58 protein-coding genes and 1 pseudogene (2 of these 59 running past the window's edge) are annotated in these 56,844 nt (G+C 49.6%); 37 read left to right on the top strand and 22 right to left on the bottom strand.

Annotation, left to right across the window (positions count from 1 at the left end; translation table 11 throughout):
* The 9 genes from JJQ72_RS03230 to mobB all read left to right on the top strand — a co-directional run.
* Positions 1-457, top strand: partial view of a PspA/IM30 family protein gene (locus JJQ72_RS03230; protein WP_138225782.1) — the 3' portion only. Its footprint begins 218 nt before the window's first position; only the last 457 of its 675 coding nucleotides appear in the window; its start codon lies off the left edge, out of view; its stop codon occupies positions 455-457.
* Between the two features lie 122 nt (positions 458-579).
* Positions 580-984 (top strand): DUF350 domain-containing protein, encoded by a 405-nt coding sequence (locus tag JJQ72_RS03225; protein WP_138225783.1) that lies wholly within the window; start codon positions 580-582, stop codon positions 982-984.
* A 31-nt stretch (positions 985-1,015) separates the two neighbouring features.
* Positions 1,016-1,522, top strand: coding sequence for a DUF4178 domain-containing protein (locus tag JJQ72_RS03220; protein WP_138225784.1), 507 nt, complete (start codon positions 1,016-1,018; stop codon positions 1,520-1,522).
* A gap of 10 nt (positions 1,523-1,532) precedes the next feature.
* On the top strand, positions 1,533-2,282 hold the full coding sequence (locus JJQ72_RS03215) for a DUF4247 domain-containing protein (protein ID WP_208202746.1): 750 nt from the start codon (positions 1,533-1,535) through the stop codon (positions 2,280-2,282).
* Between the two features lie 167 nt (positions 2,283-2,449).
* Positions 2,450-4,075 (top strand): PhoX family protein, encoded by a 1,626-nt coding sequence (locus JJQ72_RS03210; RefSeq protein ID WP_208202870.1) that lies wholly within the window; start codon positions 2,450-2,452, stop codon positions 4,073-4,075.
* Between the two features lie 38 nt (positions 4,076-4,113).
* Entirely contained in the window at positions 4,114-4,332 is a 219-nt protein-coding gene (gene tatA, locus JJQ72_RS03205; protein ID WP_138225786.1) for a twin-arginine translocase TatA/TatE family subunit, read from the top strand.
* Positions 4,289-5,053, top strand: coding sequence for a twin-arginine translocase subunit TatC (gene tatC, locus JJQ72_RS03200; protein ID WP_208202745.1), 765 nt, complete (start codon positions 4,289-4,291; stop codon positions 5,051-5,053). The genes tatA and tatC overlap by 44 nt, the downstream gene beginning before the upstream one ends.
* Before the next feature lie 124 nt (positions 5,054-5,177).
* The gene (locus JJQ72_RS03195) at positions 5,178-6,467 is read left to right on the top strand and encodes a molybdopterin molybdotransferase MoeA (RefSeq protein WP_208202743.1); all 1,290 of its coding nucleotides are present in this window, start codon (positions 5,178-5,180) and stop codon (positions 6,465-6,467) included.
* Complete coding sequence (mobB, locus tag JJQ72_RS03190; protein WP_208202742.1) at positions 6,464-6,997, top strand: molybdopterin-guanine dinucleotide biosynthesis protein B; 534 nt, start codon at positions 6,464-6,466, stop codon at positions 6,995-6,997. The genes JJQ72_RS03195 and mobB overlap by 4 nt, the downstream gene beginning before the upstream one ends.
* On the opposite strand, the gene xerS is transcribed toward mobB, so the two are convergent.
* Complete coding sequence (xerS, locus tag JJQ72_RS03185; protein WP_208202741.1) at positions 6,986-8,074, bottom strand: tyrosine recombinase XerS; 1,089 nt, start codon at positions 8,072-8,074, stop codon at positions 6,986-6,988. The two genes, mobB and xerS, sit on opposite strands and share 12 nt — an antisense overlap.
* 131 nt (positions 8,075-8,205) lie before the next feature.
* On the opposite strand from xerS, the gene JJQ72_RS03180 reads away from it, so the two are divergent.
* The 4 genes from JJQ72_RS03180 to modB all read left to right on the top strand — a co-directional run bounded on the left by JJQ72_RS03180 (position 8,206) and on the right by modB (position 11,524).
* Positions 8,206-8,748, top strand: a complete 543-nt coding sequence (locus JJQ72_RS03180) for a GNAT family N-acetyltransferase (RefSeq protein ID WP_208202869.1) — start codon at positions 8,206-8,208, stop codon at positions 8,746-8,748.
* Between the two features lie 24 nt (positions 8,749-8,772).
* The gene (locus JJQ72_RS03175) at positions 8,773-9,669 is read left to right on the top strand and encodes an aldo/keto reductase (protein WP_208202739.1); all 897 of its coding nucleotides are present in this window, start codon (positions 8,773-8,775) and stop codon (positions 9,667-9,669) included.
* A 377-nt stretch (positions 9,670-10,046) separates the two neighbouring features.
* On the top strand, positions 10,047-10,847 hold the full coding sequence (modA, locus tag JJQ72_RS03170) for a molybdate ABC transporter substrate-binding protein (RefSeq protein WP_208202738.1): 801 nt from the start codon (positions 10,047-10,049) through the stop codon (positions 10,845-10,847).
* Positions 10,844-11,524: a molybdate ABC transporter permease subunit gene (modB, locus tag JJQ72_RS03165; RefSeq protein WP_208202736.1), complete on the top strand. Its 681-nt coding sequence runs from the start codon at positions 10,844-10,846 to the stop codon at positions 11,522-11,524. The genes modA and modB overlap by 4 nt, the downstream gene beginning before the upstream one ends.
* A 412-nt stretch (positions 11,525-11,936) precedes the next feature.
* Here modB and JJQ72_RS03160 read toward each other — a convergent pair.
* Positions 11,937-12,437, bottom strand: a pseudogene (locus tag JJQ72_RS03160) (Tn3 family transposase); the annotation flags it as partial.
* A 304-nt stretch (positions 12,438-12,741) separates the two neighbouring features.
* On the bottom strand, positions 12,742-13,416 hold the full coding sequence (locus tag JJQ72_RS03155; protein ID WP_208202735.1) for a hypothetical protein: 675 nt from the start codon (positions 13,414-13,416) through the stop codon (positions 12,742-12,744).
* A 200-nt stretch (positions 13,417-13,616) separates the two neighbouring features.
* On the opposite strand from JJQ72_RS03155, the gene JJQ72_RS03150 reads away from it, so the two are divergent.
* A complete protein-coding gene (locus tag JJQ72_RS03150) occupies positions 13,617-14,813 on the top strand; it encodes a hypothetical protein (protein ID WP_208202734.1) in 1,197 nt (398 codons plus the stop codon).
* A gap of 703 nt (positions 14,814-15,516) precedes the next feature.
* Here the strand turns inward: JJQ72_RS03150 and JJQ72_RS03145 are convergent.
* The 3 genes from JJQ72_RS03145 to JJQ72_RS03135 all read right to left on the bottom strand — a co-directional run bounded on the left by JJQ72_RS03145 (position 15,517) and on the right by JJQ72_RS03135 (position 16,699).
* Positions 15,517-15,888, bottom strand: coding sequence for a hypothetical protein (locus JJQ72_RS03145; RefSeq protein ID WP_208202733.1), 372 nt, complete (start codon positions 15,886-15,888; stop codon positions 15,517-15,519).
* 139 nt (positions 15,889-16,027) lie between these two features.
* Positions 16,028-16,324: a type II toxin-antitoxin system RelE/ParE family toxin gene (locus JJQ72_RS03140; RefSeq protein ID WP_138225796.1), complete on the bottom strand. Its 297-nt coding sequence runs from the start codon at positions 16,322-16,324 to the stop codon at positions 16,028-16,030.
* Positions 16,325-16,699 carry an AbrB/MazE/SpoVT family DNA-binding domain-containing protein gene (locus JJQ72_RS03135; protein WP_208202731.1) on the bottom strand — a complete coding sequence of 125 codons (375 nt, stop codon included), beginning with the start codon at positions 16,697-16,699 and terminating at the stop codon, positions 16,325-16,327.
* Positions 16,700-17,097: 398 nt separating this feature from the next.
* Here JJQ72_RS03135 and JJQ72_RS03130 point away from each other — a divergent pair, with 398 nt between their 5' ends.
* Complete coding sequence (locus JJQ72_RS03130) at positions 17,098-18,030, top strand: tyrosine-type recombinase/integrase (protein ID WP_208202730.1); 933 nt, start codon at positions 17,098-17,100, stop codon at positions 18,028-18,030.
* A gap of 126 nt (positions 18,031-18,156) precedes the next feature.
* On the opposite strand, the gene JJQ72_RS03125 is transcribed toward JJQ72_RS03130, so the two are convergent.
* Positions 18,157-19,086, bottom strand: coding sequence for an L-lactate dehydrogenase (locus JJQ72_RS03125; protein ID WP_208202729.1), 930 nt, complete (start codon positions 19,084-19,086; stop codon positions 18,157-18,159).
* A gap of 119 nt (positions 19,087-19,205) precedes the next feature.
* Here JJQ72_RS03125 and JJQ72_RS03120 point away from each other — a divergent pair, with 119 nt between their 5' ends.
* Positions 19,206-19,832, top strand: coding sequence for a LysE family translocator (locus JJQ72_RS03120; protein WP_208202728.1), 627 nt, complete (start codon positions 19,206-19,208; stop codon positions 19,830-19,832).
* Positions 19,833-19,886: 54 nt separating this feature from the next.
* Here JJQ72_RS03120 and tlp read toward each other — a convergent pair whose 3' ends face one another.
* Positions 19,887-20,120, bottom strand: a complete 234-nt coding sequence (gene tlp / locus JJQ72_RS03115; protein WP_175415413.1) for a small acid-soluble spore protein Tlp — start codon at positions 20,118-20,120, stop codon at positions 19,887-19,889.
* A gap of 234 nt (positions 20,121-20,354) precedes the next feature.
* Between tlp and JJQ72_RS03110 the strand changes: the two genes are divergently transcribed.
* The 5 genes from JJQ72_RS03110 to JJQ72_RS03090 all read left to right on the top strand — a co-directional run bounded on the left by JJQ72_RS03110 (position 20,355) and on the right by JJQ72_RS03090 (position 24,925).
* The gene (locus JJQ72_RS03110; protein ID WP_208202727.1) at positions 20,355-21,647 is read left to right on the top strand and encodes a sialidase family protein; all 1,293 of its coding nucleotides are present in this window, start codon (positions 20,355-20,357) and stop codon (positions 21,645-21,647) included.
* A 140-nt stretch (positions 21,648-21,787) separates the two neighbouring features.
* Positions 21,788-22,189, top strand: coding sequence for a DUF2500 domain-containing protein (locus JJQ72_RS03105; RefSeq protein ID WP_208202726.1), 402 nt, complete (start codon positions 21,788-21,790; stop codon positions 22,187-22,189).
* A 7-nt stretch (positions 22,190-22,196) separates the two neighbouring features.
* A complete protein-coding gene (locus JJQ72_RS03100) occupies positions 22,197-22,943 on the top strand; it encodes an SDR family NAD(P)-dependent oxidoreductase (RefSeq protein WP_208202724.1) in 747 nt (248 codons plus the stop codon).
* 239 nt (positions 22,944-23,182) lie between these two features.
* Positions 23,183-23,845, top strand: coding sequence for a copper resistance CopC family protein (locus JJQ72_RS03095; RefSeq protein ID WP_208202723.1), 663 nt, complete (start codon positions 23,183-23,185; stop codon positions 23,843-23,845).
* Positions 23,846-23,848: 3 nt separating this feature from the next.
* Positions 23,849-24,925 (top strand): copper resistance D family protein, encoded by a 1,077-nt coding sequence (locus JJQ72_RS03090; RefSeq protein ID WP_208202722.1) that lies wholly within the window; start codon positions 23,849-23,851, stop codon positions 24,923-24,925.
* Positions 24,926-24,977: 52 nt separating this feature from the next.
* Here the strand turns inward: JJQ72_RS03090 and JJQ72_RS03085 are convergent, their stop codons facing one another.
* From JJQ72_RS03085 to JJQ72_RS03075, 3 genes are all read right to left on the bottom strand, one after another.
* Complete coding sequence (locus tag JJQ72_RS03085) at positions 24,978-26,363, bottom strand: ABC transporter substrate-binding protein (RefSeq protein WP_481856815.1); 1,386 nt, start codon at positions 26,361-26,363, stop codon at positions 24,978-24,980.
* Positions 26,364-26,439: 76 nt separating this feature from the next.
* The gene (locus tag JJQ72_RS03080; protein ID WP_407669157.1) at positions 26,440-27,252 is read right to left on the bottom strand and encodes a carbohydrate ABC transporter permease; all 813 of its coding nucleotides are present in this window, start codon (positions 27,250-27,252) and stop codon (positions 26,440-26,442) included.
* Between the two features lie 8 nt (positions 27,253-27,260).
* A complete protein-coding gene (locus JJQ72_RS03075) occupies positions 27,261-28,232 on the bottom strand; it encodes a carbohydrate ABC transporter permease (RefSeq protein ID WP_208202721.1) in 972 nt (323 codons plus the stop codon).
* Positions 28,233-28,423: 191 nt separating this feature from the next.
* Here JJQ72_RS03075 and JJQ72_RS03070 point away from each other — a divergent pair, with 191 nt between their 5' ends.
* The 4 genes from JJQ72_RS03070 to JJQ72_RS03055 all read left to right on the top strand — a co-directional run bounded on the left by JJQ72_RS03070 (position 28,424) and on the right by JJQ72_RS03055 (position 31,717).
* A complete protein-coding gene (locus JJQ72_RS03070) occupies positions 28,424-28,846 on the top strand; it encodes a cell wall hydrolase (RefSeq protein ID WP_138225808.1) in 423 nt (140 codons plus the stop codon).
* A gap of 30 nt (positions 28,847-28,876) precedes the next feature.
* Positions 28,877-29,401, top strand: coding sequence for a spore coat protein GerQ (gerQ, locus tag JJQ72_RS03065; protein ID WP_481856814.1), 525 nt, complete (start codon positions 28,877-28,879; stop codon positions 29,399-29,401).
* Between the two features lie 408 nt (positions 29,402-29,809).
* Complete coding sequence (locus tag JJQ72_RS03060; RefSeq protein WP_233280977.1) at positions 29,810-31,090, top strand: hemolysin family protein; 1,281 nt, start codon at positions 29,810-29,812, stop codon at positions 31,088-31,090.
* A 132-nt stretch (positions 31,091-31,222) separates the two neighbouring features.
* The gene (locus JJQ72_RS03055; RefSeq protein ID WP_208202720.1) at positions 31,223-31,717 is read left to right on the top strand and encodes a hypothetical protein; all 495 of its coding nucleotides are present in this window, start codon (positions 31,223-31,225) and stop codon (positions 31,715-31,717) included.
* 303 nt (positions 31,718-32,020) lie between these two features.
* Here the strand turns inward: JJQ72_RS03055 and JJQ72_RS03050 are convergent, their stop codons facing one another.
* Complete coding sequence (locus JJQ72_RS03050) at positions 32,021-32,878, bottom strand: DUF4367 domain-containing protein (RefSeq protein WP_208202719.1); 858 nt, start codon at positions 32,876-32,878, stop codon at positions 32,021-32,023.
* On the bottom strand, positions 32,859-33,446 hold the full coding sequence (locus JJQ72_RS03045) for an RNA polymerase sigma factor (protein WP_138225812.1): 588 nt from the start codon (positions 33,444-33,446) through the stop codon (positions 32,859-32,861). The genes JJQ72_RS03050 and JJQ72_RS03045 overlap by 20 nt, the downstream gene beginning before the upstream one ends.
* Positions 33,447-33,723: 277 nt before the next feature.
* On the opposite strand from JJQ72_RS03045, the gene JJQ72_RS03040 reads away from it, so the two are divergent.
* Positions 33,724-35,616, top strand: a complete 1,893-nt coding sequence (locus tag JJQ72_RS03040) for a sensor histidine kinase (protein ID WP_208202718.1) — start codon at positions 33,724-33,726, stop codon at positions 35,614-35,616.
* A 72-nt stretch (positions 35,617-35,688) separates the two neighbouring features.
* On the opposite strand, the gene JJQ72_RS03035 is transcribed toward JJQ72_RS03040, so the two are convergent.
* Both JJQ72_RS03035 and JJQ72_RS03030 read right to left on the bottom strand, forming a co-directional pair.
* Entirely contained in the window at positions 35,689-36,918 is a 1,230-nt protein-coding gene (locus JJQ72_RS03035) for an aminopeptidase (protein WP_138225814.1), read from the bottom strand.
* Positions 36,919-37,047: 129 nt separating this feature from the next.
* Positions 37,048-38,280: an aminopeptidase gene (locus JJQ72_RS03030; protein ID WP_208202717.1), complete on the bottom strand. Its 1,233-nt coding sequence runs from the start codon at positions 38,278-38,280 to the stop codon at positions 37,048-37,050.
* 152 nt (positions 38,281-38,432) lie between these two features.
* Here JJQ72_RS03030 and JJQ72_RS03025 point away from each other — a divergent pair, with 152 nt between their 5' ends.
* Positions 38,433-38,708 (top strand): hypothetical protein, encoded by a 276-nt coding sequence (locus tag JJQ72_RS03025; protein WP_138225816.1) that lies wholly within the window; start codon positions 38,433-38,435, stop codon positions 38,706-38,708.
* A 61-nt stretch (positions 38,709-38,769) separates the two neighbouring features.
* On the opposite strand, the gene JJQ72_RS03020 is transcribed toward JJQ72_RS03025, so the two are convergent.
* Both JJQ72_RS03020 and JJQ72_RS03015 read right to left on the bottom strand, forming a co-directional pair.
* Complete coding sequence (locus tag JJQ72_RS03020) at positions 38,770-40,593, bottom strand: UbiD family decarboxylase (RefSeq protein WP_208202716.1); 1,824 nt, start codon at positions 40,591-40,593, stop codon at positions 38,770-38,772.
* Positions 40,594-40,849: 256 nt separating this feature from the next.
* On the bottom strand, positions 40,850-42,211 hold the full coding sequence (locus tag JJQ72_RS03015) for a TrkH family potassium uptake protein (protein ID WP_138225818.1): 1,362 nt from the start codon (positions 42,209-42,211) through the stop codon (positions 40,850-40,852).
* A 65-nt stretch (positions 42,212-42,276) separates the two neighbouring features.
* Between JJQ72_RS03015 and JJQ72_RS03010 the strand changes: the two genes are divergently transcribed.
* The 6 genes from JJQ72_RS03010 (at position 42,277) to JJQ72_RS02985 (ending at position 46,989) form a co-directional block, all read left to right on the top strand.
* Positions 42,277-43,203, top strand: a complete 927-nt coding sequence (locus tag JJQ72_RS03010) for a DMT family transporter (protein ID WP_208202715.1) — start codon at positions 42,277-42,279, stop codon at positions 43,201-43,203.
* Between the two features lie 196 nt (positions 43,204-43,399).
* The gene (locus JJQ72_RS03005; protein WP_138225820.1) at positions 43,400-44,113 is read left to right on the top strand and encodes a glycosyltransferase family 2 protein; all 714 of its coding nucleotides are present in this window, start codon (positions 43,400-43,402) and stop codon (positions 44,111-44,113) included.
* Between the two features lie 10 nt (positions 44,114-44,123).
* Complete coding sequence (locus JJQ72_RS03000; protein WP_138225821.1) at positions 44,124-45,347, top strand: glycosyltransferase family 4 protein; 1,224 nt, start codon at positions 44,124-44,126, stop codon at positions 45,345-45,347.
* Between the two features lie 18 nt (positions 45,348-45,365).
* Positions 45,366-45,533 carry a hypothetical protein gene (locus tag JJQ72_RS02995; RefSeq protein ID WP_208202714.1) on the top strand — a complete coding sequence of 56 codons (168 nt, stop codon included), beginning with the start codon at positions 45,366-45,368 and terminating at the stop codon, positions 45,531-45,533.
* Positions 45,534-45,568: 35 nt separating this feature from the next.
* On the top strand, positions 45,569-45,907 hold the full coding sequence (locus JJQ72_RS02990) for a hypothetical protein (RefSeq protein WP_138225822.1): 339 nt from the start codon (positions 45,569-45,571) through the stop codon (positions 45,905-45,907).
* 20 nt (positions 45,908-45,927) lie between these two features.
* Positions 45,928-46,989, top strand: a complete 1,062-nt coding sequence (locus tag JJQ72_RS02985) for a glycosyltransferase family 4 protein (RefSeq protein WP_208202713.1) — start codon at positions 45,928-45,930, stop codon at positions 46,987-46,989.
* 105 nt (positions 46,990-47,094) lie between these two features.
* On the opposite strand, the gene JJQ72_RS02980 is transcribed toward JJQ72_RS02985, so the two are convergent.
* The gene (locus JJQ72_RS02980) at positions 47,095-48,012 is read right to left on the bottom strand and encodes an NAD-dependent epimerase/dehydratase family protein (RefSeq protein ID WP_208202712.1); all 918 of its coding nucleotides are present in this window, start codon (positions 48,010-48,012) and stop codon (positions 47,095-47,097) included.
* A gap of 218 nt (positions 48,013-48,230) precedes the next feature.
* On the opposite strand from JJQ72_RS02980, the gene JJQ72_RS02975 reads away from it, so the two are divergent.
* From JJQ72_RS02975 to JJQ72_RS02960, 4 genes are all read left to right on the top strand, one after another.
* Positions 48,231-50,150: an LTA synthase family protein gene (locus JJQ72_RS02975; RefSeq protein WP_208202711.1), complete on the top strand. Its 1,920-nt coding sequence runs from the start codon at positions 48,231-48,233 to the stop codon at positions 50,148-50,150.
* A 184-nt stretch (positions 50,151-50,334) separates the two neighbouring features.
* Positions 50,335-51,297 carry a biotin synthase BioB gene (bioB, locus tag JJQ72_RS02970; protein ID WP_481856820.1) on the top strand — a complete coding sequence of 321 codons (963 nt, stop codon included), beginning with the start codon at positions 50,335-50,337 and terminating at the stop codon, positions 51,295-51,297.
* Positions 51,298-51,395: 98 nt separating this feature from the next.
* Positions 51,396-51,725, top strand: coding sequence for an antibiotic biosynthesis monooxygenase (locus JJQ72_RS02965; RefSeq protein ID WP_138225827.1), 330 nt, complete (start codon positions 51,396-51,398; stop codon positions 51,723-51,725).
* A 78-nt stretch (positions 51,726-51,803) separates the two neighbouring features.
* The gene (locus tag JJQ72_RS02960) at positions 51,804-53,048 is read left to right on the top strand and encodes a DHH family phosphoesterase (RefSeq protein WP_208202709.1); all 1,245 of its coding nucleotides are present in this window, start codon (positions 51,804-51,806) and stop codon (positions 53,046-53,048) included.
* Between the two features lie 89 nt (positions 53,049-53,137).
* Here the strand turns inward: JJQ72_RS02960 and qoxD are convergent, their stop codons facing one another.
* The 4 genes from qoxD to qoxA form a co-directional block, all read right to left on the bottom strand.
* The gene (gene qoxD, locus JJQ72_RS02955; protein WP_138225829.1) at positions 53,138-53,425 is read right to left on the bottom strand and encodes a cytochrome aa3 quinol oxidase subunit IV; all 288 of its coding nucleotides are present in this window, start codon (positions 53,423-53,425) and stop codon (positions 53,138-53,140) included.
* 1 nt (position 53,426) lies between these two features.
* Positions 53,427-54,023, bottom strand: a complete 597-nt coding sequence (gene qoxC, locus JJQ72_RS02950) for a cytochrome aa3 quinol oxidase subunit III (RefSeq protein ID WP_138225830.1) — start codon at positions 54,021-54,023, stop codon at positions 53,427-53,429.
* Positions 54,020-55,963 carry a cytochrome aa3 quinol oxidase subunit I gene (gene qoxB / locus JJQ72_RS02945; protein WP_138225831.1) on the bottom strand — a complete coding sequence of 648 codons (1,944 nt, stop codon included), beginning with the start codon at positions 55,961-55,963 and terminating at the stop codon, positions 54,020-54,022. The genes qoxC and qoxB overlap by 4 nt, the downstream gene beginning before the upstream one ends.
* Positions 55,964-56,046: 83 nt before the next feature.
* Positions 56,047-56,844, bottom strand: the 3' portion of a protein-coding gene (qoxA, locus tag JJQ72_RS02940; RefSeq protein WP_138225832.1) for a cytochrome aa3 quinol oxidase subunit II. The gene runs 183 nt beyond the window's last position; 798 of the gene's 981 nt are visible here — the last part of the coding sequence; the start codon falls outside the window, past its right edge — the gene reads right to left on this strand; the stop codon is at positions 56,047-56,049.

Raw genomic sequence — 56,844 nt, 5'->3', positions numbered from 1 at the left:
GCAGGCTCATACTGCAGCACAGGCACAGAACGTGGATCTGGCGCGCCGGGCGCTGGAGGAGAAGAAGACGGCTGAAGCCAAGCGGGATGAATACAAGGCAAGCTATGATCAGAACAAGGCTGCCGCCGATAACCTGCGTGCCAAGCTGGACGAAATGCGCAAGCAGCTGACCGCGATGAAGAACAAGCGCGAGACCCTGGTTGCCCGTTATAATGCAGCGAAAGCTCAAACCGAAATTAACAAAGCGATGAACGGCTTCAGCAGTGACTCCGCATCATCAGGGCTGAAGCGCATGGAAGAGAAAATGCTTCAGATGGAGGCACGTGCCGAGGCGGGCAATGAGCTGAACGCCAAAGAGAAGTCGCTGGATGATGAGTTTGAAGCGCTGGGCAAGGATAAGGCCGTTGAAGACGAGCTGGCAGCGCTGATGAAGCAATACGAGAACAAGAACGAATAGCAGTAAGCCGCTGCTGGAACAGCGGCGGATCTATGGATCATAACGGAGGAGAATGAGCGCTGGATGCGAGCTTTTCCTCCGTTTTCCATGAGGTTACAAGCCTATTATGACGGAGGTTGAGTATGACTTTTGAAATGATCTTAGGAATCAGCATTTGGACCGGGGTTGGCGCGCTGCTGCTGTTTATCCTGATGTATGTAGATTCGCTGTTTACGAAATACAAGGATCTCGAGGAAGTGAAGAAAGGGAATATGGCCGTGACAGCCAGGCTGATCATGAAGCTGTTTGCACAGGGCTATATTCTTTCTGTATCGATTCAGACCTCACCGGATCTGGTGGAAGCCATTGTCGTGTCGGTCGTCTCTTTTATCATTCTCTTTATTGTGGAGCGGCTGACGGAGTGGATGCTCAAGCTGCTGGGTGGCATCAATCTGGATCTGGGCACTCAGCAGGGCAAGACGGGCTATGGATTATTTGCAGGCTCGCTCCATATTGTAGGAGCATTAATTATTACAGCCTGCCTGTAAAGATATTTATGAACGATAGGAGCCGCTTATCATGAGTGTATGGAAACGAATCCGCAATCTAATGACCAAGCCCGAGCCGCCGAAGCGGGAGAAAAGCATGCTGGAGCTGTCGCCGGGAGATATATGCGAGGTTTCTCTCGTGACTTACGAGGTGACAGGCCGCGTACATAATCGCGGCAGAAATGCAGTGATGCTCACCCTGCAGGACGGCAATACGACCATGTATTTGCAGATTGAAGAGCGCGAAACGCTCCAGTATAGACTGTATGAGCCGATTGATGGGCGATTGGATAACCCGCATGAGGTTCCGACCACGATTGAGCTGGATGACAGGATGTATCATTTGGAGGAAGAGTACGGCGGAATGGTTACGCTTGCCGGCCGGACCCCGTTTACTCAAAATGGCGAGCAGCACGTCTGGCAGCATCAGTCTGATGACTACCGACTGGTTCGTGTGGAATGGCAGAATGGAAGGTTTATGCTCTACGAAGGGGAGAAAGTCATACCGGGAGATGTTAAGGTCATCCGGGCAACCTAGGAGTGGTTAAATGAAGCAACGCTCAATGCTGTTTGTTAAATTATTGCTGGTTCTCAGCTTTCTCGTGTCGATTCTCAGCGGCTGCGGGACGCCGCCAGATGTGAAATCCAGCTATCCGCTGGAATCGGTCAACCGGATGGACAATGCGTCCTCCTATGTGTACCGGGCAGAGAATAAGAGTGTTCCCATCGTCGCCCAGGAGCTTGCGGCAGATACCGCGCCGGATGAAATGTCGAAGGACGACACCGAGCGGATGTTCCTGGTCTATGGAGATGATATCTATCATTTGCAGCAGGACCCTGAAAAGCCGGAGGACACGCTGGTAGAGATCAGCTCCAGAGAATATGTAAGGCAGAATTATGATTCTAGCTTTCTGCAAGGGTATTTGACGGCTGTGCTGATCGGCAATCTGTTTGATGCTCTGGATGGACGGGGGGGCGGCTACCGGGGATATACAAGCCGGGAGGTGTACCAGCCCAAAGCCGGTACCTATAAGGTACCAACCGCTGATGATAAGAAGCTGGCTCCGCCCTTAACCTCTGACCGAAGCGGAAAGATTACGCGCCGAGGTCAGGATTCAGTAGGGTCAAGCGGCAGCATTTTCAAGCGCCCTTCTGATAATAGCAGTAAGGGCACGATCAGCCGCGACAAAAGCAGCGGCAGCAGCGGAGGAGGTCTGTTCTCTCCGCCTAAGCGTTCCTATACGAAGCCCAAAACGAGCTTCGGTTCCGGCAAAATCGGCCGCCGCGGCCGAAGATAAGGTTCTTGACGGGACCGTCTGATGCGATCACCTCCGCATCAGGCGGTCTCTTTTTATTACATTATTTTTACAATTCCGACAAAAGACATAATATTTACGTAACAATTCATCATTATGCTAGGAATGTATGAACAATTGGACAAGGGGTGGAGCACTTGAATAAAACGATGGATCGTAAAACATTTCTTTCTTACCTGGGTACTGGAACTGCCGCATTGGCGGCAGCATCTGCCGGCCTGGGACTGCTGGAAGGAAAAGCATCAGCGATGACCGGAACCGCCGATCACCTATTCGGGTTCAAAACCAACAAGGTTAGCGGATACTTCAATCCCATTGAGCCTACGGATGTTGATGAATTGGTACTTCCTAAAAACTTCAAATATGACGTTGTAGCCGCTTTTGACGATGTCATCAACTCGGCCGGCGAGAAATTCGGCTCTGGCTGCGACTACAATGCCTTTTTCCCGCTGAAGGGCTCGAACGTGCGCGGATTGCTCGTAACGAATCATGAGTACTCCACCATTTTCTCCATCGGTCCGGTGAAGGACGAAAAAATGACCGCAGATCAAATTCAGAAAAATTTGTATTACCTCGGCATGTCTGTCATTGAGGTGTACCGTGATGAAAATGGTGTCTGGAAAATGGATACCCGTTCGTCCTACGCACGCCGTATTAACGGCTTCACTCCTTTCCAGCTGACCGGTCCGGCCAAGGGGATCCCAGCGCTTAAGGGAGCTACATCCGTTCAAGGTACGTTTGCAAACTGCTCCGGCGGGGTGACGCTGTGGAATACCGTGCTTTCATGCGAAGAGAACTTTGAAGGTACCGCTGCTGTATCCAAGCTTCCGGATACTCATTACGGCTGGGTTGTTGAGGTTGATCCGTTTGACAAATCCTATCTCAGAAAGCATACCGCACTGGGCCGCTTTAACCACGAGAATACCGCCATGGGCCTTGCAGCAGACGGCCGGGTTGTCGTTTATATGGGCGATGACAAAAAGGACGCTTGTGTGTACAAATTTATTAGCAAGAACAAGTACGATAAGAGCAAGGGCCGCGGCAACTCTGCATTGCTGGAAGACGGAACGCTGTATGTGGCTAATCTGAAGAGTGGTAAGTGGCTCCCTATTACGCTTGCAGAAGTGAGCAAGGCTGCGGCTAAGGATCCAAGCCTTAAGAACAAGTTCAAATCCCAGGGCGACGTGGTTACATACTGCCAGGAGGCTGCCAAGCTGGTGGGTGGAACACCGACAGACCGTCCGGAGGATATCGAGATTTCACCATTTGATAACACCGTGTTCATCTGTCATACGAACAATGACAGCCATGGCAATATTCACGGCCATATCACACGTATTTTTGAAGCAGGGAATGATCTCGGCGCCATGGAGTTTGATTTTGAAATTTTTGCTGCCGGCGGACGCCAATCCGGCTTCAGCGCGCCGGACAACCTCGCTTTTGATTCCAACGGTGATCTGTGGGTCGTTACCGATATTTCGAGCAGCAGCCAGAATAAAGGCGTACATAAGTCCTTTAAGAACAATGGCATGTTCGTCATTCCAACCAGCGGTCCGGATCAAGGCAAAGCCATGCAATTTGCTTCAGGTCCTGTAGAATCCGAGCTGACCGGCCCTTATTTCACACCGGACGAGCAGACGCTGTTCCTTTCCATTCAGCATCCGGGAGAAACGACACAAGACCTGAGCAATCCGACCAGCACCTGGCCTCATCGCCGTGGCGAGAATATGGCACGCTGCGGTGTGGTCGCAATTAGCGGCTTCAAGCTGCAGTAGGACAGGCACTCATCCATAGAAGAGAAAGGAGCTATAATATGCCATTTGGAAATATTGGAGTCGGTGGTCTTATATTGATCCTGATCATCGCGTTGATTATTTTCGGACCCTCCAAGCTGCCAGAGCTCGGCCGGGCATTCGGACGGACACTGAGCGAGTTTAAAGGGGCTACGCGCGGATTGGTGAACGGGGATGAAGAGGAGAATACGAAGAATGATCAAGCATCTGCTGCAACGGTCTCTAAACCGCAGAGCTGATCCCAATGCGCAAAATGCGATCCAGCATCTGGAGGAGCTGCGCCGGCGTTTAATCACCGTGTTCACTGCGTTCCTGGTATCCATGGCCGCTGCCTTGATCGGTGTCAAGCCGATGTATGCCTGGCTGGTCCGGGATCTGGATCAGAAGCTGATCCTGCTCGGTCCCTCGGATGTGATCTGGGTGTATATGGTCATTGCGGCAGTGGCGGCACTGGTGGTGACGCTTCCCATCGCAGCCTACCAGATCTGGAGGTTTGTGCAGCCAGCCCTTCCGGATCACGGCCGGCGTGCTGCTCAAGTCTTCATTCCGCTGATCAGTGTGCAGTTTGTGCTGGGAATCAGCTTCGGGTATTTCGTGCTTTTTCCCATGGTCTATGAGTTTATGAAGGGGATGGCTGCGGGAAGCTTTGAAACGATGTATACCGCGCAGAAGTATTTCACCTTTCTGGTGCATATGACCGTGCCCTTCGGTGTACTGTTCGAGATGCCGGTCGTCATCGTCTTTCTGACGAAGCTGGGAATTCTGAACCCCGAGAGGCTGTCCAAATCACGGAAAATGGCTTATTTTCTACTCTGTATTATCGCTGTAACCATCACACCGCCAGATATCATGTCCGATCTCATTGTGATCGTGCCGCTGTTTCTGCTGTACGAGATCAGCATTGGACTATCGAAAGCGGTATACATGAGAAGCGCCCAGCTTGACCCCGGCAAAGGCTAGCTCAAAGAGGCTGTTCTGTAAAGATCTGCGGATCTTTCGGAGCGGCTTTTTTGTTTACGGAAACCTATTAGTGAGGAGAAACGGTTTGCACTTTGAGGGCTAAAGAGGATATAACAGTAGTAGGATGAACAGCAGAGGGAGGCACGAAGCATTGAGTACAGATCGGTTTACACGTAAAGCGCTGCAGGTTCCTGCAGCACAGGAATTGGTATTATCTCATGTAGCAGCAGGGCACACAGAATTGATTTCGACGGTAACCAGTGACGGGAGAACCCTAGCGGAAACGGTACAGGCACCTCATGACTACCCCGCTTTTCGAAGATCCGGCATGGACGGGTATGCGGTTCGGGCACAAGACACAGTACCGGATGACGGAGAATTACCGTGGCTGGAGGTCATTGACGATGTGCCCTGCGGAGCGGTGCCGAAGGAGGCAATAACCGCAGGGACAGCGGCCAGAATTATGACCGGAGCCCAGGTTCCGGAAGGGGCTGACGCTGTAGTTATGCTGGAGGTGACAGAGCAACGCGTGGAGAACGGCAAGAAGCTGGTCACTGTGAAAAAGCCAGCCGCAAGCGGACAGCATATTACGCCCATCGGCTTTGAGATTCCTTCCGGTGAGGTTCTCCTCAAACCAGGCCGGCTGATTGGTCCTGGAGAGCTGTCAGTACTCGCCACCTTCGGAGTCCATCAGGTGAATGTGTACCGCAAGCCGGTCGTGGGTATTTTCTCCACAGGGAGTGAGCTTCTGGATATTACAGACCCTTTGGAGCCGGGGAAAATCCGCAATAGCAACACCTACATGCTCGCGGCTCAAATTGTAGAGGCGGGCGCCGAGCCGGTGGTCATGGACGCGATTCCTGACGACATCGAGCTGGCAAAGGCAAAGGTCGAAGAAGCCTTGAAGGCTTACGACCTGGTCGTGACGACAGGAGGCGTTTCTGTCGGAGATTATGATATTATGGGGGATCTGGTGCGAAGCGGTTCGATGGATATGCTGTTTAACAAGGTGGCCATGCGGCCCGGCAGTGTTACTACAGCTGCGGTACAGGACGGACGCCTGCTATTTGCTCTTTCCGGCAATCCGGGTGCCTGTTATGTCGGCTTCCTGCTCTTTGTACGGCCGGCCATTCGCAAAATGCTCGGCATGCCTAAGGACAAGCTGCGGCTCCCAAGCTGGAGCGCAAAACTGGGCCGAGCCTATACAAAAGTGAACAACTTTACTCGCTTTGTCAGAGGTACCCTGGAGGTATCGGACGGACAAGTCGTGGCCTATCCCGCACAGCTGGATGAATCCAGCGTCATGGTGACGATCAAGGACAGCTCATGCTTGATCATTATTCCTCCAGAGCTGAAGGGGGCCTCTGAGGGAACAGAGGTGAACGTCCTGCTGCTGCCGGGAGCTCTGCATTGAGCGGTCAGGTCATCCTTCAAATTACAGGGTATAAGAATAGCGGCAAAACCACCTTGATCTCTTCTCTAATTCCCTGGTTGAAGCAGAGAGGCCACAGAGTGGCGGTCATCAAGCATGATGGTCATGATTTTCAGATGGACCACACGGGCACAGACACCTCAAGTTTCATAGAGTCTGGCGCCGAGGCAGCACTGATCTCCTCACCATTTCGTATGGCAGTCCTCAGACAGCGTCCAATGGAGCTGGAGGAGCTCATAGGCGAGGTCGATGATTGCATCGACTGGATTGTAGTCGAGGGCTTCAAGCAAGAGTGCTATCCCAAGCTGGTGCTGCTCTCCGGCTTTCAGGATGTAAGCCTGGTGGGGGGATTAAGCCACATTCTCGCAGTTGTCGTGCATCCGGACATGGCAAAGGAACCGCAGCGCCTGCAAGCCTTGCAGCAGGAAGCAGAAGCTACGGTACCTTGGTTTAGCCGGGAGGACCGGAATCATATTTTTGAGCATCTCTATTCGCAGCTCTCAATCCGATGAGTCATTGCGCCGTTCAATAGCCTGGGACATCGTCTTGTCGGTCAGGTGGGCGTATACCTCGGTCGTTTCCGTTGAAGCGTGTCCAAGCTGCTCCTTGGTTTTGTAAATATCGTTCTGGAGATAATAATCGGTAGCAAAGGAGTGTCTCAGCTTGTGCACAGTCAGGAAAGGCTTGCCAAACCGCTTGGCGTATTTAATGATCATCGCTTGAATCGCCCGTTTGGTCATTCGAGATCCTTCTTTCTGACCGTTACGAATGGCGACAAACAGTGCTTTTTCTTTCTTGGGCACGTGATAACGATGAGGTCTGAGAGCGATATAATGCTCCAAATCATCCTTGGCCTGGTTGCGGAAATAGACCGGAGATTTGAAGGTTTCGTCATTATTGCCTTTTCTGTAGACGTGCAGCATTTTGTTGCCAAGATCCAGATCATCAACATTCAAATTGACGACCTCCGACACTCGCAGACCCGAGTTCAAAATCAGGCTGACGATACAGGCATCCCGTTCTGAATTTAATCCGTGGGCGAACAGAGCTTGTTTGTTATCAGCAACATCCAGTGCATATCCTTCATGGATATAGGAGATGAATTCAATCAGCTCATCTTCCTCCAGAATTTTGCCTTTCAATTTAGCGGCGGTGTCCTTGGGCTTATGTATTCTTTTGTTTTCGACTTTGGCCATAATGTTGCGCTTGAGCAAGGGGTAGAAGTTTTCATCTTCCGCAATTTGACTTAAATAGTGAAAAAGGGAGCGCAGGGACGAAAGCTTCCTGGATACGGTAATCCTTGAATTGGTTCCTTCACGTCGGGTCGTCAAATAGAGTCGAAAGCCCGTAACGTCCTCCATTCGAAGCGTTTCCAGCTCCTCCAGCTTGATATGGCGGTTATCTTCACTGAGTGAGAGGCCTTCAGCCCGCAGCCAGTTGAAAAAGGTTTCATAATCTCTTACATATTCAAGCAGCGTGGAGGGAGACAGATCAGGCAGCTTATAGTCAATAAACTGCTGCACAAACCAAGGCATGGAAGGGACCTTTTCATCCAGCTTGGTACGGTCGATGACTTTTTGAATATTCATGGGAGGTGTAAACTCCTTTCCTTCACTGAGAACATATGTTGCTTCTAGCTTCATCATATCAGATATGAGGGGGCTGCGAAATGAAGAAGTGTAGTGGCTTGGTATTCTATGACGAAGGGACAGTGAACCTGATGAGAGCGGCATCTGAAGCTCATATGAGACTGAGCCTGCTTCCAGCAAGGCAGAAACAGATTATTCACAATTTAATGCAGTTTTATTTTTACGATTTTACGGAGTTTCTGGATTTTGACGTTAATGCTGAGGGGATGTATAGTGCGTATCCGGATTTGGAGCTGTTTTTTACAAGCCGGGGAGATAAATTTCCGTTTCTTATCACGTACCAGCAGCAGCCCGCCGGGTTTGCCTTGGTTGAACGGATCAATACCGCGGCGGCGGATTATTATCTGACGGAGTTTTTTGTCATGAAAAAGTATCGCCGGAGCGGGCTGGGCACCTGGGCAGCGAAGGAGCTGTTTGACCGCTTGCAGGGAAGCTGGAAGGTGACGGAGGTCGCATCCAATGTCCCGGCTCAGGCCTTCTGGCGAAAAGTCATTCATGCGTATACGAACGGCAGCTACCGAGAAGAGAGAGATCCGGAGAGCGGGAACCCCTCGCAGTATTTGCAGAGCCGTAGAATGAATAAGACCCAGACCCATCAGCATGAATCACAATGACATTTAAACGAAGGAGTGTGGATTATGGAAAGAAGAGCCTTTGGCAATACAGGCATGAATGTGAGTATACTCGGCTTTGGAGGTTCGGAAATACGGGATTCTGATCAAGCCACGGTGAATCGGCTGCTGCACTCAGCGCTGGATGCGGGACTAAACATGATTGATACGGCTGAATGCTATGGAAGCAGCGAGGAGCTGATCGGACAAGCCTTGAAAGGACGCAGAAGCGAAGCGTATCTGTTTACGAAATGTGGACATGCCGATGGGATTGCCGGTCACAATTGGGATCCAAAGGTACTCGCAGGCACGATCGACCGCAGCTTAAAGCGGCTGCAGGTAGATAATGTGGACGTGATTCATCTGCATAGCTGTTCTGCAGAAATATTGCGGCAAGGTGACGTGATTGAAGTGCTGCAGCGGGCTAAAGAGGCCGGTAAAACCCGATTCATCGGCTACAGCGGAGATGCTGATGACGCCTATGCTGCCGTTCAGAGTGGAGTATTTGACAGCTTTCAAACCTCACTTAATATTGCAGATCAGCAGTCCATTGAGCTGACCATTCCGGTAGCAGCCCAACGAGGCATGGGGATCATTGCCAAGCGTCCGATTGCGAACGTAGCCTGGAAGCACGAGACGATGGAGAAGGATCATTACGGGTTTCCGTATTGGGAGAGATTGAAGAAGCTGCAGTATGAATTTCTTCAGGATACGGATGCGGATTCAGACGTAGAACAAGCGTTAAAATTTACGCTTAGTGTTCCGGGTGTAGCTACTGCTATTGTAGGAACGAATAATCCAAATCGCTGGCAGCAGAATGCCAGTCTGCTCGCGGGTGGCTCTGCCTTGAGTCAGCCTGCTTATGAAGCCATCCGCGCACGCTGGAAAGAGATATCGAGCGAGGATTGGATTGGCCAAATATAGCTCGATCATAGATCAGTGAGCGAAGCATCGTGAAGCAAGCTTTTGATTCACTAAGCCTACAAAACGACTAATCCCATCGTAGGTGGGAAAATTGTGCTCAGCCCGGCGTAATTACCGGGCTTTTTTTGATTTTTATCGTATGAGCAACATCTGAGTAAATAATAAATATTATGTAAACTAAATAATTTCAACATATGAAAAATTCACAATAGAATTTAAAATAAAGATTGTGTCAATGAGTGTTCCATGCTTGAGGTACGAAGTCAACATTCGTTTGATAAAATACTAAAATCGTGCCGGACCGCTTTTTCATAAACGACAATATGTGCTAAAGTGAAACTTAGAATTTCAACCGGACCTCAGGAGTGATCAGGAGAATGAACGCACGATATTTAAAGCCTTATTTGTGGCTCAAGTTAGCTGCACTATTTATCATTCTATTAAGCGGCTGCGGTGGGGAAGAAGGGCGGGGCTCGAAGGAAAAAGTAACGTTAACAGTATCCGCAGCATCCAGCCTGAGAGATGCTCTTGAAAAGCTGGAGCTGGCGTTTATTGAATTCCACCCGGAGATCCGGCTACAGTTCAATTTCGGGTCATCCGGCAGTCTGCGTCAGCAGATTGAGGAGGGCGCACCGGTAGATTTGTTTATTTCGGCCTCCTCTGAGGAAATGCAGAGTCTAGTCACTCAGCAGCTTGTAGAGCCACATCAGCAGACGCCGTTATTAAGTAACTCGATCGTTGTTGTCACAGCCCCGGAGAGAGCAGGAGAGATTAAGACGATTCAGGACCTGGCGGGAGAGAACATCAACAAGATCGCCCTGGGCATACCCGAGAGTGTACCGGCGGGGCGCTATGCAAAAGAAAGCTTGCAGGCTGCGGGTCTATGGGAGGATGTACAAGATCATATGATTCAAGCGAAGGACGTCAGGCAGGTGCTTCAATATGTAGAAACAGGGAATGTGGATGCTGGTTTTGTCTATCAATCCGATGCCCAAACCACCGATCAAGCTGTTATTGCATTAAAGCCTGATCGTTCTACATATTCGGCTGTAATCTATCCGATCGGCATTGTGAAAGCGACGAAGCACACAGAGCAAGCCCAACAGCTATACGATTTTCTCCGGGGAGATGAAGCCATTTTACAATTTCAATCCTATGGCTTCGATGTTGCAGAATGATACTGAATCAAGTGAGTTGGGGTGAATTCTGGTCACCTGTGTTACTGTCTATGCGGATCGCTTTGCTTTCCAGTATCGCTGTGCTTCTGCTAGGCCTGGCAGCTGCCTGGATGATGACCCGCCGACCTGTCATCCGAGGAAGAGTGATCATTGAAACGGTGTTTATGCTGCCACTGGTTCTTCCTCCTACAGTGGTGGGATTTATTCTGCTCAAGCTGTTAGGTCGAAAAAGCTGGATGGGGCAATGGATTGAAACCTTATTTTCTTCACCTATCATATTCACATGGTGGGCTGGAGTCATAGCTTCGGTCGTCGTTGCCTTCCCGCTTGTGTATCAGACGATGAAGGTAGGCTTCAGATCGGTCGATCACCATCTGGAAGAAGCCGGTCGATCCATCGGGGCGAGTGAATGGCAGGTATTTCGTCATATTACGCTCCCGCTTGTACTGCCATCCCTAATCTCTGCCTGGATTCTAGGCTTTGCACGCAGCCTTGGAGAATTCGGGGCAACGTTAATGATCGCCGGCAATATTCCTGGTCAAACTCAAACGGTACCGACAGCCATTTACGTCGCTGTAGACACTGGAAATATGCCGATGGCTTGGATCTGGACCTATGCTATGATTTTCATATCATCCATGCTGCTACTGGCTACCAACTATCGCGCTCGAGATTAAACACTTTTTGAACTGTCGAAACGGCTGCTTCAGCCGTTTTTTTGTTATTATAGCTGCCCTAATTAAATTATTTCATTATGTGAAAAATTCATAATAGTAAATATAAACTTTTCTAGTCACTATACAAAAACCCATCAATCAGATGAATCTAAATTCACGTAAAAAGGAGGGGATTGTGTATTTATTCACAACTGGCAATAAGCAATTAAGATTGTTGTTTCAACCTAAGTAGGCGCTGAGGTTCAAATAAACTGACACTAATATGGGGGCTTGTCAATCAATTGTTTTCCGGCGAGATGTATTAAGGGGTCCCGCCAACAAAACGCGAAAAACGTACGCTAAGCGATCATTTCTCCCAATAACCCGGATTTCCCGTACGCTAAGGAAATCCGGAATTTATATTCGCTAGATGCTACGCTTCGCTTGACGGGGATTTTAACGGACGTGAACCCTTCAATGCCTTGATTTGCTTGATGTCAAACTTGTATTCTCCCAAGAAATTGATGTGTTCCCATCCGAGCGGAGAAATGTGCTTCAAAAGTTCTTCGTTCAATTGTCTGTTGTCTCTCATAAATTCTGTCACTCGGGTTAAATAAACCGTGTTCCATACGCTTATTGCATTGATGATAATGTTTAACGCGCTGGCCCGCTGAAGCTGGTCTTGAAGCGCCCGTTCCCGGAGTTCCCCTCGCCTCCCAACAAAGATCGCTCTGGCCAATTCATTCATGGCTTCCCCTTTATTCAATCCTCGATGTATTCTTCGCCGCATCGCCTCGCTTGAGAGGTAATTCAGAATGAAGATCGTTTTTTCAATTCGCCCCATTTCTCGGAGTGCCGTTGCTAATCGGTTCTGACTTGCATATGAGCCTAATTTCTCCATAATCAACGATGCAGAGACTGTACCTTCCCGGATAGGGGTAGTACCAGCGAAGCTGACACCACCCGCAAAGTAGATGTAATTAAATGGTCTTCGTTGTGTTTGTCTCTTATTTTGCAGTTCTCTTTTCTCGTTAAATAATGATTTGACACTTTCTTAGCTGACGATTCCAGCGTTACTGTAAGTGCTAACTGTATGCATAAATACGGTAATTACAAGTCTGAATAAAAAATCCTTCAAGTGAGAGTAATCCTGATCCTATTACCACCCATGGGTAACGTCTAATATGGTAAAAACGTAAAAACAAGCCGTATCCATTTGGGCACGGCTTGTTTTTGTCTTATTCCGGACTAGACGCAGGCAATAAAGCCATGCCATTGAGTCCACTGTCTGTAATGACCGCATCTGGCAGCTCGTTTTGCATAGCAAGCTGTTCCGTTTTGATCAATTCGCTATTTAGGATCTTCAGCCGCTCTTCAAGGAAGCGCTCACAATCGGTGTCCACGGCTAGGCCTAGTTCTTGGCGTTGACGTTGATTTGTGAAGCGTGGTATCGGTAAAAGATACTCCTCGAAGTCCTTGAACTGGCGTGATCCCTGCACCCAAATATCACCGGAGCGCAGAGAGTTCTTCATCTCAGACAACACGCAGATTTCGTAGAAGCGACGGTCAAAGCCGTCCTCTGTGCGGACAACGTTTTCCCAGCGCTTGCGAACAAAACTCGTCGGTGCATCCTCTGACACCTTACGCAACTGATGTTGATTTATGCTCTTAAGCAATTCCACTCCTTCGAGAATGTCACGTGCGGTTGGCGCAGCTTTGAGTTGCAGCGATTCCAAAAGACTTGGAGTATAGCGACGAAGCTGGGAGAAACCGTCGCCGATTAGCGGAAGATAGTCGAAGTCTACGGGCTGAGCCAATTTTTCTGCTTCTGTAACGCTATCGGTAAAAACCTGCCACGGCAAGATGGATTCGATGGCCGCAAACGGATCACCTCCGCTTTGCTTGGCTTCCAATAGCGCTCGACCAATGCTAAAATAAAGACGCAACTTGTCGTTGTCGAGGGGTAACACTCGGTAATGTGTGGCATCCGTTCGATGGCGTATGGAACGCAAACCAAGCACACTTCCGTAAAGCGATTCTTTGGTAAGCGTTAAACAATAGACAATGTGGAGGGGAGCGATCCCCTCTATTTGTCGAAAGAAGGGGAAAAATAATGCAGCGGAAGAAATCGAAATACATAGTGATAATGCTCACTGTCGTCATAATAGCAGCAGGAATCGTTACAATTAATATCGCTAACAAAAATGATAAACCTACAAGTAACCAGCAGGCCACACCTTCAGAAATCGCGGAGAAGAAACCACCTCAATCTATAACTGCGACTGCTTCTTCTCCTCCAGCTGTTCAACAGTACAAACTTAAGAGCGAAAGCTTTGTCTCGACCTTCGTTGCTCCCAGTTATATCAGCGATTCGTTTATTGCATTTGAAAAAGATATCAGCGAAAAAGCAACGAGTTATATTGATACCTTCTCCTTAACCACAAAGCAGCTTAAAAATATATATCAAACACCAAACAAAGAAATCATTAACTCATTAGTTGGCGTAGAAGATAAGTTATTCTGGGTGGAATACAGTAGAGACCAAGAAAAAGATAAATCTTGGGAAATAAAATCTCTTGACCTAAAAACCAATCAGAAAAAGACATTATTTTCTGGAGCTAGTGAGGATAATATAGAGCCACCCATTCTAAGGGTGTTCGACGATCAAGTCACATGGATTGAAAAAACGATCAAAGATCACATTGTATACAGTTCTGCAATTTTATACAAACCAATTACTAATGATTTTGTTAAAGTGGCTACAAGTGAACTGAAAGAGCAAGGAAAGCATCGTAAAGGCATTTATATGGCCATTCAACGACCGGTTCCTGATGGCATGCTTGTTCAACAATCAGTATTCAAGACCGTAGGAGATACAACGGATAAATCCTATGAAATTGTATTTTATCCCTATGATCAATCAAAGCCGATTACATTACGACAAAGCCAACAAGGTATGGTTGATTTCACAGCTGATCAAAAGTGGTTTGTATGGAGCGAGATAGGGAAACTCAGTGTCGCGGACAGAAAAACAGGAGAAATCAGGTACGTAATCGAAGCTAAAGATAAAGACCTTACAATAGATTCTCCATTTATTAGAGATAACCATCTCTATTATCGGTATTCGATGTATCAAATCTTTGACGTTGATTTAACGACCGGCAAGACAAGTGAACTGTCTGAATACCGTCTATCAACATCGAAGATCTTCAATACGTCAGATTACTTAGGATATTCATATATGGATGCTAAAAACAATAATGGAGAAGTTGAGTTTGAGATTATATCTCCAATCAATCAAACGAATTAATGTTTCGTCAAATGGCTTCAGCATTAATGAATTTAATAGAGGAACTGGCCCAGTACCAGCGTAGCTGACACCAGGGGCAGACATCTGTGAGTAAATGTTAGTATTAGGTTCCAGCTTCAAAAGTCATTAGAGTTCCAATTGCGAAAACAAATTCGGAACTTTGATTGATAATTGATAGTGGTACAGTGAAAATGCATAGTGACAATTACCATTTCGGTTCCATACGTTTGCAGTCTGTGACAGTTACGCTGGTATTATCCCAATACAGAATGCATCCGTGTAACTGTGCACGGATCCAATGCTGTATCCGCATTAAATATCGACCACGAAAGAAACGCAGCCCAGTAGCTTAGATTGTTGCGGATACCGTTAGTTTAATTTCTAGCTACCCCGAATTAAGAAAACCGGATTCCTTTGTAGGGTAAAGGGTCCGGTTTTTTCTGTTATGAATTGCTTAGCGTACGATTTTTTCCGTTTCGTGAGGTGACCCCTATATGAACACCTCCTGGTCATTGCTTGGTTGCAGACTTGTCGAATAGAGAACAAGCTGGCGGAATGATCGTTGTAGCTAAGAAGCCGTAAACCCTAAAGGGGGATTTACGGCTTTTCTCATGGTATCGTCACGCCCTGGCAGCATGTTGAAAGTTGTTTTGCCTTGTAATTTTCGTTATTAACGGGAGGCGGATGATTGGCACTCGGGATCTTACTTTCCATGAGTTATGGCAAAATCGTTCAGCATACTAGGATCAGTGGATTGAAATACTATTTTTGTGGAGTCCAATACCACTACGCTGGGGAATTCATTGACGCCCAGCTTATGCCACATCTCTCTTTCATCTTCGGTGTGATGCACAACTACCTTATCTATTGCATTTAGAAGTGCATTATCCGCATTAACGACTTTGTTCACTTCAAAATCGAATTCAACTGAATTCGAAACTATACACAACACATATTTCCCTTCCTTTTGTGAAAGGACATCCGTAGGTGGGCCTTGGCGCTCCTTCTCACATCCGAGTATCAATGTGGTTAGAATGATGAGGCACAAGCTCAATGCGAAGTAACGGTGTTTCACTGGATCAATCCTCCAGTATTCAAGTATCATTCGGATTTTGGATGCGGAATCCAGCAGGACCCGGTCCTGGTAGGTGTGCTGCAAAAAAAGACAAATAAAGCGCCGCGACTACCGTTTTGGGTCACGGCGCTTTATTGATTCAGCTTTTCATATATCGTTTCAACTCGTTGTAGAAATTTTCGCGAGAACCAGCGAGAATGACAACTATGATCTCGCCTTCGTCGTTTTCCTCCAGCCGGTAGGCGATTTCATAGTTCTTACCTTGGTAGAATACGTCGTAACCATATAAGCCTCGTAGATCGCCGGTCTTTGGGGAACCAACCGAAGGGTCATTACGGATGGCCTCGATAGCTTCAAAATATAGCCGTTTTAGCGGTTTTTCCACGAGTTTCTTAAAATAGCGTGCTGCTGGAGGTAGATACGTAACTGGAAGCATCTAATCCCCCATAACATCGGTAAATAGTTCTTCGGTTTGGCTGTCTTTTTTGTATTGGCGAGCGGCATCTCCGGATTCCGTAATCAAATGCTGTACAGCGCCGCGCAAGGCTGTTTGTTTCTCACGAAACTTGCCCAACAGTTCCTTGCCCTCGTAACCTTCTTGAATCAGATCAGCCAGGATCATGTCGGAGAAATGGTCACTCCCCATATCTTCTCGAACCGGTCGTATCAGAATACATTGATCTTTTACGGAAAATTCTACTTCGTCTTTAATACCCAATTGCTCAAAAAGCTTTTGTGGTATTGTGACTTGGCGCTTTCCGGAAACACGGCCACGTCTCCATTCCATTGCAGACACATCCTTATGATTCATAGCCAGAGTCTAACCCTCCTTGCTTTCTTTTATTCAAAACTGTAAATTTCTTTGATTCCTAGATTCCATGACTACATTATATGCGAAAATTTAGAGATCGGGAAGGGCAAAAAAATGCGATCTTGCTTCCCCCGATCACTGTCCCTAAATCCCTAGCGACTCACAGGTTTTAAAGCGCTTCGCGCCATAGCATGGCTAGACTCCTAACAAAGATTTACTCTCTTTAAAAAACAGCGTATAATATAAATTATACGCTGTTTCGATTTTAAGCAATTTTTCAATGACTAATGCACCCTTGTCCCACCTCAATAAGTGTAATAATCATCTATGTCATACATTTATAAACAGATGATTCATCATCGCTCTGCTGGATTTCAAAGCATCAAGGAGGTTCTGTCATGGAGGAAGAGCAAGACGTTAGAGAACAATATGCAGAAGAACTAGAGGGGTTCTTGATCTGGATGAAAGATGCCGGCTATACCTCATATACGATTCGTTCGTACATAAGTGACTTGCTGGAGTTTTTGAACGCTTTAAATGGTAAACAGATTCATCAAGTGAAGAAGATTCATGTCATGTCGTATTTATCCTCGGTGAGGGAGAGAGGGGTAAGTGATGCCACGCGTAATCGTAAGCATGCAGCTGTGACCTGTTTTTTTAAAGCGCTGATGGAGCTGGAGCTTGCAACTCACAATCCTGCTGCCGGAGTCAAAAAATCCAAAACCGAAAAAAACAAAACACCCATGTATCTAGACGAACAGGAATTGTCCCGTTTTTTTGCATCGGTGCAAGGGAAGTACCGGACTCGGAACATTGCGATCTTCCTGCTCATGGCTTATATGGGGCTTCGAATCGGTGAGGTGCATTCGCTGAATTTAGCCGATTACAGAGCTTCGCAGCGGTCACTGAACGTATTCGGTAAAGGACGTAAGTGGAGGACCATACCGGTACCAGAGACTGTCGCTATGATGCTCGAAGGTGCTTTGAAGGACAGAATTGAGCCTCGCCGGATCAAGGAGGACGCCATGTTCACCTCGCAAAAAGGACGCCGGCTGTCTGTTCGATGTATCCAGCAAATTGCCGCCGAAACGTTTGACCGCTTTCAGCATCATTTACCGGCAGAACGGCGAATAGCGTATTCCAGTCATAAGCTGAGACACTCCTTCGCGACCATGCTGCTGCGCAAAGGGGCCGATTTGAGAACAGTGCAGGAGCTTTTAGGTCACTCCTCCATTCAAACGACCACGGTCTATACACATGTCACTGACAAAGAAAAAGCTGCGGCTGTAGACAAGCTCGACATCCAGCTTCCCATTAGTATAACCAATTAATACATATTAATTATTATGTAAACTAATGAACGGATAGCTATGATTCACTCCGAGATTCTCACATCACGTATGATTTGCGGCAAAAAAAGACGCCCACCTCATTTTTATAAGATGGACGCCTAACATTTACAGATTCAGCTTGGCAATCTCGGCCTTCAGCTTGTCGGCAGATTGATGGAACAGCTTGGTTTCTTCTTCACTCAGAGGAAGATCCAACACTTCCCGCACGCCGGTTCGGTCTACAACACACGGCACGCCCAGATACACATCGGATACGCCATTATATTGATCCAGCAGTGTGGACACATTGAGTACGGCGCTTTGATTTTGCAGAATGGCGGTGACAATTCGATCAAGGGCCAAGGCAATGGCATAGAAGGTGGCGCCTTTGGCGTTGATAATCTCATAGGCTGCATTTTTCGTGCTGTCAAAAATACGTTCTTTGTGCTCATCCTCAATGGCCAGCGCTGCACCGGCGACATTGGCAAGACTCCATACAGGAACCTCCGTATCTCCGTGCTCGCCGATAATGTGAGCATGAATGCTGCGGGGATCAATCTGCTTGTGCTTGCCGAGTAAATAACGGTATCTGGCGCTGTCGAGCAAGGTTCCCGAGCCGATCACGCGGTGAACAGGGAACCCGCTGTATTTTAAGGTCACATAAGATAAAATATCAACAGGATTAGTAGCGATCAGAAGAATGCCTTCCTGATTATATTGCGTAATATTATGTACAATGTCTTTGAAGATGGCAGCGTTCTTCTTAAGGAGGTCCAGACGGGTTTCACCAGTCTTTTGAGCAGCGCCGGCCGTAACGATCATAATATCCGCGCCGGCACAGTCGGAGTAATCCCCAGCCCAGATCTTTACACCGCCAACGAAGGGAAGACCGTGATTCATATCCAGCGCTTCGCCGACAGCCTTCTCATGATTCACGTCAATGAGAACAATTTCGGATACCCGTTTGCGCAGCATAAGGGTATAGGCTGTCGTAGTTCCTACCGCTCCCGCTCCGATAATTACGACTCGAGTGGGCTTGTACGTCGTTGTGTTCATGTTACCGTCTCCTTTAAAGTAAGATTGAGGTATACACACGCGTGGAAAGCATTGGAACGACTTGTCACCTTAATACTAAGGGATGCAGATTAGCCTCCGCAATAGAAAGGATTGAACAAATGATTACAATTTCATCGTTATTATTTTTTATCGGCGCTGCCGTGCTGTTGATCCTTGTCCCTGGACCTGATTTGATCTTTGCAGTAACCCAGGGCTTGACCAGCGGCAAAAAAGCAGGCGTCATGACGGCCATCGGGCTTAGTCTCGGCAATGTCATTCATACTTTAGCTGCTGCTTTGGGGCTCTCCCTGATTCTGAAAACTTCTGCGTTTGCATTTACGCTGTTTAAAATTCTCGCTGCTAGTTATTTATTGTATCTGGCGTACATGTCCTTTAAACACCGTAAGGACCCCATTGAATGGAAGCAGGGCAAGAATCAAAGTGGATTTCAGCTTCTTCTAAAAGGGTTCATGATGAATGTCCTGAATCCGAAGGTGGCACTCTTTTTTCTAACGTTTCTGCCTCAGTTCGTCAATTATTCCTATGGGAATGAGGCTCTGCAGTTGATTATGCTCGGGGTGATCTTCTTGGTGCTCAGCGGCTTGATCTTTGGACTACTGGCTTATTTTGCGGGTGCATTCAGCGAACAGCTGCTCAGCAAGCCAAGCTTCGGGATTTGGAGTCAAACCGCTGGAAGTGCTATTTTTGCGGCGCTCGGCATCAAGCTGCTCTTCACCAAAATGTAAATCAAACAAGCAGGGAGCCAGGTCGGCTTCCTGCTTGTTTGATCTAGACCCCAATCAGGTTTCTTCCCGCTGCGCCGCCTCGTCTTTAATTTCGTTTCGGAAGCTCGCGATGCTTCTCTGACGGCGTTCGTTTTTCTCCATCAGCTGTTCTTTCTCGGAGGCTGATATTTCGTCACCATGCTCATACAAGTAGTCCTTGGTTTCCCGAAAATTCTCAATCGTATTTTGCACGGCTTCTTGTAGGCGTTCTACGTTATCACTGCGGTCATCCGGTTTCGGCATCAATATTCACCCTCCTGATCTTAATGGTTGTGGCGTATCCGTCCAGGTGCGGATGCAGCACGTCATCAGTCTTCCAAACGTTGCCGAGCGTTATGCACGAACGGCGTGTAAAAGCGGATGGCTACAATATTGTAACTTCATCCCACTTCATCCTTGTCCTGAAAAGAGCGGACGGGTATGTTATAATGACTCCGACTAAAGGAGTCCATTTACACGGCAAGAATGAGGAGGACAGGTGAGATGAAAGGTTACACCATACAGCTCAGGCGCTGGGGAATCCTCGGGTTCATGATCTTGATGTTCACGGCATGTACCCCGGATCAAGAAGCTCCAGAGGCCGCAGACAGCCTTCCCGCAATGACAAAACCGGAAGAAGAAGAGTCCATCAAGGATGGACAAACTCTTACAGTGGTCACTCCGGAAACTGCCAAAAACCCTCCTGAAACCAAAAATAAATATCAAATCCAAACCCGTTTAACCGATTTTCATATGCTGGACGAGGCAACCGGAGTGGCCTGGGGACTCAATGGAACGGCTCTGCGCCTCTACATTACAGACGATTATGGTGAAACGTGGGTAGACATCTCTCCCTCCTCCAATGTGAAATTTATGGACAAGCTTGTCTATGGAACCGATCTGGTGTTCACCGATGAGCGGCATGGCTATATTGTCCGGAATGGACAGGGACAGAGAGATACGATGATTTTGACAACGGTGGACGGGGGAAGAGAGTGGAGATTTTCGTCTTTACCGAACACCGGACGGGTTACAGCCTTGAGCTTTGATTCTGATCAGGGCTGGGTCATGACGGCTCCTAAATCCATTCTGGGTATCCAGGAGAAAATTCTGTACCGTCTCGATCCACAAGATACGGCCTGGACAGAGATTATGCAGAACCGGAACTATCCGGCTTCGCGAGTACCGGATTTTGTACTTCCAAGAAGCGGCTTCGTGACAGGCATGTCCTATGCCAATGCCTATACCGGATTAGTTTCCGTAAAAGAGCGCCGGGGTGGAGCGCTGTATATCACCCGGGATGGAGGCGAAACCTGGAGTCCGGTCGACCGCGTGTTTTCGGAAGAACCGCTGACGGAGTGCGAAACCTTTTATCCCGGCTCGGCCGTATTTTTAGGAAATGCGCAGAAGGTTTGGGTTCCCTTGCAATGCTTTATGGAAGAACAGCTTCACGATCTGGGCTATTTTTCCGAGGATGGGGGCAAGTCGTGGGAGCTGATTGAATTTCCGTTGGTTCGTAAGAGCAGCACCCGGAATGCCGCCCCTTTCTTTTATCGCATGAATCGGGGCTATGCCATTATGGACGGCATCGTTTATGTTACAGAGGACAAGGGTCAAACCTGGGAGCCCTTTGAAGAGGATGAAGTATTGGCTCAGAATTTGGACAACTACCCGATCATATCCAAGCTGCAGTTTGCTTCGAGTGAGGTAGGCTGGATGCTGGTTGAAACGTTGGATGGATCCCGATCCAGACTGCTTCTTAGCCTCGATGGAGGGAAGAGCTGGAAGGTGCGATAATACGAAATACCAAAGCCGCGGTATAGCGCAACGTGTTCTCCTTTGCAAGGATTCAAGTTATTTTCTCGTACAGGCGCATATACTTGAATGATCACGAGGGATGGCCTGCGTGAGATGAACCTTGCGGGGAGGGTGCCGAAATGGGATCGGATTCACTGTGGATGTTCGACTTTTTCGGAAGCGTGATGCCCGTTTTTTTGGTTGCAGTACTGGGCATTGTATTGCTGTCAGCCGGCAAAAATATACTGCAGTGGAATCGCAACAACCATCAGCCGCTGTTGACGGTGTATTCGGTGATTGTTAGCAAGCGAAGCGAGGTGAAGCACACGGCTCCTGCGGAGGATGGCAGCGGAAGCCGCCCTCGTACCCTGTATTTCATCACCTTTGAGGTGGAGAGCGGCGATCGAATGGAATTTGCCGTGAGCGGCGATGAATTCGGCATGTGCGCCGAAGGAGATGAAGGCCGGCTCTCTTTTCAAGGGACCCGATATTTAAAGTTCGAAAGACATCATAAAATACGCCGTCAGGCGCTTCGAGGATGAGGAACGCATGAAATTTCAACAACAGACTGTACTAATTACCGGTGCTGCTCAAGGCATTGGCCGTGGTCTTGCAGAAGCGTATGCAGCTGCAGGCGCACATGTATATATGGCAGATGTGCAGGAGAAGGAAGGGGAAAAGCTGGCCCAGACCCTGCAGCAGCAAGGATGGTCTGCCACGTTTGTACCCTGTGATGTTCGAGAGGAACATCAGATTCAGCACTTCGTCCAGGCGGCAATCCAGCAGACAGGGCGAATGGACATTGTCATCAACAACGCCGGAGTTTCTCGTTGGAAATCGCCGCTTGAGCTGACTATAGAGGAATGGGACGATGTGCTTAACATTAATGTGCGCAGCAGCTTCTTGCTATCTAGGGAGGCAGCCAAGCATATGAAATCCCAGGAGCAGGGGGGAGCCATTGTTAACATTTCCTCTACCCGCTCTCTGATGTCGGAGCCCCATTCAGAAGCTTATGCTGCGTCTAAAGGAGCCATTGTTGCCTTAACGCATGCGCTCGCAATGAGTCTTGGACCTCAGATTCGAGTGAACTGCGTCAGTCCCGGATGGATCGAAACTCAAAACTACAGTGCACTCCGGACAGAAGATCACGAACAGCACCCTGCCGGGAGAGTAGGAACCCCGCAGGATATTGCAAGAGCCTGCTTCTATCTCACAGATCCGGATAATACCTTCGTTACAGGAACCCATATGGTAGTCGATGGCGGAATGACTCGCAAAATGATATATGAAGAGTAGATCACTCCTTTGTTCCTTTCCAGTCATAGAGAAGCACCAGGACAGTAAGCAAAGCTTGCTGTCCTTTTCAATACATGAGTGATCATATTAATTATTATGTAAACTCTTTTTTCTCGCCACTTTAATTTTTTACATCACGCTTATAAGCTTCAGTCACAAAACTCTCATTAGCTTTGGTCAGCACGCTTTGATATTATGTTACATGAACGACCATAATCATCCTTAAAGGAGGAGCGAACGTGTCTAAATCCATCAAAGCTGCCGCACTACTATTCATCATGCTTCTCATCCTTAGCCATCCGACTGACGTCTGGGCTCATTCCAAGCTTACGGCATCGGAGCCAGCGGCCGGATCGGATGTTAATGATGTTGTATCTGAGCTGGTCCTGACCTTCAATGAAAATATTGATCCCAAGCTTAGCAGCCTCACGATTACGAATGCAGAGGGACAGTCCTCAGCCTTATCCGCGGTTACGGTTACCGGACAGGAAATGAAGGCTGTTCTCGAGAACGCACTTCCATCCGGGACGTATGAGGTACAGTGGAAGATTATTAGTGCGGATGGCCATCCTATTCAAGACAAGTATTCATTTACCGTTACGGCCCCGGAAAAGGCAGCAGACTCTAGTGAGAATGCGACAGAACAGCCTCCTGCGGGCTCCGAAGCATCGGAAGAGACGAACAGCCAAGAGGAGGCAGCTTCTGAGGCGGCACCTGAAGAAGAGTCTGCTCCGGAAGATAACGGTAATGCCGCCGAAGGCGAAGATGAAGCACAATCCAAGACCTCGGAAGCAGCTGAAGCCGGAAGCTCTCCTGCGATCCTGATCGGAGTCATTGTCCTTGTGATTGTGGCTGCTGCGGGAGTGTATATCGTAAGACGACAAGCCCGTAACAAAGGATAAGCCATGTACTGGCTCAGCGAACCCATCCTCTATCTGGGATATTCAGTTCTTGCCGGGATTGCCGTCTTGTCTCTGGTTCCCTCCAGTCAGAAGCCGAAGCTTTCGCTTCCATCGTGGCTCGGACCCGCGGCTGCAGGTGTCGTGATGATCGGCTCTTTTGTTCCAGTGCTGCAAATTATTATGTTCTTCAAAGATGATATCGGTCTGTATGCTTCCTTTGAAGCGGTGATGTTTTCCTTCTCGGAAGGTGAACGCTATACCTGGATTCTGATTCTGTCCTTGCTAATGGCTGTGACTTCAAGGAGAGTCATCAAGAACCCGCAATCCAGACTGAGAGGCGTGCTATTGCTGCTGCTGCTGGCTACAGCAGCGGCGATGTCCGCCTTTAACCATGCCGCTTCGCTCATGGGCTGGAAAGGGCAGGCTGGGTACTTCATTCATTTTACGGCCATGGCAATCTGGACGGGGACGCTGTTTATTGCAGGCTTCTACAATAAGGGCAGAGAGGGCTGGAGCTCATACCTGCGTTGGTTTCATCCGTTAGCGGTCACGGCAGTCCTTCTGGTTATATCATCAGGCCTTTTTCTGATGTCGGCGGTCACCCCCCAGCCCGTGCAGAGCTGGATTCTGCCCTATGGACAGGCCTTGCTCCTTAAGCACATATTGATCCTTCCGGTTTTGGTGTTCGGGCTGGTCAATGGACGCTGGGTCCGGCAAAGGCTGGAACGCTCCTCAAGCTTTGCTCCTGCAAGCTGGGCCAAGGCGGAGGGGGTGCTGCTGTTTCTCATTTATGTCGTTACCGGTTTTTTAAACCAGCAAGGCGCACCGCATGCCTACCCCGAGGTCCTAACGTCCTCCTTTGCAGCAAAGCCGTTCCTATGGTTTCATCCTGAGTTTACCGAGGGACCCATCATGCTGGAGTGGAGCTTTACTGGAACCCTGCTGCTGCTTCTGGCTGCCGGAATGCTGGCAGGAATGCTATGGACCTTTATCAAGCATAAAAAAGCAGTCACCGCGCTTCTGCTATCGCTGGGCGCTGCGGCTGCGGCTTATGCAGGCATCATGTTTAGTGTTGCCTGAATTATGAAATAAAAGGCTCAGATGCGTCTCGCGACGCATCTGAGCCTTTTACTTATTTTACCGTCTTATTGTAGGTTTCAATCTTGGACGTAATTTCTTTGGCAGCCTTGTCCAGAGCTTCTTGAGGGCTGCTTTGCCCGTTTAATACTTCTTCAATCGCTGTTTCGGTAATCTGTCTTGCCTCTGGGAACACGCCCATCACTGCGCCCTGAGTTGCCGCATTCGGCACCGTTTGATGCAGCTGGTCTACCGCGGTTTGAAACTGAGGATACTTCTTCAGATTCTCTTTGACGCTGTCTTCCTCATACGCCTTGGTGTGCACCGGGAAGTAGCCTGTGTTAATATGCCACTCGGCCTGCGTAACCGGGTCCGCAAGATACTTCATGAACTCCCAGGCTGCTTTCGATTCCTCCTCGGATTTATTGTTCATGAGCCACAGGCTGGCTCCACCGATGATAACACCGCCTTCACCGGCGTCTGAAGGCTTCGGCAGGAAGCCTGTTCCGACTTCAAACTTGCCTTCGGCAGAGCTGACAATGCCTCTCAAGGAAGCAGTAGAATCCAGCATCATCGCGATTTGGCCGGCCGCAAAGGCTTTTTTCGTGTCATCCGTTTTCCGGCCCAGGTTTAACAGAGATTGATCGTCCAGCATTTCCTTCCACCACTCAAGGGTCTTCACACCGGCTTCGCTGTTTAGCTGAGATGCCGTTGCGGCTGAAGAACGGCCATTCCCATTGTTAAGGAGCTCCTGTCCCTGGTTCGCAAAGAACTGCTCCATGAACCAGCCGTAAATGGCAAAGGATGCTCCGGTTTGTCCACCTTGAGTCAGCTTCTTGGCAGCTTCAGCTACCTCTTCATACGTTTGAGGCGGGTTCTCAGGGTCCAGGCCGGCTGCTTTAAAAGCATCCTTGTTGTAGTACAGAATCGGGTTAGAGGAGTTAAAAGGCATAGAATACAGCTTGCCATCAAAGGTGTAATAGTTCTTGATATTCGGCTCCAGGCCTGAAATGTCATAGCCTTCAGCATCCATAAAATCCTGAACAGGGCGGGTCGCTTGTGTGTCCATCATAAAGCGGCTGCCGATTTCATACACCTGAATCATCGTGGGTCCGCTGTCCGAGCCAAGAGACGCCTTTAGCTTGTTCAAGCTCTCGTCATAGGTGCCCTGAAAAACGCCCTCCACTTCGATTCCATCCTGCTTCCCATTAAAATCTGCGATCAGCTTGTCTACCGCCTGTCCCAGCTCACCACTCATAGAATGCCACCATACGACCTTAACCGGAGTACTAGAGGTAGCTGCCGCTGCTTTAGCCGGTGGAGCCAGCGGCTCTTCACTGCCCCCTGCTCCGTTACTGCTGCACGCTGCGCTGACCAACATAGTCCATGCCAGCAGCATGAGCGTCAGTGACCTTCTTCCATAGCCCTTCTTCATCTTCATAATCTCTCCCTTATGAGTTATTGAGCTTGCTATATCAGAAATTGAGCTGACTGAAGCTTCAGCTCAAGGCTGATTGTTAACCCTTCAGCGCTCCTGCCGTAATGCCGCGAATGAGAGGCTTCAAGCCTAAGGCGAGCAGCAGCAGGGAGGGAAGCAGCATGAGCAGCACACCGGAGAGAATCAGATTCCAGGCATTCATCTCCTCAAATTGCAGCATGCCTACACCGATTTGCACCGTGCGCATCTCTTCGCGGTTGGTGGTCAGGAGGGGCCATAAATACATATTCCAGTGATTCAGAAAGGAATAGACACCCAGTGTCGCTATACCGGGCAGGGAAAGCGGAAGCGCCATGGTGATAAAGGTGCGAATATGTCCGCAGCCGTCAACCCGCGCAGCCTCGAACAGCTCTTTGGGAAGCTGGAGAAAGGTTTGCCGCAGCAAAAAAGTGCCGAATGCGGTAGCCAGAAACGGAACGATCAGGCCGGGATAGGAATCCAGCCAGCCCCAGCTTTTGATCGTTAGATAATTCGGGATCATAATGACCTCCCAAGGAACCATCATCGTAGATAGAAACAGGCTGAAGAGCAGGGTTTTACCTGGAAATCGCATAAAAGCAAACGCATAAGCTGCCAGACTTGAGGTCACTATTTGTCCCAGCATAATGACCAGGGATACCCAGAAGCTGTTCGTAATAAAGCGAAGGACCGGTACGGTCTCTATAACCTTCATGTAATTATGTAAGCTGATGCTTTCTGGCAGTAAAGGAGGCGGATACACTGACGATTCGGCCTCGGTCATCATAGAAGAGGACAAAGTATACAGCAGCGGAAAAGTGATCAGAAGCGCGCATAGCACCAGCAGCACATAATTTAACGTAGAAGAAGCGATTTTTACGCTCACTGATAATGCACCTTCCTCTCTACGAATTTAAATTGGAGCAGCGTCAGCAGCAAAATGATGACAAACAGGATCAGGGCCTGCGCACTGCCGATGCCGAAACGGAAATTGACGAATGCGTCTTGATAAATGTTAAATACAATCACATTCGTGCTGTTTATTGGACCGCCCTTCGTTAAAATATTAATCTGGCCAAACGCCTGAAATGCTCCGATGATGGAAACGACCAGGGTAAAGAAAAGGGTAGGAGAAATCAGCGGCAGTGTGATGCGGAAAAACGTTCTAAAGGGATCACTGCCATCGATCCGGGCGCTGTCAAAAATGTCCTCTGAAATGCCCTGAATCCCGCTCAGCATCAGGATGTAGTTAAAGCCTAGATTCATCCAAACCGTCATAAGCGCGACCGAGAACATAGCCCAATCGGGATCTGTGAGCCACTGAACGGGTCCGATCCCTGCCAAGGAGAGTAAATAATTGAACATGCCCATGGTCGGATGATACAGGATCATCCAGATCATGGATCCTGTGCCGACGGAAACAGCCATAGGCAGGGAGAAGATAAACCGGAATATTTTCATCCCCTTTAGCGTATTGAAAGAGAGAACCGCCAGAATAAGAGCCGCCGCCATGGCGGTCGGTACGGTCATCAGCATAAACAGAAAGGTATTACTCAGACTCTTTACAAATATATCGGCCGTCAGTATGTCCATAAAGTTGTCCATGCCGACAAAGACAGCGACTCTTCCTTGAGGATCCGTTAAAAATAAGCTCAGATATATGGATTTCAGCAGCGGATAAAACAAAAAGAGGCCGAACAGCACCAATGAAGGGGACAGCAACAAATAGGCGACCCAGCCTTCTTGCAGCCGCGGGTTTCGCAAGACACGGGCAGCGACCGGCTGACGTGTGCTGGGAGAGCGGGCCTCGGTGGCTGCAGTTCCGGGATGTGAAAGCAGCAGATCTTTGTCCATATTTTCTTTAGTCCTCTCTATCAGGTTTAGGCTTACAGATCAAAGTATAGAAAGAGGATGTTAAATAAAATGGATGAATTTGTAATGAAAGAGTAATTTTTTTGCAATCATAAAATTTATTGTCACATTTCTGGGCGAATGCACATACGATACGTTGTGCAATTAATGTGCGGTAGGAAGGAGGAGCCATCATGGCGGTCATCAATACCAACTCATCTGATGTCGATTTATTGGCTAGGCTGATTCGGGCTGAGGCTGAAGGAGACGGGGAGCAGGGGATGCTGATGGTTGGAAATGTCGGTGTGAACCGCATCCTGTCCAATTGCCTGGACTTCAAGGGAATTCGCAGCATGAATGACATGGTGTATCAAAGCCCTGGAGGGTTCGAGGCAACACAGAAGGGCTACTTTTATCAAAAGGCAAGAGAGCGCGACCGCAGGCTGGCCCGCCGCGTCATTGCAGGCGAACGCGTCTGGCCTGCAAGCAACGCGCTCTGGTTCTTCCGGCCTGCCGGAGGCTGTCCGGCAACCTGGTACAATCAGCAGAACACAGGACGCTATAAAGCTCACTGCTTCTTCAGGCCGACAGCGGCCGATTGTCCGTCCGTGTATTAAAACTTAAGAAGTACGAGGAGGAAAATACTTATGATGAATTTCGGCGTCCCTTCAAATCCGGTAATTGGCAACGGCTATCCAGGCTTATCCCAGCAATCTCAGCGCGGAGCTGCACCCGGATACAGCGCAAACGTACCGCCGCAAATGACTGGAGGCGCAGGCTATACGGCGAATGTTCCTCAGCAGGCTATGGGCTCCAAAGGGTATTCTGCGAATGTACCGCCTCAAGTCATGAGCGGCGCAACCATGACTCCGAGCGGCCAAGTGCTGCCCACGCCGCAGTTCGAGCAGTCCTACATCGAGAATATTCTGCGTTTGAATCTTGGAAAGCAAGCCACCTTCTACATGACTTATGAGAACAACTCCCAGTGGAACGCCAAAATTTTTACAGGTGTCATCGAAGCAGCGGGGCGGGACCACATCGTCATCTCCGAGCGTCAGAGCGGTCGGCGCTTGATCCTGCTCATGGTAAATCTGGATTATGTCGTTTTTGATGAGCCGCTGAATTATCAATATCCCGGCGTCATTGGGAATCCGCCGCCTACAGGGCGTTAATCCATAATCGTCTTGGCCCGGACACCGGCCTGTACAGCTTAGCCGCGGTGCATGCCGGTGTTTTATTACTCCAGAGTGCAGAATCAGGCGAAATCAAGAGATATCGGGTTTATGCTTGCAAAACAGCCTGTAACATCTGAAGATGTTGTCATCACATTCAATTTGACTGTCAAAAGGTTAGCTATATAATTAATGATATAGGATAGTAACCCTTGAATCTTGAGAGGAGATGAGCCCATTGGGAAGTTGAAGCTGAATCTGATGACAGAGATGACGTCGTATCCCGAGTTGGCAACACACATTTTTAATTACCGAAGGAGGTGTTCCTATTCGCCTTAGAGCCACATCCGGCGGATAGGAGAACATTTGAGTGACCCCTTACCGAGTCTAATAGGTTTATCCTTGGTTATGATTTTGGTATTTTTGAACGGTTTTTTTGTAACTGCAGAAATTGCATTTCTGAAGGTGAAAGGCAGCCGGATTGACGCATTAGCGGAAGAAGGCCATCGTAAAGCAAGACAGGCGCAGCGAATCCTGCGCAATCTGGACCCGTATCTGATCTCCTGTCAGCTGGGCATTACGTTATCGACCCTGGCACTTGGCTTTGTGGGAGAGCAGACGCTAGCGGGCATGCTTGCCCCTTTGATGTCAGCGACTGGCTGGAGCACCGGGGTACTTCACACTATTTCTATACTGATTACCTTCGCATTCATTGCAATTATGCACATGATCTTTGGTGAACTGGCACCTAAAACCGTAGCCGTGCGCAAGGCAGAAACCATGACACTGCATACCGCCAACTTGATCCGTGGGTTTTATGTACTGACCTACCCCGTGATCTGGCTGGTGAACGGAGTGTCGAATGTGCTGCTGCGTGTATTTCGGATGACGCCCGTCGTGGAGAAGGGAGCGGTTCATACGGAAGAGGAAATTCTCGATCTTATGAAGGAGAGCAGCGAGGTAGGTCTCATTAATGATACCGAGCTTGCTCTGGTGGACAATATTTTCGAATTTGCCGACACCACAGCCAGAGAGATCATGATTCCGAGAACCGATATGATCTGCTTGTATACCAACCTGTCGATGGAAGAAAATCTGGATATTGCGCTAAATAACATGCGCACCCGTTATCCGATCTGTGAAGAGGATAAAGACCATATATCCGGCTTCATTCATATCAAGGATTTAATGAGGGGACATATCGGAGATCAGCTCACCCTGATCCGCCCAATCATTGCCGTGCCGGAATCCATCAAAATCAGTGAGCTGCTGAAACGGATGCAGCGTTCTAAGACCCAGATTGCCATTCTTATTGATGAGTATGGCGGAACCTCGGGGCTGGTCACGATGGAGGATATCATGGAAGAGATTGTCGGGGAAATTCAAGATGAATTTGACCAGGAACGACAAGGGATTGAAGTGATATCAGAGGACGAGTACTCTATTGACGGGTTGATGCTAATTGAAGAAATAAACGGCCATTTCGGCCTGAACGTAGATACAGAAGATTATGATACGATTGGCGGCTGGCTATCATCCAAGCTTGAAGCTGTAGTGCCTCAAGTCGGTCAATCGTATGCGTTTGAGCATGTGCTGCTCGTTGTTGAGGAGTATGACCATAAGCGAATATCACGGATTCGACTGATTCAGCAGGGCCATATGGAACTGCTGGAAGCCGGCGCATCTTAGTTTCTAATAAAACCAGCGAAATATTTCGCTGGTTTTATTATTTTCCATGTCATAAATGCAAAATATTTCAAGGAATATATAAGGAGGTCGTGCTAGAATATGGATCGAAAATAAAATAAAGGGTAAGGTGATATGATGTTGAAATTGAAGCCTGCTAAAATTACATCTATGTTTGCCGCAGCATGTGCCCTTAGCTTGACCCTCGCTTCTGGCGTTTATGCCGACACTTCTTTGGAGAGCGCCAACAAAGAGCCTCGTGCTTTAACGGCTCCGCCTCCAGTAGAAATGAACATCAACGCCGCCAACTCCAGCACCATGTACATAACCTCGATTGGGGCATCGCTGCAGCGATACGGCTCCATTCAATTCCAGCTTAATGGTTCAACCAGCTCCAGCACGGTCGTCGACAGCATCGGAGTTAACTTTATATTGCAGCGCTGGACAGGCTCTGCCTGGGTAGACAGCGGTACCAGCTCCGGACAATCTAACAATGCAGCATTCTACAACGACAACCGAATATTCAGCGCCACTACAGGCTACTACTACCGCGGCAAAACGATCCACTGGGTGAGAAAAGGTACTTTTTATGAGGAAACGCTGAATTACACCGAGACAATTCTCCGCTAACTTAAATCATTTTTCAAGGGGCTGTCCCAAAAGATCTAGGGTCTTGCGGGATGGCCTCGTTTGTTGTTGCGAGATGCTTCGTGGCCTGACAAAAGTAAGCCTTAAGGTCGGATGGTTTTCGCTTGCCTTAATTTGCTCAAGAAGGCGGCAATAGACCAAAATAAAGACATGGCGGTGCTGGGATAACCTCCCCAGGCATCGCCATGTCTTTATTTCAGAACTAATTTTTCATAAAGGGAACTGTCTCGGCATTCAAAAAACTACTTTTGGGGACAGCTTCTTACTGTCAAGCTATACTTTTCTTTAGCGCTGCATGCCATCCGCAATAGCAATGAGCTCTTCCCGGGTAACGGGGGCGGTAATGAGTGTGCGAACATTGTTGTCTACGAAATCCAGCTGGTTATAGCCGGTCGAGGTTTCTTTAATCTGTGCTGTCACCCCTGAAGCTAACGTAATTTCGCTCAGTTCTCCGAGCACACCAATGCTAACCTTCTTGCCATCTGACAAATCATAGAAGTCGAACGTTAAGCGATCACCCTGATCGTTGGTGTAGACCATAGTCAGCATGCCAATCGGATCGTCTCTCTTCACCACATGAGGCAAGGCCTCTTCGTAACGGTAGCCGTCTGGAATATATCCCAGCTCTGGCATCGCAAAGGTCAGCTTTTCTTGAATTTCGTCCCAGGTGTAAGTCGTATTGTCGACTTCAGGAATCGTAACCTGGCCTTCATTCGGATGTAATTGCGCGGGCTCATCGTCTCTGTAGTCTGGAGGTGGTGACGTCTTGGCCTTGGACTCATTCTCGCTGACCGGTTCATCTCGCCCGGATACAATGGTAATAATCCCATCGCCCCAATCCTTAACCTGCTGGTAGAGCGGGGAGATTGCCTGGGTCACAGCCGGAGGCGAGAAGATAATCGCCCCACCGGCGATGGAAGCCGCGATAATGCCTGCAATCTGATACCTCTTAACACGCTTTCTTACTTTATGCTGCTGATCTAGCTGCTGCTTTACCTTCTGCCAGGATTCCACTTTAGATGTCGGGACGGGGTAGGGGGAATCCATCTTGGATGCGGCCGACTCGAAGGCTTCGTCAAAAGCCTTGTCAAACGCCTCATCAAAAGCCGGGTCAAATCCATCTTCAAATTTTTCGTTGCTCATCAAAAACACCCCATTCCCTGTTCAGCTTCTTCTTCACGGATTCCCTGGCGCGATAAAGCCGCTGCTTCACGATCTCTTCCTTCGTATTTAGCACATCGGCAATTTCCTTATAAGACAATCCGTGCTTCCAGCGATACTCAATCAGAAGTCGGTACTCCGGCTTCATCTCCTCCAGGTATGCTGCAATCGATTCTTCCATCAGCTTCGATTCCACCTGGTGCTCCACATTATTAGAGGTAGGCAGCACCGCTTCTTCACTAATATAAACACGGTCAACATCCAGTTGGTTACGGCTGTTTTTGTTTTTTCTCAAAAAATTCATGGTTGAATTTTTGACTACTACACGCAGCCAGGCTTTTAGCTTGCCTTCATTCTCAAATTCCGGCTTATGGGTGATGACTTTAATAAATGATTCCTGAATAATATCCTCAACCGCTGCATGATCTCGTACAATATACATGATCTGTCCGTATACCAGATCATAAAATTCATAATAAATTTCTTCCTGTAAGGCTTCATTTATATTCTCAAATTCTGCTGCTAACAACAGCTGAAGACGATTAGACACACGATAATCTCCTCTCCGATGCATCTTTCTCTAATCTTTTATATATTTTATAACTTTCTTGAAACAACGTCCAATAAACCTTATGTATAGCATGTAAGCGTTCTAAATATAACCTGTCAAGATAAACCGTTTCAAGATGACCACAACAGTTTGAAACCGGGACTTTTGTAGGACTAATCTGTCCTGTCTGGTTATGTCGACAGGGTTGCTTTTTTGGAATATATAATTTTAAATGGGGAGTACAAGGGGGAGATCATGATGACAGGAGCGTTAGCTTATGGATAACCTGCCGGACAGGATCCCGAATGTACTCATCTTCATATCCGTCTTGATCGCTGTAGTGTCTACCTATACAGCCTTTCATTATATTCAGCAAGCATTGTTAAGAAATATTAAAACTTTAGGATATACATTCTTCATCTCATTTGCCCTGGGGACAGGGCTTTGGAGTATGCATTTCGCAAGGATGCTGTCGATGGATTTCGGCTATGCCTTAGCATACGAACCACCCATGTTTGCCGTTTCATTTCTTCTCCCATTGATGGCCTCATTTTTTGCTGTCCGCCTGGTCTTCATGGACCATGTCATCTCCAGAATTCAATTTATATTAAGCGGACTGCTGATCTCGCTGGCGATGGTGTCCATGCACTATGCCGGGATGCTGTCGCTAGATATTCCTTTCATGTACCGCCAAAATCCTCTCTATGCTTCACTTTCCGTAATTATTGCCATGCTGGCCGTGTATACCGCTTTATATTTAGGCATCTACCGCTCAGTCTCACCGCATCGCCAATCCCGCTTGCGCCGCTGGGCAGGTGCGGTAATCCTCGTGCTGTCCGTTTCACTGATGCATGATACGGCGATGGAGGGAACGACCTTTACACCAAGCTCTCAGATTACTGCAGACTCGCTCAACGAAGGGATGAACAGCACATTGTTGGCAGCTATGGTCATCACCGCTTCGCTGCTGCTCATCACAATCATTCTTACTGGGCTCTACTGGGACCGGAGAAGGGTCTTAACCGATGCGAGATTCAATGAACGGCGCTACATGACATTGTTCGAGCATAACCCCGACCTTGTTGTCTGTGTAGATCACCATCAGAAAAAAATCTTGAGCGTAAATCCGGCTGTGCTCGCCCTGACGGGCTATACCCCAGAGGAATTAATATCACTGCCTTTAGATGATCTGTTCTGGAATCGCCGTGACTATCTCATTATGCTCTCCGCAGTCCGCCAAGCATCGGAGGGAAGCCCGAGGCAAGTGGAAATCCGTATCCGAAGCCAGCAAGGAGTGATGCTCATACACAGCGCTACCGTATTTCCTCTGGAGACGCCGGGTCATCAATGGTCTTATATTATTACAAAAGACGTCACGGACAAGCGTCTGTTTGAGCAGGAGCTGATGGCCGCAAAAGAGGCAGCAGAAGGAGCAGCACGGATGAAAAGTGAATTCCTGGCGACGATGAGCCATGAATTAAGAACTCCGTTAAACGGGATTATCGGCATCAACGAGCTGCTTGTGGACGAAGAGGATGAGGATACCAGGAAGGAGCTGCTAGATTTGCAGCTTAAGAGCAGTCACGCCTTATTAAATGTAATCAACGATATATTGGATTTATCAAAGATGGAAGCGGGCAAGGTGAAGCTGGTTCGGGATGATTTCAATCTGCACCAGCTCATATCAGAATGCTTCGATTTGTTTGAGATTATATCCCGGGATAAGGATCTTATCGTTCGTTACGTCGTTGACGAGCAGATTCCAGGCCTGCTGACAGGAGATCCTATGCGATTACGACAAATTCTGGTCAACCTGATTGGCAATGCGCTTAAATTTACGGAGCGGGGCTATGTGAGTCTGCACGTATCCGTAGTAGAGGAAGCCAGAGATTACTTCAGCCTTCAATTTACCGTGGCGGACACAGGTATTGGCATCAAGCCAGAGCAGGCTGAGATGCTGTTCCAGCCTTTCTCCCAGCTTCATGAAGAGGAGGGCAGGGAACGCAAGTACGAAGGCACAGGGCTTGGCCTTGCCATCTGCCACAAGCTCGTAGAGCTGATGGACGGAAAGATTTGGGTAGAGCCGCGATTTGAACAAGGCGCTTGCTTTGCATTTCGCGTACCCATTCGGAAATCCAAGGCCGCACAGGAGACCGCAGCGGCCACATAAGACAAAGGGGTGCCCGGCTGATTACAGCCAAAGGCACCCCTTTTCGTTATGAATGAATCATTCATCCCAGCATTACGCCCAGTTTCCATTGATGAAGATAGGCTCTTCCAGGCCTTCCTTTGTAATCCCCGTGATGCTCAAATCCTTGGAGCCCATCATAAAGTCTACATGAGTGATACTTGCATTCAGTCCGTGCTCAGCCAGCTCTTCAGGAGACATGGTCTTGCCGCCCTCCAGGTTGAAGGCATAGGCACTGCCAATAGCAAGATGGCAGGATGCATTTTCATCGAACAGCGTCGTGTAATACAGTATTCCGCTGTTCGAGATCGGGGAATCAAAAGGCACCAGCGCAACCTCGCCAAGATAGCGGGAGCCTTCGTCCATTTCAATCAGTCGCTTCAAGGTATCGTAGCCTTCTTCAGCAGTATAATGTACAATTCGGCCTTCTTCAAAGGTTAATGAGAAGTTGTTGATGATGTTCCCGCCATAGCTCAGCGGCTTCGTGCTCCGCACAGTGCCATGAACGCCGGTTTTCAGAGGGGCAGTAAACACCTCTTCGGTCGGAATGTTGGCGACGAAACGATCACCTTTCTCGTTCAGGCTTCCAGCCTGGGCCCAGATATGGCCTGGAGGGAGCTCAATGACAAGATCAGTGCCTTCGGCCGTAAAATGCAGCTTGTGGTATTTCTTGCGGTTCAGCTCATCTGATTTCTTCTGAAGCTTATTAATATGCTGCTCCCAGGCAGCAACCGGGTCTTCCTGATCCGCGCGTACTGCTTCAAAAATAGCATCCCATAACAGCTTCACCTGCTGATCCTGAGGTTCATCGGGAAACACCTTGGCAGCCCAGTCCGGCGATGCGAAAGCAAGACCGGTCCAGCTCATCTTGTCGGCCTGCTGGTATCTGCGGTAGGTAGCCATCGCTGCGCCAAATGTACGCTGAAAGTTAGATACTCTTTCAGGCTGTACCCCTTTCAGCAAATCCGGATTCGAGGAAAGAATCGTCATGAATGCGGCGCCGTTGCCGGCAAGCTCCGTCATTTCTTCGGCATAATAGGTAGGAGGCGTCAGAAAATCCTCGTCCGGCGCAAGATCAAACCGTAAGCGGTTCACTTGCTCGTCACTGTAATTGACCTTAACATGCTTGGCTCCGGCCTCATAGGCTTTGCGCACGACGAGGCGAACAAGCTCCGCCGAGTCAATCATCGCATTCACAACCAGCACCTGCCCAGGCTGCAGGTTGACACCTACTTTAACGGCAAGCTCCGCATATCTCTCCAGCTTTTGTTGAAATGTCAGCATGCTTAAAACTCCTCCATCACATGTTCTTTTATTCTACCGTTGGTTAATAAATATCAAAAAAGAGAGGACGAAGCAATGAAACAATGTTCCAGCCGGCAGGAGCATCTGCCGGCCGCTAGAACCTTATTCTTAAAATGCCCAGTTTCCGTTCCGGAATACAGGCTCTTTTCTGCCGTCATGTGTAATGCCGTCAATGTTCATATCTGCAGAGCCGATCATGAAATCGACATGGGTGACACTGGTGTTCAAGCCCGCTTCAGTTAACTCTTCCTGAGACATCTGCTTGCCGCCTTCCAGACAGAATGCATAGGCACTGCCAATCGCCAGATGATTGGACGCATTCTCATCAAAGAGCGTATTGAAATACAAGATTCCCGACTCTGAGATTGGTGATTGATGCGGCACTAGCGCGACCTCTCCAAGATAGCGGGCACCTTCGTCCATGTTCAGCAGACGCCCCAGGGTCTCATAGCCTTCTTCGGCTGTAAAGCTAACCACTTTACCTTCCTCAAAGGTCAATGAGAAATGGTTAATAATGTTGCCCGCGTAGCTCAAAGGCTTCGTGCTGGAGACCTTCCCATGCACACCCGATTTCAGCGGTGCGGTAAATACTTCTTCTGTTGGCATGTTAGCAACAAACGTGTGCCCCTGCTCATTAATGCTGTCTCCTTGAGCCCATATGTGGCCCTTCGGCAGCTCAATCGTAAGATCTGTACCTGGGGCAGTGTAGTGCAAGGCTTTGTATTGCTTCGCATTCAGCACCGTCGATTTCTGATTCAAAACGTCCAGATGCTGCTTCCACGCTTCTACAGGAGCTTCTTGATCAATGCGCACGGTATGGAAGATTGCTTTCCACAGGCGTTCCATCTGCTCTGCATCCGGCGCCTCCGGAAATACCTTCGCTGCCCACGCAGGAGAAGGAACAGCGATCAGGCACCAGCTGAATTTATCTGCCTGCTGATACGCGCGGTATTGCTTCAGCGCTTCTCCGCGGGTCTTATAGTAATTCGCAATACGTTCCGCGTCAATGCCCTTCAACAAATCCGGGTTCTCCGCCAAAATATGAAGCACCGCAGCTCCGTTCTCCACGAGCTCCGTAATTTCGCCGGCGAACCATTTGGGCTGCTCTGTGAACACATCGTCGCTCGCATGCTCGTACTGCATCCGGGTTAGCGCTTCATCATTCCAGTATACCTTAACAAGCCGGGCACCGGCTTCATACGCTTTGGCAGCAATGGACCGGGTAAAGTCGGCGGATTCCACCGGAGCGTGAACGACCAGGGTCTGTCCTTGTTGAATATTGACCCCCACCTTGACGGCCAATTCCGCATATTTGTCCAGTAATGCTGTGAAGTCGGACATTGTGGTATCCTCCAATACATGATTTAATGGGTAACAACCACATTATACTAAATTGTATTCCATAAGAAAAACGACTGATGAAGAAATGGAAAAAGTGATATACTTACAGGGACCTGAGAAGCATTTATGGAACATTAAAGGAGAGAGTAAAGATGTTGATTTCATATACCATAGAGCGGGCAGCCATGCAGCTGGATGAAGAGAAGCATTTCACCGGCAGCACGGTTTTTAATGTGGAGGATCATCCGGAATCGTACGAGGTTACGTTCATGAGCAAGGACGGCAAGAACTGGGATTACAGTCTGCACTTTGCCGGTGAACCGGGACCGGAGGAGAAATTCCTTCAGGTGGATGAATGGCTGGAGCTTCACGATGATTTGTTTGACGATCTACTGGATGCTGCGATTGATGCCGGCGGATTTGAATAAAAAAGCACCCGCCCCCTGCTAATTGAAGGGGGCGGGTGCTTTTACGTCTTCTGCTTTATGCTTATCCCATGCCGTTCAAGCTGCCGCCTGAGGTGAACAGTCGGTCAATCCGCTTCTGAACAGCCTCATCAGGAATGAGTGGAGGGGCGTGGTGCGGCTTGATCCGGGCGTCAATAATGAGGGTGTCACATCCCCAATGCTTGAAGGAATAGCCGCTGTTCACTCCGTACATGTCATGAGACGGATTACTGCGAGTGAAGGTCGCCCACAGGAAATTGGACAGCGATGCGGAGAGGAACCCGCTGTCGTCACAGATCACGATCAAAGGAATGTCCGGTATACCACCGCGCTCCGCGATTGCCTGAGACAGCTCCTGCAGCTGCTCCTTTGCCTCGGTATAGCTTGTGAACGGTGGACATTCCAGCGCTACAACACCGGGCTGAACGATACGCGGATGAACGAACTCCCGCAGTTCTTGCAGCTGCGATGGTACGCTGATGCCCAGCTCGCGCTTCTTCTCGCCGCAAGCGGCCAGGATGACTTTGCTGCCCTGGTTCAGTCCCGTACCGGAATAGTCCAGGGTATCTATCGTCGTATTCGTCTGAAAATGCAGATCCCGCTGAAGATCGATTCGCTCCAGGATATACGAGAGAAACGCCGCCTCGTCATGCGTGCTGATCGGCTCCTGCTCTTCGGCGGCAATGAACAAATATTTGGCCAGGCTCAGCTGTCCTGTGCCAAGAATCCGATTGGCGATGGTGAGCAGCTCAGCTGGCTGCTTGGCGGGCGCATACGGTGTATATCGCTCGCTGCCAATCGCGAACAGCAGCGGGTGAACACCTGCCGCATCCACAGCGTGCACTTCCTTCACCCCGGGAATTTCCTGTTTAACCGCATCTCCGGTCAGCTCATGGATCAGTGCTCCGAACGCAGTATCCTCCTGCGGCGGCCGGCCTACGACAGTGAACGGCCAGATCGCGTCAGGCTTCGCATATACCTTATGGACGCGCATCAGAGGGAAGGGATGTGCAAGGCTGTAATAGCCTAAATGATCTCCAAAAGGCCCTTCGGGCTTCGTCTCGCCGGGATGAATCTCCCCGGTGATGACGAAATCCGCATCGCGACTTATACAGTAGCCATCCTCGTAGCCGTATCGGAAGCGGCGCCCCGCTAACAAGCCGGCGAAGGTGAGCTCACTAAGGCCTTCCGGCAAAGGCATAACGGCCGACAGCGTATGTGAGGGAGGCCCGCCGACAAAGATGCTCACCTTCAGAGGCTCGCCTTTGCGGGCCGCATGATGCTGGTGAATGCCAATGCCTCTATGGATTTGATAATGCAGGCCAATCTCTTTATCCGCGATGAAGTCATTGCCCTGCAGCTGTACACGGTACATGCCGAGATTCGCATTCATGATGCCAGGCTTGTCTGGGTCCTCGGAGTATACTTGTGGAAGTGTAATAAAAGGGCCGCCATCCATAGGCCAATGTTTGATCAGGGGCAGCTCCTGAATGGAGATCTCCTGAAAGCCGGCCGCGCCGCCTTGACGCATAGGTAATGCCTTTGCTGCGGCGGCGGCGGATCTGGCATGCCGCAGCGGCTGCTTGAGCGCCTGGATGGGATCGTTACGCAGCGCAATGACATTTTTCGTGGATTCCCAGGTCTGACGAAACATAAACTTGCTGCGCTCCAGCGTCCCGAACAGATTGGAGACAGCCCGGTAGCGTGAGCCTTTCACATTCTCAAACAAGAGAGCCGGCCCTCCCGCCTCGAATACTCTCAGATGAATGGCAGCCAGCTCCAGATCCGGATCGACCTCCTCCCGAATCCGTACGAGATGTCCATTTCGTTCCAGATCATTGACGCATGCTTCCAGTGTTGGGTACATAGCTTTGCCGCTCCTATTCATGATTAACATTCTTTGTTTTTATTTTAGCAGAACTGTAACGGAGCGTCATTTTTTCGGCCGTACAGCATTACAGCATCGGCAGGACACCAGAAGCGTTTCATCTGTCAGTAAGCCCTGAAGCCAATAAAGACTGTAAGAAGAAGCTGATCTTAGCCCGAAGACGCGGGTAAACCAAGCTGCATAGAGAAAGGGCGGCGCCCGCAGGCTCCGCCCTCTATAGAGATACGCTTAACGGTTAACCGATAATGATCCGGCCTTCCGGGTGGCGGTACAAATCCTTGTGCTTCTTGCGCGTCAGAGCGTAAGCGAGGGTCAATGGACCCAATCGCCCGAGAAACATGAGCAGCGCCACAAACACCTTGCCAACCTCAGACAGCTCCGGCGTCATACCCATGGACAAGCCCACGGTGCCGAAGGCAGAAACGGCCTCGAAAAAGATGACTAGAAATTGCTGATCCTCAGTAGCCGATAAGAACATCGCGGAGCTTACCAGCACGATTAGGGCGATAATCGTTACGGTCAGGGAGCGATAGACCATCGCTTCCGGAATTCTTTTTTTGAACAGGACCACATCCCGCTTTCCTTGAATCATGCTTATTACAGCGCCGATCAGGACAGCGAAGGTCGTGACCTTGATGCCGCCGCCGGTAGAGCCGGGCGCTGCGCCGATAAACATCAGGATGATGAGGAAAAACTGGCTGGACTGCTGCATACTTCCGATATCAATGGTGCTGATGCCGCCGGATCTTGCGGTGATGGACTGGAAGAAAGCAGCCATCCACTTTTCACCCCAGGTCATATTGCCAATGGTAGCGTCATTACTGTATTCTAGCAGGAACAGGGAGAGCGCTCCGAGCAATATCAGAAAGCCGGTGACGGACAGCACGACCTTGGAATGAAGGGAGAGCTTGCGGCATTTCGGATATTCCATCACGTCGAACATGACGATAAATCCAATCCCGCCCAGGAATATAAGAGCCATGTTCACCAGGTTAAGATAAATATCCGTACCATATACCGGGAAGCCGGCAAATGGCCCGTGAATCGAGCCCAGCAGATCAAAGCCTGCATTATTAAAGATGGATACACTCTGGAAAATGCCTAAATAGAGAGCTTCATCAAAATGCATGTCTCTCCAGAACCTGAGCGTCAGCAATAAAGCGCCAATGCCCTCAATAGTGAACGCATACACTAACACTTTGCGGATCAGATCGACGATGCCCTGAATCTGATACTGTCCCATAGCTTCCTGCAGAATCATCCGTTCACGGAACGAGATCCGGCGGTTCAGCATCATCGCAATCCAGGTAGCCGAGGTCATAAATCCCAATCCGCCAAGCTGGAACAGAAGCAGCAGCACGATCTGGCCGAACGTGGACCAATGTGTGCCGGTATCGACGACGACGAGTCCGGTTACGCTCGTGGCAGAGACTGCGGTGAAGAAGGCGTCTGCCAACGAGGTGCGGGTGCCATCGGCGGTAGCCATCGGAAGCTCCAGGAGAAAGGTGCCCGTCAAGATGATGGCGGAGAAGCCCAGCGCGAGAAATTTCGGGGGGCTGATGGGATCATTACGGGTTTTGTTTTTTTTCGAAATCATGGGATAAAAAGCTCCTTACCAAAAATTAAACCATTACTACTATACCATGAAAGGCTGGTCCCACAATGATAAAATCGGGCAAAGCGCCGATTCCTGTACTCATCCTGCTGCTGATCGGCATCACTGCCATCTCGTTCTCATCCATATTCGTAAAATGGTCGGAGGCGCCGGTGTCGGTGCAGGCGATGTACCGTCTCTTTATGACAGCCTTCATGATGCTGCCCTTTGTTTGGCGCAAGGCACCTGAAATCAAGCAAATTACGCCTAAACAGCTAGGCCTGTTGTTTCTCTCGGGCTTCATGCTGGCGCTGCATTTTCTGCTCTGGATGGGGTCCTTACGCTATACCAGCGTTGCCAGCTCGACCCTGATTCTTGCGCTGGAGCCAGTGTTTGTCATGCTGGGGGCTTATATCTGGTTCAAGGAGCGGACGAGTTTATCTGCGCTTGTCGGCGTGGCTATAGCGTTTATGGGCATTTTTCTGCTGATGGGCGCAAGTCGTGTCTCGGGCTCTGACGCCAGCTTTACCGGCGATATGATGTCACTGCTAGGTACAGCCGCGGTTGCCGTTCATATGCTGCTGGGACAATCGCTTATGAGCAGGATGAGCTCACTCGTGTACAGCTGGATGGTGTTTCTGTCGGCAGCGATGTGCTTGGGGGTATACAATATGGCTCTCGGCATTCCCGTCACAGGCTATCCCGCAAAGGAGTGGGGAATCTTCCTGCTGCTGGCAATCGTCCCGACCGTGTTCGGCCATCTGCTGTTTAACTGGATGATGCGCTTCTCCAGCGCGTCCGTTGTCTCGATGAGTGTGCTGGGGGAACCGGTCGGGGCAAGCCTGCTGGCCTTTATCCTCCTGCACGAAACCATGAATGCCTGGCAGTTTGCCGGGGGCTTCTTCGTGATGTGCGGCTTAATCTGGTTCCTGAGGTATAAGCAGCCTCACAGCGAACCAGCTCCTCCCATGAGGGAAAGTGTGCCGCAGCTATAGCTTGTCAATAACATCCATAAGTCATTCAACATGCCGGGTCCCTGTTAGGGAATCCGGTTTTTCTTTGTGTGGAAATGGATGAATGCACAGGGCAGGAAGCCGCTTCCCTTGGGAAATCTTCGCATAAGGTGTACTAACCCGCCTGCTGCAGCGGAGGCAAAGCTTTATGAAGCACATTAGAAGGAGGGAAGCATGGATGACACCGAAGGTGACAATCGTCATTCCATTTTATAACTGCCCCTATATTGAGCATGCCTTGTCCAGTGCCTGCGGACAGACCTACCCTAATGTCGAGGTGGTTGTTGTGGATGACGGTTCTTCCCAGCATAGCCATCGGATTACACCCTTTCGGGACTCCATTCACTATCTGGGCAAAAAAAACGGAGGCACCGCCAGTGCGCTGAATCACGGCATTCTGCATGCCTCCGGAGAATATATCGCATGGCTCAGCTCGGATGATCTGTTTCATTACAGCAAGCTGGAACAGCAAATGGCCTTCATGCAGGAATACGGACTTCAAGTGAGCTACACCGATTTCTCTACCATTGACAGCAAGCATGCCATTACGCGTCCTACCTGCGGGATACCCATGAGCGGAACCGCTGATCTTGCGCGCCAGCTTACGTATAGCAATCCGGTGAACGGCTGCACCGTCGTCGCGAGCAAGGATCTGTTCATGAGCCTTGGCCTGTTCAATGAACGGCTGCGTTACACTCATGATTACGACATGTGGGTACGGATGATTCTGCACGGCGCACGGTTTGGTTATTTGCATGAGCCACTTACCCTGTACCGGGTTCATTCCGGGATGGGAACGGTCCGGCATAAGAAAACGATTTTGCGAGAATACGGAAAGCTTAAGAAAATGTACAGAGCCAGCCTGAATCAAAGGTGGGCACTGGGCGGGTGAGGAGAGAAAGATGAGAATACTGCTGGCTACGATGTGGCTTGTGCCTCATGTTGGAGGGGTCTGGAACTTTATGCAGCAGCTGCATGACCGGCTCGTGATGATGGGGCATCAGGTAGACCTATTGGGCAATAGCCCGGACTACTCATCCTATTATCTTGTCAACCAAGGGCGGGAGCTGCCCAAGGAGCTCCTGCTGCCGATGCTGCGAACGAAACTGAATCTGGTGACAGCACCGATTGTGAACAGCGAAAGCTATCTAAAATACTACGAATTTGAACGTTATAGTCTGGAGCTGGCAGCAGCTTTTTTTGGACTGGATCACTACGACATCATCCACACACAGGATATCTTCGCAGCCCGCGCACTGTATCGGGTGAAGCCCAAGCACATCCCGCTCATCTCACAGGTGCACGGTTCGGTTGCCCGGGAGATGCATGAGCATTTTCGCAAGCGTCCTGAGCTGCAGGTAGCCAACGGCTCTCCAACCTGGAACTACTACCCGGAGATGGAATTTCAATCCGCGATGTCCTCCGATCTGACAGTAACGGCGAATCAATGGAGCAAGAACATCCTCGTGAAAGAATACGGTGTAGCGTCAGAGCGGATTCAGGTATTGCCTTATGGCATTGAAACTGAGGCGTTCTATGACAAAATGGCGCGAGGTACTCTGATCCAGCGGCCCCCTGGCAAAAAAGTGTTCATTTTTCCCGCCAGACTCGTTCCTGTCAAAGGGATTGATGTGCTGCTTGCCGCGCTCGCCATCGTGGCTCGCCGAAGATCCGATTGGGTATGCTGGATCGTTGGTGACGGAGAGCTTATGGCGTCGCTTCAGGCGTTGACGCAGCAGCTGGGCCTGCAGGAGTACGTTATATTTCACGGGGCACGAAATGACATCCCGGCTCTGCTGGGGCAATCGGATATTTTCGTTCATACCTGTGTGCAGGACAACCAGCCGTATTCCGTGATGGAGGCACAGCTGGCGGGCTTGCCATGCGTAGTGTCCAACGCGGGAGGGCTGCCGGAAATGGTGCAGGAGGGAGTCACCGGACTGATCAGTCAGGTGGGAGATGCCGGAGCCATTGCAGAGCAGCTGATACTGCTCTTGGCCAACGATGAGTATCGTCAAGCCCTGGGCAGAAATGGCCAGGCATATGCGAATGAGGTCTGGTCCATGGATCGAATGATGGAGCAGATGATTATGACCTATCATGAAGTTCTGGCACGAAAAATATAACGACAGGAGGGCTGTCATATGAATCCGGATGCCTATCAGGTCATCAGCGACCTCTATAATCGGTGGTTTGCCGTTCAGACCTCCAATCCCGAGCTCTTGGTGGATTATGCCGTATGGAATCAGATCGTCTCCGCTCTGCCCAAAGATTACGTACTGCCGGACCCGCTGATTTACAATATCGGCTAAGCGAGGTTCTGGTCTGTACAAGGAGGTCATTCATCATGTCGGTATTTCGCTTGGAAGCTGCACCCTTTAGCCCCATTGATGCCAGATACATTCAAAGCAGTGATCTATATATCAGTAACCATGGCAGTGAGCCTTTTGATGTGCTGGTTCACGGATATTATCCGGATGGGAGCATATTCTATGTCACCTTGGTCCACGCCGCTGCCGGAAGCACGGTCAGCCTTCCTGATATTTATAATCACCACCGGGCGTTTAGCCTGCTGCTAGTAACAAACATTAACACCTCTCTTACGACCGGCATTACTGTCTATGCCAAGGACCAGGGACAGTTGATTGCGGTGTTCTCCAATTCCCACTTCAGTGTGATGGAATAAAGAAGGGAGGCCTGCTAAAGATGAAGGTATTATTTGTTTATTATACTCCGAGCGGCGGGGTTGAGACCTTGAATCGGCAACGCTGCCGTGCGCTTCGATTAGCGGGCATTGAAGCGCACTGCTTGTATTATACTTGGGGGTCCGGCATGCAGAATCCCGTGGATTTCCCGATCTATGTGACCAGAAATGACATTGAAATCAAGCATTACCTGGATTTGCACCAGTATGCTGCCATCATCGTCACGACAGACCATCTCAGCTTTCCCCGGCTGCGAATGCTGGGCTACACTGGCAAGCTAATCTTGGAAATTCAAGGGTATGGACCTAAGGATTATGCGCGTACCCAATTAATATCGGCAGCACCTTATGTAAACGCACACGCATCAGCGCTTCTAAATCCATGCACGCCTCATATTTCCTCGTTGTTTAACGAGCTGTACCCATATATTCCCCAGTATAATTTTAATAATTGCTTCGATACTACGAGCTTTACCTACTATGCTGCTCCTGCACCGCAATCACCAGTCATTGCCTGGCTCGGCCGAATTGAGGATAATAAAAACTGGCGGGAGTTTTTGTGGATTGGATATCACTTGAGTCAATACGTCCCGGAACTGAACATGTGGATGTTCGAGGATCCTCAGCTAAGCATCCCTTCAGAACGAGAGCAGTTTTTGCAGCTCATTGCTGAGCTGAGTCTCGAAAAACGTCTGACCCTGTTCTCGAATGTCCCCAATGCCGATATGCCATATTACTATTCAGTGATCGGAGATTCGGGAGGGTTTCTGTGCTCCACCTCCAAGGTGGAAGGAGCCCCGTATGGGATCCTGGAGGCGATGAGCTGTCGCTGTCCGGTCTTAACGACAGATTCAGACGGCGTCTCCGCTTCGGTATATCATAATGTTACCGGGAAATTTTACACGCTCGGGAATATAGAGAATGCCGTCCATGAAGGGTTAGGGCTGATGCAGGATTCAGTTTTACGGGAGCAGATCCGGACCCAGGCGCAGGGCCATGTCCAACAAGCGTTTAACCCCCACATCTATGCCGCGAATTTCGCGCAAATGCTGCACTCCATATAAATTAAGAGGTGGCACCCGGGATGATCCGGGTGCCACCTCTTTTGAAATGTTTGATAAGATTTCCCGCTCGCAGGATCACGGGGATACGCGAAGAACCTGCCCGGATCAAGAGGAGAGACGCCAAGCCTTCACAGTCTCCGCCAGCCCTTGTTCCATATCATACTGAGCCTTCCAGTCGAGTACCTTCAGCGCCTTGGTGCTGGAGAGACAGCTATGATAAACGTCACCGGCTTTGACAGGATGATAGTGTGGGATAATGGTTCTGGCTAGGCGACTGGCAAGAAGGTCAATTAAGCGGTTGATACTCGTAGACTGTCCTGTGCTTACATGCAAAATCTCGCCATGTCCCTTGTACATCGCGGCCAGATTGGCCCCTACAACATCCTGTACATAAATGAAATCACGGGTCTGATTACCATCTCCGTACACATTCAAAGGCAGCTCTTGCGCCAGCCGTTCGCCAAACACGGAAATAACACCGCCTTCTCCTTTCGGTGTCTGTCCCGGTCCGTAAACATTGCCATAGCGCAGGATGGTATAGTCGAGACCAAAGGTCTGACTGTACAGCTGGATATATCTCTCACCACACAGCTTGGACAAGGCGTAGAAGGAAATCGGAGCCACAGGGTCCCCCTCTGTAATGAGCGGCTGATTAAGCGCGCCATAAACGCCGGAGGTGGAGGCAAATATGATTTTCCGTACACCTGTTGCTTTGGCGGCTTCCAGGAGCCTTAAGGTACCTGAAATATTCGTGTCTGCATCCAGCCAAGGATTGGCAATGGAGCTTTGTACATCAGCCTGGGCCGCCAGGTGGAAAATAAGCTCCGGCTTAATCTGTACAAGACGGGAGGCAGCGTACTCACTTCGAACATCACAGACATGAAGGATCGCTTCATTATGAAGACGCCCGGCATCGCCGCTGGCCAGATTATCAAGTACATGCACCTCATAGCCGCTCATCACCAGACGGTTCACGAGATGCGAGCCAATGAATCCGGCACCTCCGGTAACTACTACTTTCATGTTCGGGAACAACCTCCAGCCTTGGTTGGGATGCTCTATGATACGTGAAATGCTGGAGGTGCGCTTGTGGTGATGACCAGAGGAGTCTTGATTGGGCATTTCCAGGCTCTTCGGCTGCCGCTATTGGTTTGGGTGTTATTTTGCTGATATAATAATGACTATTGTAAAAATAAATACCGAAGTATGTAAAAATAACAATCATAAAGGAAGAGTACACGATGAATACATCACCAAGAACCGGATTGCTCTGGTATAGCGGCATGCTTGTTCTGCTGCTGCTCAAGCTGCTATTGTTCAGATGGTTTGTTTTCAAGGATATTGAATGGGGCAGGATCATCTGGGATGTGATCTCGGTTGCAGGCTTACTCGCATTGCTGGAGCTGTCGATCAGTGCTAAAGTCAGGCCGCTGGTCTACTGGATGTTTAATGGAATCATTTCAATCCTGTTGTTTGCTTCCGTCGTGTACGTCGCATATTTCGGCTCCGTCCCGACCTACACAGCGCTTTCCGGACTGGGTCAGGTCAATCAGGTAAAGGGCAGTGTCCATACGCTGCTGCGTCCGGAGCAGTTTCTATTCTTTATCGATCTGGCGGCGCTGCTGGTAGCTCGCGCAGCTCGAGCCGTGGCGGTTCGCAGAAGACATCGAAGTGCGCTTTCCTTTGGCACCCGCGAAGCAGGAAAGAGACCGTCAAAGCTCTGGAAGCTCTCGATGGCACTCATACTGATCTCATCCCTCGGATTGTCGGCAGTGGCGATGACCAGAAGCTGGACCATTGAGAACGAGAAGGTGCGCGCAGAACAGCTGGGGTTTGTGAGTTATCAGGTGGCCGAAGCTCTCCGGGATGCGCGGGACACCAAAGCGCTGGCAGATACCAGCTTGGAGGAGACGGCACAGAAGGTGCAGGAGCTCAAAGCATCCTATACGTATCAGGATGAGACCGAAAGCAGAGCAGAGCCTGACTATTTCGGCAGCGGAGAGGGAATGAACCTGCTGATCGTACAGCTGGAGTCGCTGCAGCGCTTTCCGCTGCATGCTTTTCTGGACGGACAGGAAATTACTCCGGTGATGAACACACTCGCTGATGAGGGGCTGTACTTTCCGAATGTTTTTCAGCAGATTGGCCAAGGGAATACGTCGGATGCGGAATTTCTAATCAATACGTCGATCTATCCTGCAGGGTCGATTGCGATGTCCAAGGGGTTCGGCCATAAACAGCTGCCGAGTCTGCCCAAGCTCTTGGCGGAGCGGAATTATATCTCCAGTACCTTTCACGTAAATGATGCCGCCTTCTGGAATCGTACACAGCTGTACCCGGCTCTAGGCTTTGATCAATATTACGATAAGCCGAGCTTCAACAATGACCAGTTTAACGACTTTGGCGCTTCGGATGAGGAGATGTACAGAACCGGACTGCAAAAGCTGATCGAAGTGCAAGAAACCGGCAAGTCCTTCTACGGCCATTTTATTGCGGTATCCAGCCATTCTCCCTTTATCGTACCGGAGGACCGATCCAAGATTGACATCCCTGCTGAACTGCAAGGGACCCAGCTTGGACATTATCTGGATGCTGTGAACTACTCGGACTATGCGCTTGGCCTATTGGTTGACGCTTTGAAGCAGCAGGGGCTATGGGAAAATACGGTGCTTGTTGTGTATGGAGATCATTTTGGCATCAACCCCGCCGAAACCCCGGCGAGCCTCATTTCATCCACGCTAAATATTCCTTACGAGGATGATGTCAGCCGGCTGAACGTGCCGCTTGTGATACGTATTCCGGGGCAGCAGGGCGGCAAGACCATCGAGCGCACCGGAGGGCAGATTGATATTCTTCCGACGGTGGCAAACATTATGGGGATTTCTTTGGAAAAAGAAGGCTTCACAGCCTTTGGTCAAGACCTGCTGAACATTGATCATAATGTGACGGGGATGCGATACTACTTGCCAACGGGCTCTTTTCTGAACGATGAAATTCTGTTCATTCCCGGTAATGGATTTGAAGACGGCAGAGCAGTATCGCTGGATACCCTGGAGCCTGTAGAGGATTTCTCGGCTTACCGAAATGATTATGATTTTATATTGCAAATCATGAAGCTGTCTGATGAGTATGTCAATCTGCTTCCATCCCGTGCACCATGAGCCATAGGAGAAGCTGTCCGTGTCGAGAGATGCTGGCAGCTTCTTTTTTATATTCTCGTTCGCAAAAGCGCTTCATCCTAGTCTTGCCAGTCTATTGTTAACTTGATAATATGATATTTGAGTTAACAATATAAGTAAGGGAGTACAACGGATGATAACCTTAACCCCGAACCGCTGGCAGCACATGGCCGCTCAAGTGCTGCAGAAGCAAGACCTTCTACCCCAGGATGCCCTGGCTATTCTTCAATGTCCCGATGAGGAGCTGCTGTCCTTAATGCAGGCGGCTTATGAAGTTCGGCGTCATTATTTCGGAAACCGGGTCAAGCTGAACATGATTATTAACGCCAAATCCGGGTTATGTCCGGAGGACTGTGGATATTGCTCCCAGTCGATCGTTTCGGAAGCACCCATTGACAAATATGCCTGGCTGACCAAGGAGAAGATCCTGGAGGGTGCGCAGGAGTCGATTCGCCGTAAAGCCGGTACCTACTGCATTGTCGCTTCCGGCCGACGCCCGACGGATAAGGAGGTGCGACATGTGGCAGAGGCTGTGAAGGAAATACGAGCCACCACCGACCTGAAAATTTGCTGCTGCCTGGGCTTCCTGAATGAGGATCAGGCAGGTCAGCTGGCTGAGGCCGGAGTGCATCGCTACAACCATAACCTGAATACGTCGAAGGACCATTTCAGCCGCATTACAACGACGCATCAGTATGAGGATCGGGTGGATACCGTGAATCAAGTGAAGGCCGTCGGCATTTCACCTTGCTCCGGAGTTATTTTTGGCATGGGTGAACGTGAAGAGGAAGCGGTAGAGATGGCATTTGCACTGCGTGAGCTGGGGGCTGAATCCATTCCTTGTAATTTTCTGAACTCGATTGAGGGCACACCGCTGCAAGGCGTCAAGGAGCTCACCCCTGTTCAGTGCCTGAAGCGGCTTGCAATGATGCGAATGGTGAACCCCTCCGCAGAAATCCGGATTGCCGGAGGGCGCGAGATCAACCTACGATCGCTGCAGCCGCTGGGACTTTATGCAGCTAATTCGATCTTTGTCGGTGACTATTTGACCACAGATGGACAAGATCAGCAGTCTGATTGGTCGATGATTGAGGATCTCGGGTTTGAAATTGAGACATGCGCTCTTTGACAATGATAATCTTTATCATTTACAATGAGGATATTCATATCTGATCAGTGAGCGACTGGCTGTCAGGAGGACTATTTTCATACAAGGGAGTGCTGTTCATGTTCGTAGAGGTCAAGACGATCGTAGTTACTGCTGGTCATTCACATCATGTGGTGGACAACTTCACCGGTCCCGGTGAGATTGAGAAGATCGAGGGCTTTATCGATCTCAGCGTCATGGTGAAGGAGAAGCGGCGCCAGGATGAAACGGAAGAAATTATGGTGGTCATCCGGTGGGAATCCAAAGAAGCATGGAAGCGCTGGGAAACGAGTGAAGCGCACATTCAAGGCCATAAGGCGAAGATTGGCAAGCCCAAGCCTGACTATCATGTCAGCAGCACCCACGGGGTGTATACTGTAGAATCGTCCAAGGGACCAAGAGCCGATTGAGTATTTTGGAAAATAGACGGGAATGTTAATGAGGCAGCTAAGGTCTGCCTCATTTTTAATTGTGAAGGAGCGTTCCTATTGTTTCACTTATATAGCCATAATGATCTGGACGGGGTGAGCTGTGGAATTCTTGCCAGGCTGGCGTTTGGATCCAAGGTTGAGGTGCGGTATCATGCAGTTCATAGCTTAAATGCGCAGGTAGAACGGTATTTGCTTCAGCAGGCGGAGCAGAACCAGCCGGAGAATATGCTTCTGATTACGGATCTTGCTGTGAGTCCGGAGATCGAAGCGCGCATAAATAGGTTTGTCACGTCGGGCGGGAAGGTGATGCTGCTGGATCACCATAAGACCTCACTGCATCTGAATGCACACGAATGGGGGAGCGTTCACATTCATCATGAGGATGGACGTACTGCATCTGCCACCTCCTTGCTTTATGAATATATGCAGTCCCGGGAGTGGCTGCAGCCTTCACCCTCACTGGATCAATTTGTAGAATGGGTCCGCTTATATGATACATGGGAGTGGGAGAAGGTAGGTGAAATCGAGGCGAAGCGGCTGAATGATCTATTTTATCTGCTGTCTCCCGAGCAGTTTGAGACCCGCATGTTAAGCCGCCTTCAGGGCAGCAGTCACTTTGCCTTTGATGAGTTTGAGGAGAAGCTGCTGACGCTGGAAGAGGACAAGATTGAACGTTATATCCGCCGCAAGCGCCGGGAGATGACTCAGACCTTTATTGGTGAGGAGTGCGTGGGAATTGTGTACGCAGAGAGCTATCATTCCGAGCTGGCGAGTGAGCTGGGCAAGGGCAACCCTCATCTTGATTATATTGCCATTCTGAACCTGGGTGGACGGCGCATGAGTCTGAGAACGATCCACGATCATATGGATGTAGCGGACATTGCCAAGCGCTATGGCGGAGGCGGGCATGCCAAGGCAGCGGGCTGTACGATGAACGAAGAGGTGTTCCGCTTATATGCGGCAGAGCCGTTTGAGCTGGACCCTCTGCCGCTGGATGCACCCCGAAACGCCTATAACGTAAAAGCTTCCGAGCACGGCGTGCTCTACGACACACCGGGGAAGAGCAACATCCTATTGTATCAATCCGGCTCCGGCAACTGGACGGCGGAATGGGACAAGGAGGCGCTGCCGTTTGACTTCCCTTCCTTTGAAGACGCCGAGCGTCATATCAAACGACACTATGGGGCCTGGCTCTGCCGCGATGACCGATATGTTCAATTTCTGTCGGAGCACTGGCTTCGCAGCCGCCGCAGAGGTCTTAAGCCCGATTTGGATGAAGAAAAGATTATTGATGATCTGTAATACCTTACGTAAGCACAAAGAAGCTGCCTTGAAGATCTAATCTTCGAGGCAGCTTCTTTGTGAGTATTTCTAACGATTGGCCTTCGAGCTTAAGCGTACCATCCCCACACGAAGATAAAGAGGGAGCCGAAGATGGTGACGAGGGCTACGAAGACGGCAAAGAATATATTGATATACAGCGATCTCTTGTCGTCCGATTCACCGATGTGCATGAACAGGACCAGCTGGAGCGTAGCCTGTAGAATGGCAGTGACCACCAGGATGGCCATTTTGACAGCTTCGGGCAGGTCCATCAATGCGACCAGTGCCAAAGCAGTCAGGCCGAGGGAGGCCACATAGCCAACGACGTGCTTGATGGGAAAGAGCTGCTTCAACATGTCACATCAGTCCTTTCAGATATACGAAGCTGAAAATGAAGATCCAAACGACGTCCAGGAAGTGCCAGTACAGCGAGAAGATAAACGATTTGTTCGCTGTGCTATGATCCAGTCCATGCTTTCTCAGCTGGACCAGGATGGCAATCCCCCACAGCAAGCCGAAGGTGACGTGAGCACCGTGCGTTCCCAGCAAGGTGAACAAGCTGGACAAGAATGCACTTGTAGTAATCGTAGCCCCTTCATGAACGTACGTGAAAAATTCGAAAATCTCAATGCCCAGGAAGACCGCTCCCAATGCCAGCGTGATGATCATAAACATCATCATCTGCTTCTTCAGCCCCAGACGCATGGCGTGAACCGCCAGGCCGATCGTGAAGCTGGAGGTCAGGAGGATAAAGGTTTCGGCCAGAACGGGGCCGATCTCAAAGATCTCGGCGCCGTTCGGACCGGAAGCATACCGGTCAACCAGAACAAAGTATACGGTAAACAGTGTCGCGAACAGTGCAATCTCCGCGCCAAGGAACAACCAGAACCCAAAGATCTTATTGCGGTTCTCTTCCGTTCCATATTCCAGAGGCTGAGTGGCATCTATCTTCATACCGTATCACCCCGCAGTTTCTTTTCAGTTTGGGCGACTTCTTCCGCTGGAATGTAGTAGCCGTGGTCTCTGTCAAAGGACATGGTGGCCATGATGATCAGAACGGCCAGGCCGGCAGGGATCGCCAGGCTCCACCAGCTGAATACCACGAAGAATCCGAGGAAGAAGAACGCGATGCCAAGGACAAATGGCTTGCCCGAATTGCTTGGCATATGAATCTTCTCAATTTTCTTATCAAACAGGGAACGCTTCTCTTTCTTGGCAAACCAGTATTCATCCCGCTGCTTAATTTCCGGAACAACGGCGAAGTTATACACGGGAGCCGGACTTGGAATGGACCATTCCAGAGAGCGTCCGTCCCAAGGATCGCCGGTCTTGTCACGCGGCTCGTAGCGGGTACTCCAGTAAATGTTGTACACCAGCAGGATAAACCCGATGGTCAAGCCGATCGCACCTACCATCGACAGCATATTCAGCGGACCGAAGCCGGTCTCTTCCGAATACGTGTACATCCGGCGCGTCATGCCCTGCAGACCCAGGAAGAACAGTGGGAAGAAGGTCACGTTAAACGAGATAATAATGAACCAGAAAGCGGTTTTGCCTTTACGCTCGTTCAAGCGGAAGCCGAACACTTTCGGGAACCAGTAGTGGAAGCCGGCGATGACGGCAAACACGGTACCCGGGATGAGCACATAGTGGAAATGCGCCACCAGGAACATCGTATTATGATACTGGTAGTCGGCACTGGCCATAGCCAGCATAACGCCGGTTACCCCGCCGATCGTAAAGATCGGAATGAAGGCCAGGGAATACAGCATAGGTGTCGTAAACTGGATTCGCCCTCGATGGAGCGTAAAGAGCCAGTTGAATATTTTTACCCCGGTCGGTACAGCAATCGCCATCGTGGTGATGGAGAAGAAGCCGTTGACCATAGCACCTTGACCCATCGTGTAGAAATGGTGAGCCCATACGATAAAGGACAGGGCAGAGATGACGAGCATACTGAGTACCATGGAGGTGTAGCCGTACAGATTTTTTCTGGCAAAGGTCGAGATGATCTCACTGAAAATCCCGAATGCCGGCAGTACGACAATGTAAACCTCAGGGTGTCCCCATACCCAGAACAGGTTGGCCCAGAGCATATCCATGCCGCCGTTCTGCATCGTAAAGAATTGGGTGCCGAACTGACGGTCCAGCATCATCAGCAGCAATGCAATCGTCAGGACAGGGAAGGCGAAGATGATGATCACGCTTGTGATCAGAACCGACCAGGTGAACATCGGCATCTTCATCAGCGTCATGCCCGGTGCACGCATCTTGAGGATGGTGACAATAAAGTTCACACCGGTCATCAAAGTACCAATCCCTGAAATCTGGATGGATAACGAGTAATAGTTGTTCCCCACATGCGGGCTCAGCTCAGGTCCGGCGAGCGGGAAGTATGCCGACCAGCCGGCATCCGGAGAGCCCCCGATCACAAACGAGATGTTAAAGAGCATCGCTCCGGCGAAGAAGAGCCAGAAGCTGATCGCATTCAGCCGAGGGAAAGCAACGTCGCGCGCCCCGATCTGGAGCGGGATGATAACGTTCATCAGGCCGAAAATAAATGGCATCGCCATAAACAGGATCATAATAACCCCGTGAGTTGTAAAAATCTCATTGTAGTGCTGTCCGTCCAGGAACTTCATATCCGGCATGGACGTTTGCGCCCGCATCATAATCGCATCGACGCCGCCGCGGAACAGCATGATGAGTGCAGCCAAAATGTACATGACCCCGATTTTTTTATGATCAACGGTTGTCAGCCATTCTTTCCACAGGTATCCCCATTTCTTGAAGTAGGTCAAGCCTACTACAATGGCCAGGGAAACGAGAACGATACTAACCATGGCGCCATAGATTAATGGTTCACCGGTAACGAAAAATTCGTCCCATTTCATAAGGGCTTATCTCCTTTCAGGATGTACAGGGGAGAGGGGCAATAAACGCAAATCTACGCCGTCTGCCTCAGCCTCATCAGTCCCTAGTGACCTTCGTGGTTGTTGTGAGTAGAATCTTCATTAGAAGTGTCCGGCTCGACATTGGGCTCGCCATCGAACTCCACTTCCTCTTCAGAGGTTGCTGGCTCCGGGAACTTCTGCTTCTTATCCTGATGATCTGTATGACCATTGGAATGGTGGCCATCCTCCGGCGGAGGACTGAATTCGAGATGCGTGCTGGAGAAGGACATTCTGCCAACATGAGGGGTCACCAGAAGGTCATCAAACTGCTCCTCGGTCAGATCCTTCTCATTCGCCTTCACGTCTTCTACCCACTCTTCAAATTCAGCAGCAGGCATCGCCAGCGCTTCAAAGTCCATGTGGGCGAAGCCTTCACCACTAAAGTTTGCGTTCTTACCCATATATGAGCCCGGAACGTCTGCTACCATGTTAATCTTCGTAACCATGTCACTCATGGCATATTTCTGACCGGCAAGCTGTGGAATCCACAAGCTCGTAATCGGACCGTAAGAATACATGCGGAACTCGATAGCACGGTTGGTCGGGAGGTTCACATAATTGACAGTCTCAATGCCTTGTTCCGGATAGCTGAAATGCCATTTCCAGTTGGAGGTGGAAGCGTAGATAACCAGCGGCTCCTGATCTTCATAGCCCTCCGGCACGTTCTCAACAGCTATGGTTGATTTGACTGTCACTACGGAAAGGATGATTACAATAATGATCGGAATAATCGTCCATGTAATCTCCAGCAGCTTGCTGCCCTCATCGTGCGGCGGCTCGTAGCCTTCATTGGATTTTCTAGCGCGGTATTTGACCAGCAT

The sequence above is a fragment of the Paenibacillus sp. F411 genome (assembly GCF_017582705.1).
GTDB classification, from domain to species: Bacteria; Bacillota; Bacilli; order Paenibacillales; family Paenibacillaceae; genus Paenibacillus_AQ; species Paenibacillus_AQ algicola.
Note: the sequence above shows the minus strand (reverse complement) of the source record. Positions and strands in the feature narration are given on the sequence as shown.

What these genes read in the sequence shown, in the direction of transcription:
- JJQ72_RS03225 (WP_138225783.1), top strand. Translation starts at nt 580, where the DNA reads ATGACTTTTGAAATGATCTTAGGAATCAGCATTTGGACCGGGGTTGGC.
- JJQ72_RS03220 (WP_138225784.1), top strand. Translation starts at nt 1,016, where the DNA reads ATGAGTGTATGGAAACGAATCCGCAATCTAATGACCAAGCCCGAGCCG.
- JJQ72_RS03215 (WP_208202746.1), top strand. Translation starts at nt 1,533, where the DNA reads ATGAAGCAACGCTCAATGCTGTTTGTTAAATTATTGCTGGTTCTCAGC.
- JJQ72_RS03210 (WP_208202870.1), top strand. Translation starts at nt 2,450, where the DNA reads ATGGATCGTAAAACATTTCTTTCTTACCTGGGTACTGGAACTGCCGCA.
- tatA (WP_138225786.1), top strand. Translation starts at nt 4,114, where the DNA reads ATGCCATTTGGAAATATTGGAGTCGGTGGTCTTATATTGATCCTGATC.
- tatC (WP_208202745.1), top strand. Translation starts at nt 4,289, where the DNA reads ATGATCAAGCATCTGCTGCAACGGTCTCTAAACCGCAGAGCTGATCCC.
- JJQ72_RS03195 (WP_208202743.1), top strand. Translation starts at nt 5,178, where the DNA reads ATGAACAGCAGAGGGAGGCACGAAGCATTGAGTACAGATCGGTTTACA.
- xerS (WP_208202741.1), bottom strand. Translation starts at nt 8,074, where the DNA reads ATGAATATTCAAAAAGTCATCGACCGTACCAAGCTGGATGAAAAGGTC.
- JJQ72_RS03180 (WP_208202869.1), top strand. Translation starts at nt 8,206, where the DNA reads ATGAGAGCGGCATCTGAAGCTCATATGAGACTGAGCCTGCTTCCAGCA.
- JJQ72_RS03175 (WP_208202739.1), top strand. Translation starts at nt 8,773, where the DNA reads ATGGAAAGAAGAGCCTTTGGCAATACAGGCATGAATGTGAGTATACTC.
- modA (WP_208202738.1), top strand. Translation starts at nt 10,047, where the DNA reads ATGAACGCACGATATTTAAAGCCTTATTTGTGGCTCAAGTTAGCTGCA.
- modB (WP_208202736.1), top strand. Translation starts at nt 10,844, where the DNA reads ATGATACTGAATCAAGTGAGTTGGGGTGAATTCTGGTCACCTGTGTTA.
- JJQ72_RS03150 (WP_208202734.1), top strand. Translation starts at nt 13,617, where the DNA reads ATGCAGCGGAAGAAATCGAAATACATAGTGATAATGCTCACTGTCGTC.
- JJQ72_RS03140 (WP_138225796.1), bottom strand. Translation starts at nt 16,324, where the DNA reads ATGCTTCCAGTTACGTATCTACCTCCAGCAGCACGCTATTTTAAGAAA.
- JJQ72_RS03135 (WP_208202731.1), bottom strand. Translation starts at nt 16,699, where the DNA reads ATGAATCATAAGGATGTGTCTGCAATGGAATGGAGACGTGGCCGTGTT.
- JJQ72_RS03130 (WP_208202730.1), top strand. Translation starts at nt 17,098, where the DNA reads ATGGAGGAAGAGCAAGACGTTAGAGAACAATATGCAGAAGAACTAGAG.
- JJQ72_RS03125 (WP_208202729.1), bottom strand. Translation starts at nt 19,086, where the DNA reads ATGAACACAACGACGTACAAGCCCACTCGAGTCGTAATTATCGGAGCG.
- JJQ72_RS03120 (WP_208202728.1), top strand. Translation starts at nt 19,206, where the DNA reads ATGATTACAATTTCATCGTTATTATTTTTTATCGGCGCTGCCGTGCTG.
- JJQ72_RS03110 (WP_208202727.1), top strand. Translation starts at nt 20,355, where the DNA reads ATGAAAGGTTACACCATACAGCTCAGGCGCTGGGGAATCCTCGGGTTC.
- JJQ72_RS03105 (WP_208202726.1), top strand. Translation starts at nt 21,788, where the DNA reads ATGGGATCGGATTCACTGTGGATGTTCGACTTTTTCGGAAGCGTGATG.
- JJQ72_RS03100 (WP_208202724.1), top strand. Translation starts at nt 22,197, where the DNA reads ATGAAATTTCAACAACAGACTGTACTAATTACCGGTGCTGCTCAAGGC.
- JJQ72_RS03090 (WP_208202722.1), top strand. Translation starts at nt 23,849, where the DNA reads ATGTACTGGCTCAGCGAACCCATCCTCTATCTGGGATATTCAGTTCTT.
- JJQ72_RS03085 (WP_481856815.1), bottom strand. Translation starts at nt 26,363, where the DNA reads ATGAAGATGAAGAAGGGCTATGGAAGAAGGTCACTGACGCTCATGCTG.
- JJQ72_RS03075 (WP_208202721.1), bottom strand. Translation starts at nt 28,232, where the DNA reads ATGGACAAAGATCTGCTGCTTTCACATCCCGGAACTGCAGCCACCGAG.
- JJQ72_RS03070 (WP_138225808.1), top strand. Translation starts at nt 28,424, where the DNA reads ATGGCGGTCATCAATACCAACTCATCTGATGTCGATTTATTGGCTAGG.
- gerQ (WP_481856814.1), top strand. Translation starts at nt 28,877, where the DNA reads ATGATGAATTTCGGCGTCCCTTCAAATCCGGTAATTGGCAACGGCTAT.
- JJQ72_RS03060 (WP_233280977.1), top strand. Translation starts at nt 29,810, where the DNA reads ATGATTTTGGTATTTTTGAACGGTTTTTTTGTAACTGCAGAAATTGCA.
- JJQ72_RS03055 (WP_208202720.1), top strand. Translation starts at nt 31,223, where the DNA reads ATGATGTTGAAATTGAAGCCTGCTAAAATTACATCTATGTTTGCCGCA.
- JJQ72_RS03050 (WP_208202719.1), bottom strand. Translation starts at nt 32,878, where the DNA reads ATGAGCAACGAAAAATTTGAAGATGGATTTGACCCGGCTTTTGATGAG.
- JJQ72_RS03040 (WP_208202718.1), top strand. Translation starts at nt 33,724, where the DNA reads ATGGATAACCTGCCGGACAGGATCCCGAATGTACTCATCTTCATATCC.
- JJQ72_RS03035 (WP_138225814.1), bottom strand. Translation starts at nt 36,918, where the DNA reads ATGCTGACATTTCAACAAAAGCTGGAGAGATATGCGGAGCTTGCCGTT.
- JJQ72_RS03030 (WP_208202717.1), bottom strand. Translation starts at nt 38,280, where the DNA reads ATGTCCGACTTCACAGCATTACTGGACAAATATGCGGAATTGGCCGTC.
- JJQ72_RS03025 (WP_138225816.1), top strand. Translation starts at nt 38,433, where the DNA reads ATGTTGATTTCATATACCATAGAGCGGGCAGCCATGCAGCTGGATGAA.
- JJQ72_RS03020 (WP_208202716.1), bottom strand. Translation starts at nt 40,593, where the DNA reads ATGTACCCAACACTGGAAGCATGCGTCAATGATCTGGAACGAAATGGA.
- JJQ72_RS03015 (WP_138225818.1), bottom strand. Translation starts at nt 42,211, where the DNA reads ATGATTTCGAAAAAAAACAAAACCCGTAATGATCCCATCAGCCCCCCG.
- JJQ72_RS03010 (WP_208202715.1), top strand. Translation starts at nt 42,277, where the DNA reads ATGATAAAATCGGGCAAAGCGCCGATTCCTGTACTCATCCTGCTGCTG.
- JJQ72_RS03005 (WP_138225820.1), top strand. Translation starts at nt 43,400, where the DNA reads ATGACACCGAAGGTGACAATCGTCATTCCATTTTATAACTGCCCCTAT.
- JJQ72_RS03000 (WP_138225821.1), top strand. Translation starts at nt 44,124, where the DNA reads ATGAGAATACTGCTGGCTACGATGTGGCTTGTGCCTCATGTTGGAGGG.
- JJQ72_RS02995 (WP_208202714.1), top strand. Translation starts at nt 45,366, where the DNA reads ATGAATCCGGATGCCTATCAGGTCATCAGCGACCTCTATAATCGGTGG.
- JJQ72_RS02990 (WP_138225822.1), top strand. Translation starts at nt 45,569, where the DNA reads ATGTCGGTATTTCGCTTGGAAGCTGCACCCTTTAGCCCCATTGATGCC.
- JJQ72_RS02985 (WP_208202713.1), top strand. Translation starts at nt 45,928, where the DNA reads ATGAAGGTATTATTTGTTTATTATACTCCGAGCGGCGGGGTTGAGACC.
- JJQ72_RS02980 (WP_208202712.1), bottom strand. Translation starts at nt 48,012, where the DNA reads ATGAAAGTAGTAGTTACCGGAGGTGCCGGATTCATTGGCTCGCATCTC.
- JJQ72_RS02975 (WP_208202711.1), top strand. Translation starts at nt 48,231, where the DNA reads ATGAATACATCACCAAGAACCGGATTGCTCTGGTATAGCGGCATGCTT.
- bioB (WP_481856820.1), top strand. Translation starts at nt 50,335, where the DNA reads ATGGCCGCTCAAGTGCTGCAGAAGCAAGACCTTCTACCCCAGGATGCC.
- JJQ72_RS02965 (WP_138225827.1), top strand. Translation starts at nt 51,396, where the DNA reads ATGTTCGTAGAGGTCAAGACGATCGTAGTTACTGCTGGTCATTCACAT.
- qoxD (WP_138225829.1), bottom strand. Translation starts at nt 53,425, where the DNA reads ATGTTGAAGCAGCTCTTTCCCATCAAGCACGTCGTTGGCTATGTGGCC.
- qoxC (WP_138225830.1), bottom strand. Translation starts at nt 54,023, where the DNA reads ATGAAGATAGATGCCACTCAGCCTCTGGAATATGGAACGGAAGAGAAC.
- qoxB (WP_138225831.1), bottom strand. Translation starts at nt 55,963, where the DNA reads ATGAAATGGGACGAATTTTTCGTTACCGGTGAACCATTAATCTATGGC.